Source organism: Streptomyces tsukubensis, assembly GCF_003932715.1.
GTDB classification, from domain to species: Bacteria; Actinomycetota; Actinomycetes; order Streptomycetales; family Streptomycetaceae; genus Streptomyces; species Streptomyces tsukubensis.
In genome coordinates, this window is record NZ_CP020700.1 from 5,401,780 (window position 1) to 5,459,450 (window position 57,671).

The following is a 57,671-nucleotide window of genomic DNA, read 5'->3' on the forward strand; positions in this document are numbered from 1 at the left end:
GCCTGCCTCGCGCTCCTCGGGGACCCCGCGCGGGCCGCCCGGCTCGGCGCCGCCGCGCGCTCCCGCGCGCTCGAACTCTTCACCGCCGACCGGAACACGGCCGCCTTCCGTGCGCTGTACCTGGAGGTGATCTCGCGCTCGCCGGTCCATCGCGACGCGGTCGGCGCGTACGGCGAACCGCTGCCGTTCGCCCGCCCGGCGGAGGCTCTCGTTCCGGTGGGGTGGGGCAGCAGCGCGCCCCAGGCCGGCGGGGGCTTGCCGGCGGGCCCGTCGATGGCCGGGGCGGCCGGGGGGCGCCCGTGGGCCGGGACGGTGGTCGGCGCCGGTCCGCTTTCCGGGTCCGGGTCCGGGTTCGGGTTCGGGTTCGGGTCAGGGGCGGGGGCGGAGGGTTTCGAGGGCGCGCTGTCCGGTGCGGCGGTCGGCGGAGGTGTGTGGTCCACCAGCGCGCCGACGTGGAGTTCGGTGCCCGGCCCGGCGCCGGACAGGAGCGCGTGGCCGGGTCCGGCGGTGGGTGCGAGCGCGTGGCACGGACCGGCGCCGGACGGGAGCGCGTGGCACGGACCGCTGGGCGTCGTGGTGAAGGAGGCCCGCACATGACCGCCCCCGGGACCGCGGGACGCGGCGGGACCCCGCAGACCGCCGGGAGCACCGGGCTCCGGGGAGCCTCCGGGCGCCCCGGCGAGGGAGGCCGTACCGCCGCCGTACCGCCGTCTTCCACCGGTCCCCGTTCCGCCGCGGACGCGCCGCGACCGCCGGTCAGCCACGGCGGCTGGGACGCCCGTTCCCACGCCCTGCTCGGCCCCCGCGGCGGATCCGGGCCCGCCCCCGCCGCCGTACCCGCATCGGGGAAGCCGACCGCGGCCGGGCCCCGCAGGTCCGCCGACCCCGTCAAGGCGCTGCTCCACCGCCACAAGGACCTGTGCGAACGGGCCGTCGACCCGCTGGAGATCGCCGCCGGGCTGGAAGCCCACGGCATCACCGACCGGATCGCCGCCCGCTTCCGGCACCGGGACGTCTTCTCCCTCGCCGAGGAGCTGTACGCCCGGGTCCCCGGGAACACCGCCGAACCCGCGCCCCGGCCCGGCCCGGAGAACCGTCCCGCCCGCGGCGCCGCCCTCGCACTGCTGCCCGGTACGGCCGCCGCGCTCGCCGCCACCGGCTGGACCCTCCTCGAAGGCCCCGCCCGTACGGCGGCCGCCCTCCTCGGCACGGCCGCCGTCACCACTGCCGTTCTGCTCTGTCTGCGGCAGGGCCCGCTGCGCGCCCGAGGGCGGCGGCCGGTCCGCGCCGTCCGCACCGGGGCCGTGCATACCGCGGTGCTCATCGCCTTCGCCGTCTGCGGTCCGGGGCTGACGGCCCGGCTCACCACGGGCGGCCCCGGGGACGCGGTGCTGTTCGCCCCCGGCCCGCCGGCCGCCCTGGCGGTCTCCGTCGCGCCCGCGGCCTGGTGCGCCGGACTGCTGGCAGCCGGGGCCCGGCGCACGCTGGGCGACAGCCGCAGACTCGACGACTTCGCCGCCGGAATGCGGCCGCTGCTGCTGGGCGTCGCCGGGCTCTACACCACGGCCCTGGCCGCGGTGGCCGTGGCGACCGGGCTGCTGCTGACCGACGGCAGTACCCCCACCACCGCCGTCACCCTGGGCCTGCTGCTCTTCACCGCCCGGCTGCTCGCCGTCCACGGCTTCCCGGAGGCCGCGGCCACCGGGCTCGGTGCGGCCTGTGCCGGGCAGGCACTCGCGATCCTCCTGCTGCTCGCCGGACGGCTTCCCGGACTCGGCCTCCTGGCCCGGCCGGTCGACGCGGTGACGGCGGCCTGGGGCCCGGGCGCGGTCTCCGCCCTGGCCTGCGGAGCGGCGGCGGGCGGACTGCTCGTCCACACCACCGCCGTACTGTCCCGGGCTTCGGCCCACACCTAGACGCCGACGGTTCCGGCGGACGGACGAGAACCCCCGGCAGGGGATCCGGAGCCCCCGCCCTCACCACGAGGCCCGGCCCCTCCGTACCCCTGCACCTGCCGCCCGCTGTCCCCTCCGTCCCGACCGCCTGTCCACCCCGCCGTCCGCATCCCGGACCGGGGCCACCCGCACCGCCGGGGCACCGAACCGTGCCCCGCGCGGCAGCACCCCGCACCACCCCGAACGACCGCTGTGTGCCGTACCACCGGCTCCGCCGGATCAGCCGTCGCCGCCACGGGCGCGACACCGAAGGAGAAACGCGAACATGATCCGCCAATCCCCAGCCAGGACCCGTCGTCAGGAAGGGGGCGTGCGATGAGGGTGCTGCTGCTCGGAGCCAACGGCTTCCTCGGCCGCTTCGTCGCCGACCGGCTGCTCGCCGATCCGGCCGTCCATCTGACCACCCTCGGCCGCGGCGACGACGCCGACGTGCGCTTCGACCTCGCGGGCGGCAGCCCCGGCGCCCTCACCCGCTTTCTGACCGCCGTCCACCCCGGCGTCGTCATCAACTGCGCCGGTGCCACCCGCGGCGGGGCCCGCGAACTCACCCGGCACAACACCGTCGCCGTCGCCACCGTCTGCGAGGCGCTGCGCCGCAGCGGCTGCGGGGCACGGCTGGTGCAGGTGGGCTGCTCGTCCGAGTACGGACCCTCGCAGCAGGGTTCGTCGACCGCCGAGGACGCGATCCCGCGGCCCGGCGGTCCGTACGGAGTCAGCAAACTGGCCGCGACGGAGCTGGTGCTCGGATCCGGTCTGGACGCGGTCGTCCTGCGAGTGTTCTCCCCGGTCGGGCCCGGTACCCCGGCCGGATCCCCGCTCGGGCGGCTCGCCGAGGCGATGCGGCGCGCGATGCAGTCCGGCGACGGCGAGCTGAAGCTCAGCGGGCTCGGGGTGCAGCGGGACTTCGTCGATGTCCGGGACGTGGCCCGGGCGGTCCACGCCGCCTCCCTCTCCGCCGCCCAGGGCGTGGTGAACATCGGCACCGGGCGGGCGGTACGGCTCCGGGACGCGGCGGCGGTCCTCGCCAGGGTCGCGGGGTACGCGGGTGCCCTCCATGAACTGGACACCCCGCCCGGACGGCCCGGACCCGGCGCACTCGGCGGCCCCGGCCCGCTGGGCCACGGCGGCCACTCGGGCCCGGTGAGCCACAGCAGTCACAGCAGTCATGGCGGTCATGGCGGTCATGGCGGGCCGGTGGGGCACCCCGGTCACGGAGGACACGGCCCCCTCGCCGGCCACGGCATCGGAGCGCCGCGCTCCGAATCCGTTCTCGAACAGCTCGCCGCCACCCCCGTCCCCTACCCGGACGGCTGCGGCAACTGGCAGCAGGCGGATATCCGCACCGCCCGCGATCGGCTCGGCTGGCGGCCCCGGATCAACCTGGAGGAGTCACTCGCCGATATCTGGATGGAGGCGGCATGCCGCATCTGAGCACCGGCGGCGGAGCGGCCCGGTGCACCGGACGGCGCGGGCCGGGAGCGGCCCCGGGCTTCGCGGGCGCTCCGGGAACCACGGAACTGCCGGGCTCCCGGAGCTCCTCGGGCGCCCCGGGTGCTCCGGTTGTTCCCCGTACTCCCGATGTTCCGGGTGCTCCTGATGTTCCGGGGGCTCCTGGCGCTCCGGATTCGGCGGGCTTTCCCGGTCGCCCAGGCTTCTCGGCTGTTCCGGTTGTTCCGGGTTTCTCGGGTGCCCCGAGTGTCTCGGGTGTCTCGGGTGTCCCGGGTGGCCCTGGATTCCACGGTCTCCCGGGGGCCGGGCGTGGCCGGGAGCGGTACTCCGATCCGTATCCGGGCGGCGGCACAGCGGCCGGGCCCTGGGGCCGGCTGCGGATCGGGGTGCCCGGGTACGCCCATCCACTGCTCGCCGCGGCCGAGTGGGCGGAGCTCACCCGGCCCGGCATCCCGCTGGACTGGGTCGTCCTCACGGTGGCCAACGGGCCCGGCGACCGCCCGGACCCGCACTGTCTGGCCGCTGCCGGACGGCTGGTCAACGCGGGGGTACGGGTCCTGGGCCGGGTCGATCTCGCCGGGGGCGCCCGGCCCCTCGGCGAAGTCGTCGCCGACGCCGACCGCTATGCCCAGTGGTACCGGGTCGGTGGCTTCCTGCTGGACCGCTGCCCGGCCGACCCCGCCGCTCTGGAGGCGGTACGACTGGCGGTGACGGCCGTGCGGACGGTCGCCGAAGGCGCCGGAACGCGGGCCGTGGGCGGCTGCGGACGGCGCCGGACCGGAAGCGGGGCCTGGGCCGGTCCCGGGAGTACGGGCCGGGCGGCCGGGACCGGGAACCCGGACGCGTACGTCGTCCTCGGCCACGGCAGGCATCCGCACCCCGCCTACGCGGATCTCGCCGACCAACTGGTCACCTTCTCCGGGCCCTGGGCGGACTACCGCTGGTCACAGGCGGCCCAGTGGACGGCCGACCATCCGCCGGAGCGGTTCGCCCACTTCGTCCACGGGGTGCCGCGCACCCATCTCGAAGAGGCCGCCCGGATCGCCCGCTGGCAAGGCGCGGCGACCGTCTTCTTCACCGACCGGCCGGGCGGCGACCCGGCCGGCTTCGGCACCACGCCCCCGGCAGCGGCCGGGGTCTCCGAAGCCTCCGGCGGACATTCCGGGGCATTCGAGAGCCTGCCCGGCTACTGGGACGAATTCGTCTCGCAGATCGGACCAGGTGTCTCGGAATGAGGAGGTGCGTGGCAGTGTTGACGGGAGAACAACCGTATTGACTTACCCACGCAACGGAGTCCCCGTGTCGCTGCCACCCCTGGTCGAGCCCGCCGCAGAGCTCACCGTCGACGAGGTCCGCCGGTACTCCCGCCACCTGATCATCCCCGACGTCGGGATGGACGGGCAGAAGCGGCTGAAGAACGCCAAGGTGCTCTGTGTGGGCGCGGGCGGCCTCGGTTCCCCCGCGCTGATGTACCTGGCCGCGGCCGGGGTCGGGACTCTGGGCATCGTCGAGTTCGACGAGGTCGACGAGTCGAACCTCCAGCGTCAGATCATCCACAGCCAGGCCGACATCGGCCGGTCCAAGGCCGAGTCCGCGAAGGACTCGGTCCTCGGGATCAACCCGTACGTCAACGTGGTCCTTCACCAGGAGCGGCTCGAAGCCGACAACGTGATGGACATCTTCAGCCAGTACGACCTCATCGTCGACGGCACGGACAACTTCGCCACGCGCTACCTCGTCAACGACGCCTGTGTGCTGCTCGGCAAGCCGTACGTCTGGGGCTCCATCTACCGCTTCGACGGCCAGGCCTCCGTCTTCTGGTCCGAGTACGGCCCCTGCTACCGCTGCCTCTACCCCGAGCCCCCGCCGCCGGGCATGGTCCCGAGCTGCGCCGAGGGCGGGGTGCTCGGAGTGCTCTGCGCCTCCATCGGCTCCATCCAGGTCACCGAGGCCATCAAGGTCCTCGCCGGTGTCGGGGAGCCGCTCGTCGGCCGGCTGATGATCTACGACGCCCTGGAGATGCAGTACCGCCAGGTCAAGATCCGCAAGGACCCGAACTGCGCGGTCTGCAGCGACAACCCCACCGTCACCGAGCTGATCGACTACGAGGCCTTCTGCGGCGTCGTATCCGAGGAGGCCCAGGAGGCGGCCGCCGGTTCGACCATCACTCCCAAGCAGCTCAAGGAGTGGATCGACGAGGGCGAGAACATCGAGATCATCGACGTCCGCGAGGTCAACGAGTACGAGATCGTCTCGATTCCGGGCGCCAAGCTGATCCCCAAGAACGAGTTCCTGATGGGCACCGCGCTCGAAGGACTGCCCCAGGACAAGAAGATCGTCTTGCACTGCAAGACGGGTGTCCGCAGTGCGGAAGTGCTGGCGGTCCTCAAGTCGGCGGGATTCGCGGACGCCGTCCATGTCGGTGGCGGTGTCATCGGCTGGGTGCACCAGATCGAACCCCACAAGCCGGTCTACTGACCGGTCCGCGGATGCTCCGCCGGACCGGCGGAGCAGCGCGAACGAGTGTGACCGGGCCCCCGGGGCGCGTCGGCCGACGCGACCCGGGGGCCCGCTCCGTATCGGGGCCGGGCCGGGGCGGCCGGGCCGTCAGGAGGAGCAGACCGTTCCGCTCCGGGGGACCGCGCCCTTCAGCAGATAGTCGTCCACGACCCGGGTCGCGCACTTCGAGAAGCCGTACGAGCCGTGGTTCTCGCCCTTGCTGGTGACCAGCACGCCGACCCCGGTGCCCAGGCCGTCCGCCATCTTCTTCGCGCCCTCCACCGGCGTCGCCGGGTCGCCCGTGGTGCCCACGACCAGGATCGGCGCCGCGCCCTTCGCCGACACCGGCGGCTTCTCCCATGCCCCGTCGACCGGCCAGCCGGCGCACCAGCCCGCGACGTCCCAGGCGAGATACGGGCCGAAGGCCGGGGAGACCGCGGTGAAGTCGGCCAGATGGCGCGAGGTCACGTCCGCGGCCGTCGGCCGGGAAGCGGAATCGGCGCACGATATCGCGCGCTGGGCATGGTCCTGGGTCGAGTAACGGCCCTTCTCGTCCCGGCCGGTGTACATATCGGCGAGGGCGAGGAGTTCGGTGCCGTCACCCTTCTCGGCCGCCTTCAGGGCATCCGTGAGATAGGGCCAGTACTGCTCCGAGTAGAGCGACTGGATGATGCCGGTCCGGGCCATGTGCTCGGTCAGCGCCCGGCCGTCTCCGGCGGGTATCGGCCGGGCGTCGAGCCGCTTCAGCAGCTTCACCGTGCGCGCCGTACCCTCCGCGGCACCGATGCCGCGGCTCTTGTAGTAGTTCTCCAGGGCCCGCTGGAAGCCGACGGCCTGGTTGCGCGTACCGCGGGCGAGATCGGCCGTCGGGTCGACCACGCCGTCCATGGCCAGCCGTCCGACCTTCTCCGGGAAGAGATGGGCGTACACCCCGCCCAGCTCCGTCCCGTACGAGAAGCCGAAGTAGTGCAGCTTCGCATCGCCGAGGACCTGGCGCATCAGGTCCATGTCGCGGGCGGTGTTCGCCGTACCGACATGGGGGAGGACCTTTCCGGACCGCCGGGCGCAGTCCGCCCCGAAACCGGTCGACGCGGCCATGAACGCGCGCTGTTCGGCCGGATTGTCCGGGGTGCTGTCGACCCGGTGGGAGGCGGCGATGGCCTTGTCGTCGCGGCAGACGACGGCGGAGCTCTCGGCGACCCCGCGCGGATCGAAGCTGACCAGATCGTAGGCCCCGCCGAACTTCTTGACGATGTCGTCGCCGCCGGGCAGCGCCGCGACACCCGAGCCACCGGGTCCGCCGAAGTTGAACAGCAGCGAGCCGACGCGCTTTCCGGAGTCCTTCGCCACGCTCCGGATCAGGGCGATGCCCAGCGTCTCGCCGTCCGGCTCCGTGTAGTCCAGGGGGACCTTCAGGGTCGCGCACTGCCAGCGGGGGCCCGGCTTCTCCGCGTACATCCCATCGGCCTTGACCGGCGCCTTGCACGCCGACCAGCGCGGCTTCTGCCCGGTCAGGGCGGCGGGCAGCGCGGCGGTGGTCACGGGCGCCCGGTCCGGATCCGCGGACGGCGACGGTGCCGTGCTCGGAGCCGTACTACCGCTTCCGCCGCTCGCGGCGGCCCCGGCGCGCTCGCCGGAACTGCCGCCTCCGCCGCTGTCCTTCGTGCAGCCGAAGACCGTCCCGGCCAGCAGCAGGGCCGCTGCTGTCAGGGCTCTCGCCCTGTGTTTGCCGTGCCCGATGTGCCCGATGCGCATGGTGCGTCCCCCCGTCGGGCCCGGCCCTTCACGGCCGCCGCCCGGATTTCGTACCCGTGCCGCCATCCTAGGCCGTGTCCGGAAAGTCCCGCCTGGCCCGCGGCGCCCGGCACGCGCACTCGCGATGTTGTCGGGACTCCCAAGTACGTCCAGTACGAGGGAGTCCCTCCGCCTTGCGATTGCACGCACCGGACACCGCGGGCCCCGCCCTGCGGGCGGACGGCGCTACTTTCCGGACACGGCCTAGGCACCGCTACTGACAGACGGTTCCCGCCGCCGGGACCCGGCCCTCCAGGAGGTAGGCGTCGACCGCGCCCTTCACACAGGTGCTCGTCGCGTTGTAGGCGCCGTGGCCCTGGCCGCGGTAGGTGATCTCCACCCCGACACCCGGGCCGAGGGCCTCCACCATCGCCCGGGCGCCCTCGTACGGCGTCGCGGGGTCACCGGTGTTGCCGATCACCACGACGGGGGCGGCACCCGGCGCCGAGACGTCGGGGTGCTCCCAGGTGCCGGGCACCGGCCAGTTGGTGCAGCCGAGCATGCCCCAGCCCAGATAGTCCCCGAAGACCGGCGAGGCCGCACGGAACTCCGGCAGCTTCGCCCGGGTCTGCGCCACCGAGTAGCGGTCCTTGGTGTCGACGCAGCTGATCGCGTTGAACGCCGCCCCCATGTTGTCGTACCGGCCGTCCTGGTTCCGGCCGTTCATCGCGTCGGAGAGGGCGAGCAGCAGGGAACCGTCACCGCCGTCGGCCTCGTCGACGCCCTGTTCCAGCAGCGGCCAGAACTGCTGCGAGTACAGCGACTGGGCGATCCCGTTCAGCGCCTGCGTCTGGGTCAGCTCCCGGCCCCCGCCGGCCGGGACCGGCCGGGCGTCGAGACGCTTCAGCAGATCGGTGATCTGGCCCTCGACCTCCGCCCGCGTCGTACCGGCGATCAGACACTGGTCGCCGCGGTCCACACAGTCCTGGGCGAAGTTGTCGAGGGCCAGCTGGAAGCCCTTCGCCTGGCCGAGCGAACCCTCTTCGGAGTTCTTCGTCGGGTCGACGACCGCGTCGAAGACCGCGCGTCCGACGTTCTTCGGGAAGAGGTGGGCGTACACCCCGCCCAGCTCGGTCCCGTAGGAGATGCCGAAGTAGTACAGCTTGTCGTCGCCGAGGACCTGGCGCATCAGGTCCAGGTCCCGGGCAGCGTTCAGGGTGCCGACATGGGGGAGCGCGCCGCCCGAGCGCTGCTTGCAGGCCGAGGCGTACGACTTCAGCCCGTCCGAGTACGCGGTGATCTCGGCATCGGTGTCGGGGGTCGCGTCGAGGGAGTAGAAGGCGTCGAGCTGCTTGTCGTCCTCGCACCGGACGGGGACGCTGCGGCCCACTCCGCGCGGATCGAAGCTGACCAGGTCATAGCGGGTGTTGAGGGCGGTGTAGTCGGTCGCGGCGGCGGGCAGCGTGGTGATTCCGGAGCCGCCGGGTCCGCCGAAGTTGAAGATCAGCGAGCCGATACGTTTCTGCGGATCGGTGGCCCGGGCCCGGATCAGGGCGAGGTCGAAGGTCTTTCCGCCCGGGTCCGCATAGTCGAGCGGTGCCTTGACGGTCGCGCACTCCCAGGCCGAGCCGCCGGGCGGCGGCTGGGGTGCCGCGCCGCCGCCTTCGGCTTCGGAGGGCGCCGGACACGTCTTCCACACCGGTTTCTGGCCGGTCAGCTCCTTGCCGAGGGGCGGGACCGGGTTCGAGGTGCCCGGTGAACTCGTCGTACCGGGGGTACTGGACGAGCCGGTCGGCGCGGATGCGCGGGACGTTCCGGACGCGGCCGCGGAGGCCGTGCTGGTCGTCCCGGCGGCCGGGTCCTGCGCCCGGTCCCGGCCGCCGCCGCCGGAGCAGCCCGCGGCCAGCAGGACGGACAGGGAGGCGGCGATGGCCGCGGCGTGTGCGGTCGCGGAGCGCACGGCGGTGGCTGAGGGAGGCATGCCGCCATCGTGCGCGCCGGGCGCCCGGCCCGCCCCCGCGGTGGTCCGGTCGGGTGGTATTCCGCAGTGATGACGGCGTGGCTCCCGCAGCCCACGGTCGGGGACGCCCCGGGGCCCGGGGCGTCCCCGGCCTACAGGGCGCCCTTGCGCGACAGACTGCTGAACGCCAGCCAGCCCGGCAGCACCGGCAGCCACAGTGTGAGGATGCGGTAGAGCAGCACCGCCGCCGTCGCGACGTCCTTCGGCACGCCCGCCGCGATCAGACCGAGGATCAGCGCGCCCTCGACGGCGCCCACACCGCCGGGCGTCGGCGCGGCCGACCCCAGCGCGTTGCCGGCCAGGAAGACCACGGCGAGGCTGGCGTAGCTCAGCGGCTGGCTGCCGTCGTTGAACGCCCGGATCGACGCGTCGAGACACATCACGAAGGCGAACGTGAGCAGCAACTGGCCGCCGATGCCCGTTAGCAGTTTCACCGGCCGCTGGAGCACGTCCAGCATGCGCGGTACGACTCCGGCGAACAGCGACCGCAGCCGGGTCGAGACGAACTTCCGCAGGAACGGGATCGCCGTCACCACCAGCACCAGCACGGCGACCGTCAACAGGCCCGCGATCACCGTTCTGGACGGGCTCAGGGACGGGGTCTTCTCCGTGCCCGTGAGATAGCCGAAGGTCAGCAGCAGCAGGATGTGCGCCCCGAGCCCGAAGAGCTGGGCCGCGCCCACGCTCGCCACCGCCAGTCCGGGACGGACGCCCGAACGCTGGAGGAAGCGGGTGTTCAGCGCGACACCGCCGACCGCCGCCGGGGCGACGATCTTCACAAAGGATCCGGCGACCTGGGCGAGGACGGTCCGCGGGAACGGCACCCGTTCGGGCACGAAGCCCAGCAGGCTCATCGCCGCGGCGACGTAGCTCAGTGCGGAGAATGCGGCCGCGACCGCCACCCAGATCCAGTGGGCGCTGCTGAAGTCGGCGCCCAGGTTGTTGCCGGCGATCTGGGACAGCAGGAAGTACGCGGCGACGGCGCCGGCGATCAGGCTGACGAGGGTCCGGGGCCGGATCCGCTCCAGCCGGACGGGCTCCACCGGGGCCTGGGGCCGGATCAGCAGCACCTGGTGGCGGATCTGGGTGAGGAGGTCCTCCTCGCGCGCCGCGTCGAGCGCCTCGTCGACGGCGCGTTTGTCCGCCCGCCGCTCGGCGTGCGGGGCGGGCTTCGCCGGGTGGCCCGCGGTGGGCCCGGTGGGGGCCGTGACCGCGGGCGGGCGTGCTGCCGCTGCGGCGCTGGTACGGCTGTCCTCCGGGCGGCCGTCCGCCGCGGCGGCCTCCGGGGCTCCTCCTGCGGTTCCGGCCGCTCCCGCCGTGTCCGGAGCGGTGCCCGCGGCTTCGGCGGTCCGGCCCGTGTCCGGACCGGCCTCTGCTTCCGCCCTGCCTGTGTCCGGACCGGTGTCCGTGGTGGTGCGGGCCGTGTCCGTAGCGGTCGCGGACTCCCCGGTGGCCGTCCCGTGTGCCTGGGCCGAGGCCTCCGCGCGGGCCCTGCGGGCCGCCGCCGAGGCCTTCAGAACGGCCTCGCGCTCCCGCTCGGCCCGCTCCCGCGCCAGTCTTCGCAGGGTCGCACGGGTGGAGCGGCTGAGGGCGATGGGCTGGAGCAGCGGCAGACAGTCGGCGACCGCGTCCGGTCCGAGGATCTCCAGCGCCCCCGACACCGAGCGCTCGGCACCCACCCGAAGGCCCATGGTGACCAGGAGCTGGGCGACGTCCATCCGCAGCACCAGATCGCCCGCGGCGATCTCGCCGCCGCGCAGATCGGTCAGGATGACCTTGCCGGAACGATCCACCAGGATCGCGTCCCCCGTCAGCCTGCGGTGCGCGATCCGGCGCGACTGGAGCGATTTGACCTGCCGCCAGGCCCCGCGGACCACGTCGTCGGTGATCTCCGTGTCCTCCAGGCTGTCCAGGGATCTGCCGCCCAGGTGCTCGTAGACGAGCATCACGGCGTCCGGTCCCAGCTCGGAGGTGGCGATCAGCTTGGGGGCGTTCGCCCCGGCGGCGATCGCCGCGTAGGCGAGGAGCGCCTCCTGCTCCAGCGCCTGCCGCAGTGACTGGAGGGAGGAGCGGCGGGTGGTGATGGAGCGCAGCGTGAGCCGCCGCCAGAGCCGGTAGAAGAAGCCGTGTGCCTGCTGTTCGCGGTCGACGACGGTGACGTCGAGGGGTGGGCCGTCCTCCAGGGTGACCAGATAGCGGCGCCCACGGTCGCCCTGCTCAACCGGGCCGCCGTCCGTTCCGTCCGGTACGTCCTCGGTGCGCATCGCGGTGACCGGGCGGAAGCCGACATGGCGCAGGCCCGCCAGCAGGGTCTGGCCGGTGGGCCGGACATTGGGCGAGCCGACGGCGTACAGCGTGCCGTACGCCACGGTCCAGCCGAGGAGGACGGTCAGGATGATGGAGAACGGGGTGGTGTATCCGCCGACCAGCATCGCGAAGGCGTCCAGCAGCAGCACCACCCAGAGCACGACCCGCCAGCGGGGTCTGCGGGCCATGCCGACCGCCGTCATATAGGCGATGACGGGGGCGAGATAGCCGTGCACGGGGTCCGTGAGCCCGCTGCCCTGGGAGCGGGTGAGGGCTTCCTGGATGCTGTCCGGCGCCGCCTGGGCGACCCAGAGGTCGGTGGCGAGGGTGATGCCGTGGGCGAGGACCGCGGCGAGCACACCGTCGGCGATCCGCAGTCCGTCCCGTTTGATCAGCCGTTCGATCGCGAAGGCGATGGGGACGAGGAGCACCGCGATGGAGGAGACCAGCCCGGCGAGCTTCACCAGCAGTACGGGCGCCTGCTCGGTGCCCTTGCTGATGTCGTGTTCGAGGCCGGTGGTGGTGCCCTGGGCGAAGGCGGCGATGGCGAGGAGGACGGCGATCGCGAGGATGCCGCCGAGGAAGCGCATGAGGTCCGAGGGGCGGTGCACCCGGGCGGCGAGCAGGGGCTCGTCACCGGAGACCCGGTCGGCATCGGTGCCGGGGTCGTCGACGGGATGGTCCCCGTGCCCGGCTGCGGGCGGCTCTTCGGAGCCTGCTCCCGACAGTCCGGCGGGCTTGGCTTCGGATGCTGCTTCGGGTGCTGACCCGGGCCGGTGCGCGGGAGCGTCCCCCGCGGCCGTTCCCCCGTCCCCGCCCTTCAGGCCTCCGGCGCCGTCATTGCCACTGCCACCGGCGCTGTCACCGGCACCATCACCGGAATCGGTGACGGTGTCGTCGGCACCGGGAGAGGTGCCGGGGGAGGAGTCGGTGTCCCGGCCCCGGGCGTCCCCTTCACCGGCCGCGCCTTCCGCCGGGCCGTTCCCCCGGGCGTCCCGCGAACCGTTCCGCGGGCTGCTGCCCGGACGGTCCTTCGGGCCGGCGGCAGCGCCGCCCGCGGGGGAACCCGATCGGGCGCGGGCACGCCGACGACCGTCGCCGGTGCTGCCGTCGCGCCGGTCGCCGTCGTCGTCTGCGTGCTTCTTGTCCTCGATCGGTTCTACGTCCTTGTCGATGGGCATCCGGTCGTCCGTGGACGGTGCGGATGCGCCGCCACCGTCCGGGCACGGCCCCGTACCGAAGGCGTCAGCCGCCGTGCCAGGCCGCACACCCCGCTCCCTTCCCCGCCTGCTCGGTCTCTCCGCGGTCACGCCTCACCCGTCACCGTCCGCGCACGATGGTGACACGAGCGGGCGTCCGAGAAGGTCATCAGGGTCGTCGGCGCGTGCGTGACCTGCGCAATAGTTCGCGATGAGTCGGTCATGGTCACCCTATTCGCCCCGTGTGGTCTGGTCTGCCGTGGTCTGCTGTGGTCTTGTCTGCCGTGGCCTGTCCGATCCGCCCGATCCAGCGACGGTCGTGGCCGGTCCGCCCGCCGCGGTCCCGCCGTGCGGTCCGTCCATCCTGGCCGCCCGCCGCGTCCCGTGCACGGAGTTGTCCACAGGCCGGGCCGCTTGTCGGTGCGGTGCGGCAGGATGGCGGGATGGAAGAGCTCGCGGAGATCCCCGACTACGCGGAGCGGGTGCTCGACGTCGCCGAGCGGATCCCGCCCGGGCGCGTGATGACGTACGGCGATATCGCCGAATGGCTCGGTGAGGGCGGCCCGCGCCAGGTCGGCCGGGTGATGGCGCTGTTCGGCGGTGCCGTGCCCTGGTGGCGGGTGGTCCGCGCCGACGGCACCGTACTGCCGGGTCACGAGCTGGAGGCCCTGGCGCAGTACCGCACGGAGGGCACACCGCTGCGCCCCGCGCCCCCGAGCGCCGACGGCCATGTGCCGCGCATCGACATGCGGCGGGCGCGCTGGGACGGTGCGGACGCGGATATGAACGCGGATATGAACGCGGACACCGACCGCGGTGACGGCCCCGGCCCTGGTGCCGGTTCCGGTGGTGCGGACGGCCGGGGTGCGGCGGACGGCAGCGGCATATGACGATCGCCGCCGGACCCTGCCGCGCCGGGAGCCCCGGGCGGGCGGGGTAGCGTCGTCGGCGTGCGGTTCCGGCCGCAACCGCTCCATCAGCACCACCACACCCACCAGGACCGGCGATCCACGTGAGTTCCTCCTCCACCACCGGGCGTACGCCGTACCGGCCACAGGCACGGCAGGGGGATTCCGCGCGCCCTCCCAAGGGACGCCGGGGACGGAATCCGGGTGCCTACCGGTTGGTGCGTACCCCGCCCGAAACCCCGGATCCCCCCCTTCTGGACGCCGCCCAGCGTGCCGTGGTTGACCACGAGCACGGCCCCCTGCTCGTCCTGGCGGGCCCCGGCACCGGGAAGACGACCACCCTCGTCGAGGCGGTGGCCGCCCGGATAGCCGGCGGCACCGACCCCGAGCGCATCCTCGTGCTCACCTTCAGCCGCAAGGCCGCGGTGGAGCTGCGCGACCGGATGGCCCTGCGCCTCGGCGGCGCGCGCGGCCCCCGGGCGACCACCTTCCACTCCTTCTGTTACGCCCTGGTCCGCTCCCACCAGGACGCCGAGCTGTTCGCGGAGCCGCTGCGGCTGCTGTCCGGTCCCGAGCAGGACGTCGCGGTCCGGGAACTCCTCGCCGGGCAGATCGGCCTGGAGGCCGACGGCCTCGCCCGCAACGAGTGGCCCGACGAGCTGAGGGCCTGTCTGACCACGCGCGGTTTCGCGGACGAGGTACGGGCGGTCCTCGCCCGCAGCCGTGAGCTGGGTCTCGACCCGTCCGCGCTGAAGAGGTTCGCCGACCGCACCGGGCGGCGCGACTGGCGGGCGGCCGCGTCCTTCCTCGCCGAGTATCTGGACGTCCTCGACATGCAGGGCGTTCTCGACTACGCGGAACTGGTCCACCGGGCCGTCCTCCTTGCCGAGAGCACGGCGCCCTCGCGGAGTTTCCCGCACGACTTCCCGTACGACGCGGTGTTCGTCGACGAGTACCAGGACACCGACCCCTCGCAGGTCAGGCTGCTGCGGGCACTGGCGGGCGGCGGCCGGACCCTGGTCGCCTTCGGTGACCCCGACCAGTCCATCTACGCCTTCCGGGGCGCCGATGTGAACGGCATCCTCGACTTCCCTTCGGCCTTTCCGCACACCGACGGGAGACCGGCGGACGTCGCCGTGCTCACCACCTCCCGCCGGAGCCGGGAGGGCCTGCTGGCGGCCACCCGGCTGCTGACCCGCCGTATGCCGCTGACCCGGCTGCCCGCGGAGAAGGTCCGGGCGCACCGCGAGCTGGCCGCGACCCGGGAGGGCGGCACGGTCGAGGCGTACACCTATCCCACCTCGTCGGCCGAGCTGGACAACATCGCGGACGTCCTGCGCCGGGCCCATCTGGAGGACGGGGTCCCCTGGCACGACATGGCGGTCCTGGTCCGGGCCGGCAGCCGTACGATCCCCGCCGTCCGCCGGGCGCTGACCTCGGCCGGGGTCCCGCTGGAGATCGACGGCGCGGACGTCCCGCTGCGGCACGAGCCTGCGGTCGCCCCGCTGCTGACGGCGCTCCGGGCGGTGGCGGCTCCGATCGCGGAGCGGCCGGAAGAGGAGACACCGGCAGAAGCAGAAGCAGAAGCAGAAGCAGAAGCCGATGCAGAAGCAGAAGCGGAAGCCGGAGCCGAGCGCGAAGCTGTGGCCGAAGGCGAAGCTGCGGCCGGAGCCGGAGCCGGAGCCGGAGCCGGAGCCGGAGCCGGAGCCGGAGCGGACGTCGGTGTCGAGGCCGGAGCTGTGGCCGGAGCCGGGCAGCCCGACGGGGCCGCCGCCGGTTGGCTCGACACGGAGACCGCCCTCACCCTCCTCGCCTCCCCCCTCGGCGGGATGGACGCCGCCGACCTGCGCAAACTCGGCCGGGCCCTGCGCGACGAGGAACGTGCCGCGGGCAACCGGCTGCCGCCGCCGTCCGATCTGCTCATCGCCCGGGCCGTCGCCGAACCGGAACGCCTCGTCGTCCACGACCCGGCCTATGCCCGCCGCGCGCAGGAACTCGGCGCGCTCCTCGCCCGCGCCCGCGCCGTCCTCGACGGCGGCGGCACCGCCGAGGACGCGCTCTGGGAGCTGTGGAACGGCACGTACTGGCCGCAGCGCCTGGAGAACGCCGTGCTGCGCGGCGGCGCGGCCGGGCGGAACGCCGACCGGGACCTCGACGCCGTCTGCGCCCTGTTCGACACGGCCGCGCGCGCCGAGGAGCGCACGGGCGGCCGCGGCGCCCTCAACTTCATCGAGGAGATCGAAGCGCAGGACATCGCCGCCGACACCCTCTCCTCGCGCGAGACCCGCCCCGACGCGGTCCGGCTGATGACCGCCCACCGCTCCAAGGGCCTCGAATGGGGCCTCGTCGTGGTCGCCGGAGTACAGGAGGGCCTCTGGCCCGACCTGCGCCGCCGAGGCTCCCTCCTGGAGGCCGACCGCATCGGCCGCGACGGGCTCGCCGAACCGCTCACCCCCGGCGCCCTCCTTGCCGAGGAGCGCCGGCTCTTCTACGTCGCGGCCACCCGCGCCCGCGACCGGCTCGTCGTCACCGCCGTCAAGGCCCCCGCCGACGACGGCGACCAGCCCTCCCGCTTCCTCACCGAACTGGGCGTCGAACCGGTCTCCGTCGCGGGCCGTCCCCGGCGGCCCCTCGCCGTCTCCGCGCTCGTCGCCGAGCTGCGGGCCACCACCGTCGACCCCGCCGCCCCGCCCGCGCTCCGCGACGCCGCCGCCCGTCGGCTGGCCCGGCTCGCCGCGCTCCGTGACGACGAAGGCCTGCCGCTGGTCCCATCGGCCCACCCCGACCGCTGGTGGGGCCTGTACGAACCCACCCACAGCAGCATCCCCCTCCGCGACCGCACCCGGCCCGTCGCCCTCTCCGGCAGCGCCCTGGACCAACTGGCGAACGTCTGCGCCCTCCAGTGGTTCCTGGGGCGCGAGGTACGGGCCGAGGCCCCCGCCACCTCGGCCCAGGGCTTCGGCAACGTGATCCACGTCCTCGCCGACGAGGTCGCGTCCGGCCGTACGCCCGCCGATCTCGCCGTACTGATGGAACGCCTCGAATCGGTCTGGGGCGGCCTCGCCTTCGACGCCCCGTGGAAGTCCGAACAGGAGAAGCGGAACGCCAGGGCCGCCCTGGAACGCTTCCTCCGCTGGCACGTCATGGACCGCGGCGGCCGGGTGCCCGCCGCCACCGAGCGCGATTTCGACGTGGTGCTGGCGGCGGGGGAGTACGAGGTACGGATCCGGGGGTCCATGGACCGCGTCGAGAAGGACGCGGAGGGCCGGGCGTACGTCGTCGACTTCAAGACCGGGAAGCAGGCCCCGACCGGGGACGAGGTCGCCCGCCACGCACAGCTCGCGGTCTATCAGCTCGCGGTGCGGGAGGGGGCGGTCGACGAGTCCTTCGACGGCAGCAGGCCCCTGCCCGGCGGCGCCGAACTCGTCCAGCTGCGGCAGCCGGCACCCGCCAAACAGGGCGGCGAAGCGCTGCCCAAGGTCCAGGCGCAGCAGCCCCTGGAAGGCGAATGGGCCGGAGAGCTGCTGGCCACGGCGGCGGGCCGGGTCCTCGACGAACGCTTCACCCCCACTTCGGGCGGCCACTGCGCGAACTGCACCTTCCGTGCCTCGTGCAGTGCGCGGCCGGAGGGCCGCCAGGTGGTGGAGTAGCGCCCGCCGTGCTTCGGCGCGCGGACCCGGCCCGGAAGCCGCCGCCGTACGACCGGCGGTCGGGTCGCGGCCTGCCCACGGCCCGGGTCCGGGCGCATTCCGCCTACCGCCGGAGCACTCTGTCCCGGTTCCCCGTCTCGCGCGGCTCCGCCGGGCCGGTGAACCCACCCGGGCACGGAGTGGTGGCCCCCTGTCCGCACACGTGCCGGAAGCGTCCCGGCACCCGCCGGAACCGGAACCGGAACCAGGACCGGAACCAGAACCGGGACCGGGACCGGAACCAAGACCGGGCCCGGGCCGATGTGGCGGTACTCGGGCAGTGTCCGCCCGTGGGCCGGATCGGTGCCCGCCCTCGGCCGGGACCGCGCCCGCAGGTGCCGTGCCGGACGCGTTGCCCTGTCGCCGTGCAGCCGGGCCGCCGGATCGCAGGCCCCCAGGTCCCGGGTTGCCGGCCCCCGCCCCGTAGTCCGCCGTGCTCGGTCGTGCCCCGCCCCCGCACCGTAGGCCACCGGACCCGGCCCCGGGCTCCGACCCGGCCCCGCGTGCCCCGGCCCGCGCAGCGCTGTCGGTGGGGGACCGTAGCCTTTTCGTGTGACCGCGCGCATCAGTGACCCCGAGGAGCTCAAGGAGCTGCTCGGGATCCCCTTCACCCCGGAGCAGACGGCCTGCATCACCGCGCCGCCCGCCCCGCAGGTCGTCGTCGCGGGCGCCGGGTCGGGGAAGACGACGGTCATGGCGGCCCGCGTCGTCTGGCTGGTCGGCACCGGCCAGGTCGCCCCCGAGGAAGTCCTCGGTCTCACCTTCACCAACAAGGCCGCCGGAGAGCTCGCCGAACGGGTCCGCACCGCCCTCGTCCGGGCCGGGGTCACCGACCCGGACACCATCGACCCGGACAACCCCCCGGGCGAGCCCCGTATCTCCACCTACCACGCCTTCGCCGGCCGGCTTCTCGACGACCACGGCCTCCGGATCGGCCTGGAGCCCACCGCCCGCCTCCTCGCCGACGCCACCCGCTACCAGCTCGCCGCCCGCGTGCTGCGGGAGGCCCCCGGCCCGTACCCCGCGCTCACCCGCTCCTTCCCCACCCTCGTCAGCGATCTCCTCGCCCTCGACGCGGAGCTCTCCGAGCATCTCGTCGAACCGGCACGGCTCGCCGCGTACGACGCCGAGCTGCTCCGGGCCCTCGACGGCACCCGCCTCGGCAACGCCGAACTGCGCAAGGTTCCCGAAGCCGTCGCGGCCCGCCGCGAACTCCTCGACCTCACCGTCCGCTACCGCGCCGCCAAACGCTCCCGCGAACTGCTCGACTTCGGCGACCAGATCGCCCTCTCTGCCGAGCTGGCGCTCACCCGCCCCGAAACCGGCCGGATCCTGCGCGACGAATTCAAGGTCGTCCTCCTCGACGAGTACCAGGACACCTCCGTCGCCCAGCGGCTGCTGCTCTCCGGACTCTTCGGCCGCGCCGCCCGCCCCGGCGCCGCCGAACCGGCCCCCACCGGCCACGCGGTGACCGCCGTCGGAGACCCCTGCCAGGCGATCTACGGCTGGCGCGGCGCCTCCGTCGCCAACCTCGACGACTTCCCCGACCATTTCCCGCACCGCGACGGCACCCCCGCCACCCGGTACGCGCTCAGCGAGAACCGCCGCAGCGGCGGCCGGCTGCTCCGGCTCGCCAACGGCCTCGCCGCCCCCCTGCGCGCCCGCCACGAAGGCGTCGAGGCACTGCGCCCCGCCCCCGGCGCCGAACACGACGGCACCGTCCGTATCGCCCTGCTCCCCACCCACCAGGAGGAGATCGCCTGGATCGCGGACTCCATCGCCCATCTGGTGCGTACGGGCACCGCGCCAGGCGAGATCGCCGTCCTGTGCCGGACCGCCGCCGACTTCCCCGAAATCCAGGGCGCACTGGTCGCCCGCGATATCCCCGTCGAAGTCGTCGGCCTGTCCGGCCTGCTCCATCTGCCCGAGGTCGCGGACCTCGTCGCCGTCTGCGAAGTCCTCCAGGACCCCGGCGCCAACGCCTCCCTCGTACGGCTCCTCACCGGCCCGCGCTGGCGGATCGGCGCCCGCGACCTCGCGCTCCTCGGCCGCCGCGCCCGGCTCCTCGTCCACCGGCAGGGCGACGACGCCGATCCGGCCGATGCCGACGAACGGCTCGCCGCGGCCGTCGAAGGCACCGACCCGGCCGAAGTGATCTCCCTCGCCGACGCCCTCGACACCTTCCTCGACTCTTCCGGAGGAGTCGGCCCGGGCGGCCCCGGCGGCACCGGCGGAACCGATGAAGGGCTGCCGTTCTCCGCCGAGGCCCGGGTCCGCTTCGCCCACCTCGCCGCCGAGCTCCGCGAACTGCGCCGCGCCCTGGGCGACCCCCTGATGGACGTCCTCCACCGGGTCCTCGGCGCCACCGGCCTCGATGTGGAGCTGTCCGCCTCCCCGCACGCCCTGGCCGCCCGCCGCCGCGAGACCCTCGCGAACTTCCTCGACACCGCCGCCGCCTTCGCCGGTCTCGACGGCGAGGCCACCCTCCTCGCCTTCCTCGGCTTCCTGCGGACCGCCGCCCGGTACGAGAAAGGCCTGGACAACGCGCTGCCCGGCGGCGAGAACACCGTCAAGGTCCTCACCGCCCACAAGTCCAAGGGGCTGGAGTGGGACGTCGTCGCCGTGCCCGGACTGGTCGCCGGACAGTTCCCCAACGACCGCGGGCGCGAGGCCTGGACCTCCCACCCCCAGGTGCTGCCCCACGCCCTGCGCGGCGACGCGGACACCCTGCCGTCCGTCCCCGCCTGGGACTCCAAGGGGCTCAAGGCCTTCAAGGACGGGATGAAGGACCACCAGCACACGGAGGAGCTGCGGCTGGGCTATGTCACCTTCACCCGTCCCCGCTCCCTGCTGCTCGGCTCCGGCCACTGGTGGGGGCCCGTCCAGAAGCGCCGCCGCGGTCCGTCCGCGTTCCTGACCGCGCTGTACGACCACTGCGCGGCCGGCCACGGCGAGATCGAAGCCTGGGCCGACGAGCCCGCCGAAGGCGAGGAGAACCCGACCCTGGCGGAGACCGGACCCGACCACGCCTGGCCGCTGCCGCTCGACCCGGTGTCCCTGGCCCGCCGCCGCCGCGCCGCCGAGACGGTACGGGCGTACCTCGACCGGGAAGCGGACGCGGAGCCCGCCCCGGACCGGGCCGGCGGACCGGGGCCGGAGCCCGGGAGCGAGCTCTTCCCCGAGGGGCTGGACGACGCGGAAGCACCCGACGAATTTGATGAACCCGGCGCACCCGACGCACCCGACGGGGAGTGGGCCGGCCCCCCGCCGTACCCGGACGTCGATCCGTACGAAGACGATGATCCGTACGGTGTGTCCGTGTCCGTGTCTGCGGCCGTGGCCGCCCCGCCGTCCGCCGCGCCCGCCCCGCCCGGAGCCGTACTGCCGCATCAGCCGACGGGCCCCCCGCCCCCCGCCGACCCCGAGGACGGTCTCGCCCCCGAGGAGCGGCGCACGATCGCGTCGTGGGACCGCGATCTCGACGCCCTCGCCGGGGAACTGCGCCGTACCCGCGCCGCCGTCCGGGACGTGAACCTGCCCGCTTCCCTCACCGCGTCCCAGCTCATCCGGCTCGCCGCCGACCCCGACGGCTTCGCCCGGGAACTGGCCCGCCCCATGCCGCGCCGTCCGCAGCCCGCGGCCCGCCGCGGCATCCGCTTCCACGCCTGGGTCGAATCCCGGTTCGAGGAGTTGCCGCTGCCCCTGCTCGGCCCCGACGAACTGCCCGGTGGCGATCCGGCCGACGCCGCGGATGCCCCGGACATTGCGGACGAGCAGGACCTGGCCGAACTGAAGGAGGCCTTCGCCCGCACGCCGTACGCCGGCCGCACGCCGTACCGGGTCGAATCCCCGTTCCAGATAACCCTCGCGGGCCGGGTGATCCGGGGCCGTATCGACGCCGTGTACCGGACCCCGGCCGCCGGAGGAGCCCCCGCTCGGTACGAGATCGTCGACTGGAAGACCGGCCGGACGGGCACCGCCGACCCCCTCCAGCTGGCGATCTACCGCCTCGCCTGGGCGGAACAGCACGGACTGGCACCGGAGGACGTCGGCGCGGCCTTCGTCTTCGTCCGCAGCGGCGAGGTCGCCCGGCCGTCCGCCCTGCCCGGCCGGGCCGAACTGGAACGCCTCCTACGTGACGAACACGACGAACACGACGGGGGCGACGAGGGCGGACGGGGCGGCGGACGGGAGGACGGACACCTCACCGGACCCGCTGCCGGTGGGAACGCCTGACCGGACACCTGACCGGACGCCGGGCCCGGTGCCCGTACGGGGACGGCGGAGGAGGGCACCCCCGGCGCCGGTTAGGCTCATACACATGAGCGACACCTCGGACAGCGCCGTCCGTACGTACATCCGGCAGCACCGCGACGCCTTCCTCGGCGACCTCGTGGAGTGGCTGCGGATCCCCTCCGTTTCGGCCCAGCCGGAGCATGCGGAGGACGTACGGCGCAGCGCGGACTGGCTGGCGGCCCGGCTGCGGGAGACCGGCTTCCCGGTCGCCGAGGTCTGGCCGACGGCGGGCGCGCCCGCGGTGTTCGCCGAGTGGCCCTCCGACGACCCCGGGGCCCCGACCGTGCTGGTCTACGGCCACCACGACGTCCAGCCCGCCGCCCTCGCCGACGGCTGGTACTCCGATCCGTTCGAACCGCGTCTCGAAGGCGGCAGGCTCTACGCCCGGGGCGCCGCTGACGACAAGGGCCAGGTCTTCTTCCACACCCTCGGTGTCCGCGCGCACCTCGCCGCGACCGGCCGTACCGCCCCCGCCGTCCATCTCAAGCTGCTGATCGAAGGCGAGGAGGAGTCCGGTTCGCCGCACTTCCGTACTCTCGTCGAAGAGCAGGCGCACCGGCTGGCCGCCGATGCCGTGATCGTCTCGGACACCGGTATGTGGTCCGAGACCACGCCCACCGTCTGCACCGGGATGCGCGGACTCGTCGACTGCGAGATCGCGCTGTACGGGCCCGGGCAGGACATCCACTCGGGCTCCTTCGGCGGTGCCGTGCCCAATCCGGCCACCGTCGCCGCCCGGCTCGCGGGCGCCCTCCACGACGCCGACGAACGCGTCGCCGTCCCCGGTTTCTACGACGGAGTCGTCCCCATCGGCGCGGCCGAGCGGGAACTCTTCGCCGAGCTGCCGTTCGACGAAGCGGAGTGGCTGGGGACCGCGAAGTCGTCCGGCACCCTGGGCGAGGCCGGCTACACCACCCTGGAGCGGATCTGGGCCCGGCCGACCGCCGAGGTCAATGGCATCGGCGGCGGCTACCAGGGCGCCGGAGGCAAGACGATCATCCCCTCCTCCGCCCTGCTGAAGCTCACCTTCCGGCTGGTGGCGGGGCAGGACCCCGACGCCGTGGAGGTCGCCGTCAGCCGCTGGGTCGCGGGCTGGGTCCCCGACGGAATCCGGTACGACCTCACCTTCGCCGCCTCCACGCGCCCCTGTCTCACGCCCCTGGACCACCCGGCCCTCCAGTCGGTTGTCAGGGCCATGGGCAAGGCGTTCGACGGGCAGAAGATCCGCTTCACCCGGGAAGGCGGATCCGGACCGGCGGCCGACCTCCAGGACGTCCTGAAAGCACCCGTCCTCTTCCTCGGTATCTCGGTACCCTCCGACGGCTGGCACGCCCCGAACGAGAAGGTCGAGATCGACCTCCTCCTCAAGGGTGTGGAGACGGCCGCCCACCTCTGGGAGGACCTCGGGGGAGCCCTGCGCTGACCACTCAGGACCGGACCGACCCGGGACCGCCCGGGGACGTAACCGGGCCGCCGAACCGTCCGACCGCCGAACTGGAACCCGTCCGGGGGAGTTGCACGTACGTGAGCACCGAGAGCCATGCCACCGCCGATCAGCCCATCAGCCTGACCGCGCCCAGCGGGATCGACCGCGCGGCCCACCACCGGCTCGACGAGGCGTGGCTCGCGGCGGCGTGGAGCCACCCGACGACCCGGGTGTTCGTGGTCTCCGGCGGCCGGGCACTGGTGGACGACACCGCCGACGGCCGTACCGAACTCGTCATGACCCCCGCCTTCGACGCGCCGCTCACCGAGACCCACCGCTACTTCCTCGGGACCGACGAGAACGGCGTCCGCTACTTCGCCCTGCAGAAGGACACCCTGCCCGGGCGCATGGACCAGTCCGCCCGTCCGGCGGGGCTGCGGGAAGCCGGGATGCTGCTGTCGCCGCGCGACGCCGGACTGCTGGCCCACGCCGTCGCCCTGGAGAACTGGCAGCGGCTCCACCGCTTCTGTTCGCGCTGCGGCGAGCGTACGGTCATCGCCGCCGCGGGCCACGTCCGCCGCTGCCAGGCCTGCGGCGCGGAGCACTATCCCCGGACCGACCCCGCGGTGATCATGCTGATCACGGACGACGAGGACCGGGCCCTGCTCGGCCGCCAGCTCCACTGGCCGGAAGGGCGTTTCTCCACCCTGGCCGGCTTCGTGGAACCCGGCGAGTCCGTTGAACAGGCCGTGCGGCGGGAGGTCCAGGAGGAGGCGGGGGTCACGGTCGGCGACGTCGAGTACGTGGCCAGCCAGCCCTGGCCGTTCCCGTCGAGCCTGATGCTCGGCTTCATGGCCCGGGCCACCTCCGCCGGGATCACGGTCGACGGGGAGGAACTGCACGAGGCCCGGTGGTTCTCCCGCGACGAGCTGACGGAGGCCTTCGAGTCCGGCGAGGTCCTGCCGCCGTTCGGCATCTCCATCGCGGCCCGACTCATCGAGATGTGGTACGGCAAACCGCTTCCGAAGCCCGGAACGGCGCCTGCAGCCTGAGGCCGGGGCGCTCCCCGGGGGCCGCGACCCAGTCGGGCCCGCCGATCCGCAGGGGAACGCAAAGGCCGCCCGGGTCCGCCGTGGCGGCGGGTCCGGGCGGCCGGAGCGTGCGGGGGCGCCGTCGGCGCCTGCTCCGTCAGGCGCCGAGCGCCTGCTTGACCTGCGCCAGGCTCGGGTTGGTCATGACGACCTCGGCCCCACCGCCCACGGGCACGATCTGCACCGTCGGCACGGTCTGGTTGCCGCCGTTCGCCTTCTCGACGAACGCGGCCGACTCCGGGTCCTGCTCGATGTTGATCTCGGTGTACGCGATGCCCTCGCGGTCCATCTGACTCTTCAGCCGACGGCAGTATCCGCACCATGTGGTGCTGTACATCGTCACAGTGCCCGACATCGTCCTCAGACTCCTCTGCTGTCTCACCGGGGTGTCGAAGCACCCGCTCGGCGCGGTCCGGTCCGGTGCGATCCGCACCGACAGAAGAACGTACGTGACGAAGCCGCCATTCCCGTACCCGGTACCCCGGTAGACGGCCCGACGGCCCGCCCGCCCCTCCTGACACCTGCGTGACCTCGGCCACAACGGTCCCGGGTGGTCCCGGTCCTGCCGCATCCGGCCAGGGCCCTGCACCGCCACCCGCACCTTCCCGCACTGCCCCGCACCGCACCGATACGACAAACCTTCGCCTCCTGTGGACAACCCGCCGCACCCGCCCCGCGAGACCTGGCAGCATGGCGGGGTGACAGCAGCAACGCACTCCTCACTCTTCCCGCAGGTCCCCGAGTCGGCCGACGCGGTGCTCGACGGGCTCGACCCCGAGCAGCGCGAAGTCGCGACCGCCCTGCACGGCCCGGTGTGCGTGCTGGCAGGCGCCGGCACGGGCAAGACGCGCGCGATCACCCACCGCATCGCCTACGGTGTCCGCGCCGGAATCCTCCCGCCCGCCAGTGTGCTGGCCGTCACCTTCACCAACCGTGCCGCGGGCGAGATGCGGGGACGGCTCCGGCAGCTCGGCGCCGGCGGGGTGCAGGCACGGACCTTCCACTCCGCCGCCCTCAGGCAGCTCCAGTACTTCTGGCCGAAAGTCATCGGTGGGGAGATGCCCCGGCTGCTGGAGCGCAAGATCCAGCTCGTCGCCGAGGCCGCCGCCCGCTGCCGCATCCGGCTCGACCGCAACGAGCTCCGCGATGTGACCAGCGAAATCGAATGGGCCAAGGTCACCCAGACCGTCCCGGCCGACTACCCCGCAGCCGTCGCCAAATCCCTCCGCGACGCCCCCCGCGACCCATCGGAAATCAGCCAGATCTACGGGCTGTACGAGCAGCTCAAGCGCGATCGCGCGGTGATTGACTTCGAGGACGTCCTGCTGCTGACCGTCGGCATCCTCCAGGACCGCCATGATGTCGCCGACCTGATCCGCCGCCAGTACCAGCACTTCGTCGTCGACGAGTACCAGGACGTCAGTCCTCTCCAGCAGCGCCTCCTCGACCTCTGGCTGGGCGACCGCGAGAACCTCTGCGTCGTCGGCGACGCCAGCCAGACGATCTACTCCTTCACCGGAGCCACCCCCGACCATCTGCTGAACTTCCGCACCCGCCACCCCTCCGCGACCGTCGTCAAACTGATCCGCGACTACCGCTCCACCCCCCAGGTGGTCCACCTCGCCAACGGTCTCCTCGGCCAGGCCCGCGGCCGCGCCGCCGAGCACCGCCTGGAACTCGTCTCCCAGCGCGACCCCGGCCCCGACCCCGCCTACACGGAGTATCCGGACGAACCCGCCGAGGCCGAGGGCACCGCCCGCCGTATCCGCGATCTGATCGCCGCGGGCGTCCCCGCCGGGGAGATCGCCGTCCTCTACCGGATCAACGCCCAGTCCGAGGTCTACGAGCAGGCACTGGCCGATGCCGGAGTCCCCTACCAGCTGCGCGGCGCCGAGCGGTTCTTCGAGCGCCAGGAGGTCCGGGAGGCCGGAATCGCCCTGCGCGGCGCCGCCCGCGCCGGATCCAACGACGCCCTCCTCGACGACGCCGAAGACCTTCCCTCCCAGGTCCGCGCCGTGCTCTCCACCAAGGGCTGGACCACCGAACCGCCGACCGGCTCCGGCGCCGTCCGCGACCGCTGGGAATCCCTGGCCGCCCTCGTCCGACTCGCCGAGGACTTCGCCCGGGCCAGGTCCGGGGCCACCCTCGCCGACCTCGTCACCGAACTGGACGAGCGGGCCGCCGCCCAGCACGCCCCCACCGTCCAAGGCGTCACCCTGGCGTCCCTCCACGCCGCCAAGGGCCTCGAATGGGACGCCGTGTTCCTGGTCGGGCTCACCGAGGGCATGATGCCGATCACCTACGCCAAGACCGACGAGCAGGTCGAGGAGGAGCGCCGCCTGCTGTACGTCGGCGTCACCCGCGCCCGGCTCCACCTCACCCTCTCCTGGGCCCTCTCCCGGGCTCCCGGCGGCCGGGCGGGCCGCCGCCCCACCCGCTTCCTCAGCGGGCTCCGCCCCGGCTCCACCGCCCCGGGAAACCGCGCCTCCGGAGGCGCGGCCGGCGGCGCCGAGAGCGGCCAGGGCGGCCGCCGCAAGCGCCGCGGCCCGGTCCTCTGCCGGGTCTGCGGAAAAACCCTCACCGACGCCGGCGAGATGAAGCTGATGCGCTGCGAGGACTGCCCCTCCGACATGGACGAGGCCCTCTACGAGCGGCTGCGCGACTGGCGCTCCGGACAGGCCCGGCTGCTCGGCCAGCCCGCCTACTGCGTCTTCACCGACAAGACCCTGATGGCGATCGCCGAAGCCGTCCCCGGAGACGAACGGGAGCTGAGCGCGATCTCCGGAGTCGGCGGCCGCAAGCTGGACCGCTTCGGAGCCGATGTCCTCGCCATCTGCGCAGGCCAGGACCCGGAGGAGGGTCAGGAGGAGGACTGAGGAAAACTCGTCGGAAAAATAGTTTGCGCATGCCCCGACCGTCCCCATAGGTTCTTAACCACGCGAACGGGAGCTTCTCCGAAGCCCTGTCCTCGTGATGTACTTAATCCGAATACAGCGACCGGCTCCGGCCGGTCCCCCGAGACGCCGAGAGGAGGCGAGTGCAGTGATCAGCATCAAGAACGTGAAAACCATCAGCAACCCGATGACCGATCGCCCGGTCGCCGCCTCCGCCTGCTCGCTCGGCTTCTCCGCGTCGCTCCTGATCGTCGGCCGTGGTGTCGGCAAGGGCACCGGTGTGTCCGGTGGTCTCGTTGCCGCCGCTGCCACCTCCATGCCTGCCACCGGACTGCCCGTCCTGGGCCTGGAGCGGATCGAGCGACCGACCTCGGCACCGACTGCCGTCGCAGCGAAGACGCAGGCCAAGGCCTATGCCTTTGCGGCAGCCAGTGCCCGGACCACGACGCAGAACGAGCAGCACCTCACCAAGTGGGCCTTCCGTGGGCTCGAACCCTGGAGTGATCCAGCCTGATCCGATCAGGCCGGCGCCTTCAGGGCCGCGGAATCCCACCCGGGATCCGCGGCCCTTCTGTTTTCCCCACACCGGGGACGACGGAGCGAAGGGGCCTCGGGACAGCACCACCCGGTACCAAAGCACCCCGGCCCGGCCGGGGAACCGCCACCGGCCACAAGCCGGACCGACAAGACGAGGAAGAAACACCGTGCAACTCGAAGCGCACGCCCCGTCCGTACCGCCTTCCCAGACGCTCCCCCCGCCCGCGCACACGGAGGACTCCCTCTTGACCACCCCCACCGCGCTCACCGCGCTCGACGACGCCATCGAGAACCTCGGCGTACCCGTCCCCTGCCGCTCCTACGACCCGGAGGTCTTCTTCGCCGAGTCGCCGGCCGACGTCGAGTACGCGAAGTCCCTCTGCCGCACCTGCCCGCTGATGGAGGCCTGCCTCGCGGGCGCCAAGGACCGGCGCGAGCCGTGGGGTGTCTGGGGCGGCGAGCTGTTCGTCCAGGGAGTCGTCGTTGCCCGCAAGCGGCCGCGTGGCCGCCCGCGCAAGAACCCGGTTTCGGTATGAAAACCCTCGGAACCATCGACCGCCCCCACGCGCACGACCCCCAGAAGCAGGACCCCATGCCCACTTCCGTGAACGAGCTCCCGGGCTCGGCAACCCCAGATGTGAACACCACCGGCGCGGCCGTCTCCCGCCAGAACAGGACCCACGCAATGCAACTCATCCCAGAAGCCATGGCACGTGCACAGATGCACGACCGGCTTCGTCAAGCCGACGTGGAACGCCGGGCGACGCGCCTGATCACCGCACGGCGCATGCAGCGCCGCGCCGAGCGCGCGTCCCTGCGCGCCCGGCGTGCGCTCGCCATGGCCGTCATGAACTGACGTCGCCTCCGAAGAACAGCGACAGCAACACCGCGGGTGCCGGTCCGGACGGACCGGCACCCGCGGTGCGTTGAACCCTCCCCGGCCCCGGACGGGTTATCGTCACCGGGTGGACCAGCAGAACACTCCCCGCCCGGACGGAACGGGCGCCGAGCGCACCGTGTGCTCCCGCTGCGGCAGCACGGCCGCAGGCACAGCCCCTCTCACCTGGACCTGCTCCATGGAGAACGGCACCCGCCGCTACTTCTGCGACGCCTGCGCCCGCGCCAATCTCCGCTCCATCGAAGGCCGCCTCGACTCCACCTGGTGGTAGGCCCCCGCCCCCGCCCCCCCGCCCCCCCGCCCTCGTCTCGTCCCCGGGATCAGACCATGGTCAGAAGATGGTCCGTGGGGGCGTAGTCGATCTTCCAGTCGGCATAGAACCCGCAGAATCCGTCCACGGCGCACCGCAGACCCACGGTCACCCAGCGGACCGTGCCGTCGTCGCCCAGCGAGAACGCCACCGCGACCTCGAACTCCCCGCTCCCGCAAGGGCAGCAGGCCGCACCGGGTTCGTCGTCCTCCCTGTACTCCTCGGTCCAGTACTCCCCGGAGTCCGCGATGAACGCGCGGCCGCCGCAGCCGGAGCACTCCCGTTCCGCACCGGACGCATTGACCAGCACCGAGAACACCCGGCCACCGCAACCCCGGCAGACGGACGGAACGATCTTCACGGGCCGGTGGTCATCGGCATCCCGCAGAAGCGCCACGAGCTCCGCGGGCACCCCCCTGTCCACCTGATCATCAGCATGCACAGGCCCATCGTTCCAGACACCGCGATGCCCCTCGGTGCCGCGAGGCCGGGCGGCGCCGGCTCTCAGGCCGGGGTGCCCACCGGCGTCTGGTCGTCGTCCGCCTCGTCTACCTCGTCTACCTCGTCGGCCGCGTCTGTCTCGTCTGCCTCGGCTGCCTCGTTGGAGTAGTCCGCGAGGAACCCCGGGAGCCAGTCCTCCAGTTCGTCCCGGAGCCTGACAGTCGCGTTCAACTGGCACAGCACCCCGATCGTGCTCAGCGTCACCCGGTGGATCAGCAGATAGGACGGCGGCAGATTGAGCTGCTTGCCGAGCTGGTGGGCGGGGGAGCGGATATCGGCGATCCGGGCGGCCTGAGCCCGTATCCAGCCACGCGTGAACGTGAACTCGTCCGCCTCCGCGGGCTCGATGATCGGCACCAGATACTCCAGCACCGCATCCGGGTCGAGGTCGATCTGCTCCTTGACGAACCCCTCTTCCCGCAGCACCTCGTAGACCGCTTCCGCCTCACCCTCCAGAGTCATCCGCAGACAGTCGCCGATCTGCGGCGGCAACCCGCCGGGCAGCCGGTCGACCGTGCCGAAGTCGAGGACCCCCAGCCGCCACTCCTCCCCGTCACCCCCCGGCACCAGCCGGAAGTTCCCCGGATGAGGATCCGCGTGCAGCAGCCCGGTACGCGCCGGGCCGGAGAACAGGAACCGCGCCAGCAACTGTCCCGCGCGGTCCCGCTGCTCGGGGGAGCCCCGGTCGATCACCTCGGCCAGCGGCACCCCGTCCATCCACTCCGTGACCAGCACCTGCTCCGACTGGTGCACCACTCCGGGGACCAGCACATCCGGATCGTCCGCGAACTCCTCCGCATGCGCCCGCTGCGCCTCCGCCTCCAGCCCGTAGTCCAGCTCCTCCGCGATCCGGTCGCGCAGCTCACTGATCAACGGCTTGATGTCCATGCCCGGTATCAGCGGGCCCAGCAGCCGGGCGAACCTGCTCAACTGGGTGAGATCGGAGAGCAGAGCCTCCCCGGCCCCCGGATACTGCACCTTCACCGCGACCTGCCGGCCGTCGTGCCAGACCGCCCGGTGGACCTGGCCGATCGACGCAGCGGCCGACGGCTTCTCCTCGAACTCCAGGAACAGATCCCGCCACTGATCGCCGAGCCGCTCCGTCAGCACCCCGTGCACCGTGCTCGTCGGCATCGGGGGAGCCGCGTCCTGGAGCTTGGTCAGCGCCGCGCGGTACGGGCCGGCGATCTCCTCCGGGAGGGCGGACTCGAAGACGGACAGCGCCTGCCCGAACTTCATCGCCCCGCCCTTCAGCTCCCCCAGCACCTTGAACAACTGCTCCGCCGTGCGCTGCTGCAGCTCCCGGGCGACGAGCTCCGCCGGTCTGCCCCCGATGCGCTTGCCCAGACCCCACGTGGCCCGGCCCGCGAACCCCAGGGGAAGTGCGGCCAATTTGGCGGTCCGGGTGACCGCCTTCCGGGGAAGATCAGACATACGCCCCTCCTCACAGCCGTGCCGCGTGAGCCCGCCGGTGTGGCCCTGTGACGCGTTACCCCGCCATTGTCTCGTGAGACCCCGCTGCTCCCGAGGTGTCCTCCCCCTCAGTTTTCCCTGAAGATCCGGATCCCCGGGCGGCTCCGCAGACACAGCGCGGATGCGGTGCCAGTGCTTCCCGCCGCCAGTCCAGCAGGGGGAGGGAGGTCTCCCAGCGGATGCCCGTGGTCAGCGGCAGCTCACCGTCGAGGAAGGAGAGCGCATGCGCGGCGGTCAGCCCGGCCACGGTGGACGCGAGCGCCAGATCGCAGGCGGGCACCGGAATCCGGCGGCCGCCCGAACGCCACTGCGCCAGCAGCCTCGGCCAACCCGGGTCGCGGTCCGTGCGCCCCAGCTCCAGACAGCCCGCGCAGGCCGTCCCGCCGGGCAGCACCAGCGGACCCACCACCCCCGTCGCCTCGACCACCCCCGCATACAGATGGGGAACCCCGCCCTCGACCCAGTCGGCCGCCGCCCCCGGATCGGGCGCATAGGCACCCAGCCCGTCCCGGGGACAGACCAGCACCAGAGAGAGCCCCGGATCCCCGGCCGCCCCCGCACCTGCCCCCACGCCCGCACCCGCGGCCGAACGGGGCGGCCGCTGCGGGGCGCTGCGGCGCACCAGACCCCGGGCGGCCGGCTCACGGCGCTCACCGATCGCCCCGGCGGGCAGACCACCGGGCGTCACATCCCCCGGCTCGACGCAGCCCCCGTCCAGAACGTCGACCCGGCCCACCCCCGCCGCGGACAGCAGCGCCGCGACGGACGCGCCCACCCGTCCCGCGCCGCGCACCTGGACCCGTATGCCCCGCCGGGCCGCGAGCCGCCGCATTCCGCCGCCCGGCTCGCGGTCGACGACCGACAGGGCGGCCGCGTCCGGCCGCAGCCGGTCGAGGACATCGGCCCGGCTGCGCAGTGCCTCGGCCGCGGGGCCGCCGCAGGTCGCGTCGTCGATCAGGCCCGCTGCCGCGAGCCGGCGCACCAGAGTCCCGGCCAGACCGTCCGGCAGCCCCATCGCCCGCGCCTGCGCGTCCAGCAGCTCCAGCCCCCGGGTCCCGTCGAGAAGCTCCAGCAAGGAGCCGGTCGCCGTGTCCACCGGGCCGATCGACACCGCATGCGCGGGCGTCACCCCGAACTGAATCGTCTGCCGCTCCCGCCAGGCCCGCCGTAAGGCAGGTTTCACCATCGGATGCATGCGGATTCCCCCGTTTCGGTCTCCGGCGGCTCCGGCGCGGCGCCCGCGCCGTCCGCGGTGAGATCAGAATGCCCGGCGGTACCGGGCGGCGGAAAAAGTTGTCCACAGGGCCGGGGTATTAGTCGTTCAAATGGTGCAGCCGTGGGGTGGTTCATGGAGCGGTTCAGCGGAGAACCGACGCGGAGCCGGTGCTTCGGGGGCATTCAGCGGGTAACGTCGTGGCGTGTCCGCCGAATCTTCTTCCCGTATCGCCGGGCGGACTCCGCCGCGTGGCGGGGATAGCCCGCGGCGTACCGCGGTCGGCCGTGTTCCCCGAGGCGCGGGGACGAGCGCGGTCGAGGTCCGCAGGAGCGCCCGCCGCAGCCGGACCGTCTCCGCCTACCGCGAGGGCGACCGTACGATCGTGCTGATCCCCGCCCGGATGTCGGAGGCCGAGGAGCGGCGCTGGGTCGGAGTGATGCTCGACAAGCTCGCCGCGCAGGAGAGCAGGCGCATCCTCGGCGACGGTGAACTCGCCGCCCGCGCCGAACGCCTCTCCGACCAGTACTTCGACGGCCGGGCCCGGCCCGCTTCCGTGCGCTGGGTGACGAACCAGAACACCCGCTGGGGCTCCTGCACCCCCGCCGAGGGCAGCATCCGGCTCTCCCACCGCCTCCAGGGCATGCCCGAGTACGTCGTCGACTACGTCCTCGTCCACGAGCTGGCGCATCTGCTCGTCCCCGGACACGGCCCCCGCTTCTGGCGGCTGCTGGAGGCGTATCCGCGCACCGAGCGGGCCCGCGGCTATCTCGAAGGCGTCGTCGCCGCTCAACGTCTGCCCCAGCTGCACCCGGAGCCCCAGGACTGACACCCGGCGAGCGGCCCGCCGGGGTCCGCCGGGGTCCGCCGGGGGCCGCAGGGGTCCACCCTGAGCCTGCCGTGTGCCCGCCGCCCGCCCGCCGACGCTCCGCCGGGGGTCCCGCCGCCGATCCCGTCCGTCCGTTACCCGGGGAACGCGCCGGTATCACCGAACGTTGATCAGCATGTATCGAATGTGTCCCGGGGTGGCTTCAACCCTTGGCCGGATCCAGTAGGCAGCCGTTAGCCTGGCGCGACGCATTCGTAGTTTTTTCGGGATGGGGGACGGTCGTTACGCATGGCCAGGGAATTCCAACGCGGCCACAAGGCCAAGATCAGTGATCTCACTGCGGGTACGGATCTGTACGTCGGCGTATCCATCGCCGCCCCCGGTCTGACCTTCGACATCAGTTGCTTCGGACTGGACGCCGCCGAGAAACTCTCCGACGACCGGTACTTCGTCTTCTTCAACCAGCCGAAGTCGCCCGAAGAGTCCATCCAGCTGCTCGGCGCCCAGTCCGGGGACACGGAATCCTTCCGGGTGACCCTGGACCGTATTCCGGCGCACATCACCAGGCTCAGCTTCACCGCCACCATCGACGGCGGCGGGCAGATGTCGCAGATCGGACCGGGCTACCTCCGGATCGTGGCCGGTGGCGAGGAGGTCGCCCGCTATCCCTTCACGGGAGCGGAGTTCAGCACCGAGCGCGCGGTCATGCTGGCCGATTTCTATCTCAAGGACGTCTGGCGGTTCGCCGCCGTCGGCCAGGGCTTCGACGGCGGTCTGGACGCGCTGCTGCGGAACTTCGGCGGCGAGGTCGCCGAGGACCAGCCGGCCGCCGCAGCGCCGCCCCAGGCTCCTGCCGCGCCCCCGGCCCCCGCGCCCGCGTTCGCCGCGCCGCCCCCGCTCCAGCCGGTGGCGCAGCCGCCCCAGGCGTACGCCCCTCAGGTCACCCCGGCTCCCCAGGTGCCGCAGCCCCCGCAGCCCGCGCCCGCGTTCGGCGGGCCCGTCGCGGCGCCCGTTCCTCCGCCGGTCGCGGCCCCGGTCGCCCCGCCCGCGGCGCCGATGCCCCCCGGCGCCGTACCACCGCCCGTCCAGCCGCCGTTCGGCCAGGTACCGGGGCAGATTCCCGGCCAGGCTCCCGGGCAGGCCCCGGGGCAGCCGCCGTTCGGACAGGTCCCCGGCGGGCTGCCCGGTATGGCCCCGCCGCCGGGCGCCGGTGCCGTCCCCTTCACCCAGCAGGCTCCCTTCGCGTACGGACAGACCGGCGTCCAGGGACAGCCCGCCGGTATCCCGCAGGGCGTGCCCGCCGCGGGCCCCGGGCTGAACGCCGCCCTCCAGGCCTACCGGGAGACCCCCACGGGGCAGCGCTGGACCCCGCAGAACCAGCACCTCATGCGCGTCGACGTCGCCATGGGCGGCACCGGCATCCTCGCCCGCAGCGGCAGCATGGTGATGTACCAAGGAAAGATCGACTTCAGCCATAAGAGCGGCGGCTTCACCGGCCGGATCGTCGGCAACGCCACCGGCCAGGAGATGCAGCTCATGCGCTGCACCGGACGCGGCCAGGTCTTCCTCGCCGAGGACAACGCCCATCTGCACCCCATCGAACTCCAGGGCGACGCCATCTGCGTCTCCGCCGAGAACGTCCTCGCGTTCGACGAGTCCCTGCAGTACGAGGTCCGCCGTATCGAAGGCCACGGCATCCCCGGCGGGGTGCTGTTCACCCTCCAGTTCCAGGGCACCGGCACCGTCGTCGTCAAAACGCACGGCACGCCCGTCGTCCTCCCGGTGAACAACGCCACCTTCGCCGACACCAACGCGATCGTGGCCTGGTCCGCGGCCTCCCAGGTGAAACTCGCGTCCCAGGTGCGGCTGCGCCGCAACTCCTACCCCGGGCACAGCGGCGAGACCGTCAACCTCCAGTTCCGGGGCGCCCCCGGCAACTTCATCGTCGTCCAGCCCTACGAGGTCTGAGGGAGCCCGGATCCATGAACCAGCAACTCGCGGGCTACGCCCCGACCCCCCTCGCGGCCCGGATGGAGAACCACGGCCGCACCATGCTCAAGGTGGCCATGGCCACCGGCCACGATCTGTACGCCCGCACCGGCTCCATGATCGCCTACGAGGGCTTCGTCCAGTACGAGGCCAACCCGCCCTCCGCACAGCAGGCCCTGACACAGTGGGCGACCGGCGAAGGCGCCCCGATCATGCGCTGTCACGGCGACGGCGTTCTCTACCTCGCCGACTACGGCGCCGATGTCGTCGTCATCTATCTGAACAACGACTCCCTCTCGGTCAACGGCTCCAACGTGCTCGCCTTCGACGCCCACCTCCAGTGGAGCGTCCAGAAGGTCAAGGGCATGGCCAAGCTCGCCGGAACCGGCCTGTGGAACGTGGAGATCGCGGGCACCGGCTGGGTCGCCCTGACCTCCCGCGGCACCCCGATCGTCGTCGACTGCGGCCGCGGCCAGGACGAGACCTATGTCGACCCGGACGCCCTCGTCGCCTGGTCACCGCATCTGAAGGTGAAGGCGAAGCGGAGCATGAAGGCCGGAGCCCTCATCGGGCGCGGCACCGGCGAGGCGTACCAGATGGCCTTCTCCGGGGAGGGCATCGTCGTCGTCCAGCCCAGCGAGGACAACACCGACCGGCTGCGGATCCGGGGCTGAGGGGGAGCGGGAAACATCATGCAGAGCCCACTTTTCACCTATGGCGAGCAGCAGACCCAGGAACGCTTCGCCGTCCAGAACCCGCAGTTGCTGCGGATCACCCTCAAGGGCAACGACGACATCCTCGCCCGCAAGGGCGCCATGGTCGCGTACCAGGGGCTGATCGACTTCGACGGCGAGTACCAGAGCACCAGCGAACGCCGTAAGCGCGAGCGGACCGGGGAGGGCCTCGACCTGATGCGCTGCTCCGGCCAGGGCACGGTCTACTTCGCCAATCTCGCCCAGTTCATCCATGTCGTGGACATCGACAGCGGCGGGCTGACCGTCGACAGCGCCTATGTCCTCGCGCTCGACCCCGCGCTGCATACGGAGACCCTCGCGGTGGACAGCGAGTACGGGATCTCCGGCTCCGGCAAGTACCAGCTGAACATCACCGGCCAGGGCAAGGTCGCCCTGATGACCTCGGGGCAGCCGCTGATGCTCCCGGTGACCCCGCAGACCTCGGTGAACGTCGACTCCGATGCCATCGTGGCCTGGTCGACCCAGCTGCGCGTGCAGATGGAGGCGCCCACGACCTCCACCAGCGTCCGCACCCGCCGCGGCAGCACCGGAGAGGGCTGGGAGCTGAGCTTCCTCGGCCAGGGCTTCGTCCTGGTGCAGCCCAGCGAGGTGATGCCGCCGCAGAACGCGCAGATCGGCGAGGGGGTACGGGGCCAGTTCGGCGCCGACGGACGCAACCGCAACAACGCCTGGAGCTGACCGGGCACCGCCGGATCCGGTCCGCCGGATCCGGTCCCGCCACCGGCACGAGTGCCCGTGGCACCGGCACAAACAAGGGCGCCTGTGGTTCCGGGGAATCCCCCGGAACCACAGGCGCCCCTGTATCCCATGACCGTCGTACGGCCGCCGGGGCGCGGCCGGGTCCGCTACAGCGCGGCCCGGGTCCGTTCCAGCAGCCGTACAACGGAGGTGTCCGCGACCCCCGCCACCTCGTCGTAACCGAACCAGCGCAGGTCGAGCGACTCCTCGCTGATCCGGGCCGCCGCGCCCGCCGGGGCCAGCGCCGCGTACTGCACATCCAGATGCCAGTGGCACGGCGCCGGAATCGGATGCCGGTCCAGCCGCACCGGCTCCGCGGCACCGGCCGGCAGCAGCGTCAGCCCGGCGATGCCCGACTCCTCCGTGGCCTCCCGCAGCGCCGCGGCGGCCAGCGTCGGATCGCCCGGCTCGCAGTGGCCGCCCATCTGGAGCCACATGCCCAGCTTGCGGTGGAGGGTCAGCAGCACCCGCTCCCGCTCCGGATCCACGACCAGGGCGCTCGCCGTCAGATGCCCCGCCCCGCAGGCCTTCCACATACCGTCCGGGTGGGCGGTCAGATGGTCCAGATAGCGCTGCCGCAGCTCCTCCTGCCCCGGGTCGCCCCCGTCCCGGTAGGCCTTCAGTACGAGAACGGCGTCGTCGTGCAGGCTCACCGGCCCGAATCCTCCGGACCCGTCCCCGGCGCGCCCTTCCCGCCGTCACCGTCGGAGCCGCCGTCGCCGCTCTCGGTAGCAGGCCCGTCGGTGTCCTTGGTGCCTGTGGAGCTGTCGGGGCGGTCTTCGCCGCGCTCGCCGGACGCGGCCTCGCCCAGTATCCGGTCCAGCTCCGAGAAGTCGAGCTGCTCCCGGTGGACGAAACCGTCCGGGTCGTCGAGGTCGGTGGCCGTCGGCAGCATGTCCGGGTGCTCCCAGAGCGCGTCGCGCCCGTCCACCCCGCGGGCGTCCGTCAGCGAGGCCCACAGCCGCGAGGCGTCCCGCAGCCGGCGCGGCCGCAGCTGGAGCCCGATCAGCGTGGCGAACGTCTGCTCCGCAGGACCGCCCGAAGCCCGCCGCCGCCGCAGGGTCTCCCGCAGCGCGGAAGCGAAGGTCAGCCGGCTCGACGCGGCCTCGTGCACCACCGCGTCCACCCAGCCCTCGACCAGCGCCAGGGCCGTCTCCAGCCGGGCCAGCGCCGCCTTCTGCTGGGGGCTGTCCTCCGGCTGGAACATGCCCTGCTGGAGAGCCTCCTGCAGCTGCTCGGGATGCGTCGGGTCGAACTGCCCGACGACGTCCTCCAGCTTCGACGTGTCGACCGTGATCCCGCGGGCGTACCCCTCGACGGCACCGAAGAGATGCGAGCGCAGCCACGGCACATGCGCGAAGAGCCGCTGGTGGGCCGCTTCGCGGAGGGCCAGATAGAGCCGCACCTCGTCCTTCGGGACACCGAGGTCCTTGCCGAGCGCCTCCACGTTCAGCGGGAGGAGCGCGGCCTTCCCGGCCGGGCCCAGCGGCAGGCCGATATCCGTGGAGCCGACGACCTCACCCGCCAGCACCCCCATCGCCTGCCCGATCTGCTGCCCGAACATCGCGCCGCCCATGGAGCGCATCATGCCGATCAGCGGGCCCGCCATGGCCTGCATCTCCTCGGGCAGCACCCCGCCCATGGCCGTGCCGACCCGCTCGGCGACCGGGTCGACCAGCTGCTTCCAGGCCGGAAGCGTCGCCTCCACCCACTCGGCCCGGCTCCAGGCCACGGCCGTGCTCGCGCCGGACGGCAGGGATGTCACCCCGTCCAGCCAGACGTCGGCCAGCCGCAGCGCCTCCTCCACCGCCGTACGGTCGGCGGGGCCGACGGAGGCGTCCTTCACTCCGTCCGCCGTCCCCTGGGAGACGGTCTGGCGGGCGATCTGCTTGGCCATGTCCCAGTTCACCGGGCCGCCCTCGTAGCTCAGCATCTGGCCGAGCTGCTGGAAGGCCGCACCCAGGTCCTGGGGGTCGAAGGACCCGAACATGGAGGCGAAGGGATTGTCCCCGGCGCCCCCCTGCCCCGGCCCGAAACCGAAGGGGTTCTGTGGATTCTGCGGGGACGAACCGCCGGCGCCGCTGCCACCGCCCGCGGGGTCCTTCTTCCTGCCCTCGTCGCCGTCCTCCGGCTCCTCCGGCGGAAGGCCGAATCCGAATGGGGTGTCACTCACGGGTTTCCTCGGCTCGTAGGGCCGCCGGCGCCCGGCCGGCGGCGAATGCCCTCACAACACCACCCAGCGTAGACATCCCGGCCCGCATCCGGGCTCGGTGCTCCGCCTGCTCGGGGCCTGGGGCAGGATGGATGCCACCTGGTCCGTACGCGTCATCACCGTACGTACTGAAGACAACCGCTGGAGACGCCTGGTGAGTTCCCCAGATCCGCAGGTTCGCGGAGCGCGAAACCGCTCAACCCCGACCCCCGGCGACGGAGCCGCGGGCCGCGGACCCGTCGTCGCGGTCACCGGCGCCGCCACCGGCATCGGTGAGCTGCTCGCCCGGCAGCTGGCCGAATCCGACGAGGTCGGACGGGTCGTCGCGATCGACGAACGCCGGGGCGAGGTGCCCGGGGCACAGTGGCACGTCCTCGACGTCCGCGATCCGGCCATCGCCGAGAAACTGCGAGGCGCCGACGTCGTGGTGCACCTCGCGCTCGACCTCGACCTGGAGTCCGACTCCGCGGCCCGTACCGCGTACAACGTACGCGGCACCCAGACGGTCCTCACGGCGGCCGCGGCCGCCGGAGTGCGCCGGGTGGTGCTCTGCACCTCGGCCATGGTCTACGGAGCGCATCCCGACAACGACGTTCCGCTGTCGGAGGACGCCGAACTGCGGGCCACCGCGGAGGCCACCGGCGTCGGCGACCTGCTGGAGATCGAACACCTGGCCCGCCGGGCGCCCCGCGCGCACCCCGGGCTGAATGTGACCGTGGTGCGCCCCGCGGTCCTGGTCGGCGGCACCGACACCGCCCTGACCCGCTACTTCGAGTCCCCGCGGCTGCTCGTCGTCGCCGGATCCCGCCCCACCTGGCAGTTCTGCCATGTGGAGGACCTGGTCAGCGCACTGGAGTACGCGGCCCTGGAGAAGGTCGACGGCGAGCTGGCCGTCGGCTGCGACGGGTGGCTCGAACAGGAGGAGGTCGAGGAGCTGACCGGCATCCGGCGGATGGAACTGCCGTCGGCGATCGCCCTCGGCGCCGCCGCACGGCTGCACCGGATCGGCGTCACGCCCTCCCCGGCCGGTGACCTCGCGTACACGATGCATCCCTGGGTGGTCAGCATCGGCAGGCTCCACGACGCCGGATGGCGGCCCCGGTGGACCAACGAGGAGGTGCTCGCCGCGCTCCTGGAGGAGGTCGCGGGCCGTCACACGGTCGCCGGGCGCAGGCTGGGCCGGAAGGACGCCGCGGCGGCCGGTGCGGCCGGTGCGACGGTCGCCCTGCTCGGTACGGCAGCACTGGTCCGCCGCGCCCGCAAGGCCCGCCGCCGGATCTGAACCCCTCGGGGCGCGGGCTCCCGCCCGGTACGGCGCGCGAAGGCGCTCGTACCGTGCGGGGCGCCCGCACCGCGCGCGAGCCGCGGGCCCGCTGTCCGGCCGCGGGGCGTGCGGCGGGGTATGCCGCAGGGGGTACGGCGGTGGTCCGGCCGGGACGGCGTACGGCACGATGTGGCCATGACGATCAGGCACGACCACCCCGGTGAGCGGGCGGCCCACGACCCGCTGCGGCTCCTCGCCGTCAAGGACGCCCCCCTCTCCGTCGACGAGGTCTTCGCCGCCGTCGGTGACCCCGCCGCGGGCGGTACGGCGCTCTTCGTCGGCACGGTCCGCAACCACGACGCCGGTTCCGACGTCGACGCCCTCGGCTACTCCTGCCACCCCACCGCCGAGGCCGAGCTGCGGCGGGTCGCCGAGAAGATCGCCGCGGACTTCCCGGTCCGCGCCCTGGCCGCGGTCCACCGGGTCGGGGACCTCGCGGTCGGCGATATCGCGGTGATCGTCGCCGTCTCCTGCCCCCACCGGGCCGAGGCCTTCGAGGCCTGCCGCAGGCTGATCGACGACCTCAAGCGCGAGGTGCCGATCTGGAAGCACCAGACGTTCTCCGACGGCACCGAGGAGTGGGTCGGCGCCTGACCCCGCCCGGGACCGTGTTCGGACGCGCGGTACGGCCGCCGGTACGCCTCCGACCGGCCGTCCGCCGATTTGCGTAACCGGGCCCCTGCCACGAGCGTTGAACCGGTGAACGATTAATCTGTTGATCACTCAGCCGGACCCGCCCGTGAGGCGTGCTCCCGGCCGGTTCATTCACGGGGTAGGGAGGCCACGATGGCGGCACTCGCGTGGTTGCTGATTCCGCTGTTCGCTGCCGTCGGCGCCGCGATATGGGGCGGCTGGGCGTCACGGAACCGGACCACCGGGGACGTCGCCGAACTCGCCGGGTACGCGCGGTTCCGCGACGCGATGGAGAAGACCGGCTCCGCGGGCCCCCCGAGCAGCTAGGCCCTCACGGCCCGGTCCGCCGGAGCGCACGCCGGGGCCGGAGGGAGCCTTCACGCCCCTCGCGGGGACTCCGCGCCGCTCCCGTACGGAAGCCTCCGACCGCCCCCGTACGGACCGGCCCGAACGGCGCGCCGACGGTCCTGTCCCGTACTGTCGTTCCATGCCACGCCGCACCGCGACGATGCTCGCATCCACGCTGATCGCCGTCGCGCTGCTCTGCGCGGGGATCCTGATTCCGGTGAAGTACGCGGAGATGTCACCGGGACCCACGGTCAACACCCTCGGCGAGGCCGGTGGCGAACCGGTTCTGCGGATCGACGGCCGCAAGACCTACCCGGCGTCCGGACACCTCAACATGACCACGGTCCGGGTCACCGGCGCCGACTACCGGATGAATCTGGTCGAGGCCGTCCACGGCTGGCTGGCCCACGACAACGTCGTCGTCCCGCACGACACGCTCTACCCCGACGGGCAGACCGAGGAGCAGTCCACCCAGGAGAACGCCGAGGAGTTCAGCCAGTCCCAGGAGAGCGCCAAGGTCGCCGCCCTGAAGCAGCTGAAGATCCCCGTCACCTCGCGGGTCGTGGTCGCCACGGTCGTCAAGGACACCCCCGCCGAGGACCGGCTGCACGCCGGCGATGTGATCAAGGCCGTCGACGGTACGGCGGTCAAGGAGCCCGGGGACGTGGCCAAGCTGGTCACCAAGCGCCGGCCCGGCCAGGACGTCGTCTTCACCATCGTCCCGGCGAAGGAGGCGGCCGCGGCGGAGAAGGCGGGCCGGGAGCCCACGGCGACCGAGGACATCACCCTCACCACGGCCAAGGCCGAGGGCGCCGACCGGGCGATCGTCGGCATCCAGGCCGGAACCGACCACACCTTCCCGTTCACCATCGACATCAACCTCGCCGATGTGGGCGGCCCCAGCGCCGGGCTGATGTTCGCCCTCGGCATCGTCGACAAGCTCACCCCCGGCGATATGACGGGCGGGAAGTTCGTCGCGGGCACCGGCACCATCGACGACGCCGGGCGGGTCGGGCCGATCGGCGGCATCGCCATGAAGCTCGTCGGCGCCCGGGCCGCCGGTGCCCAGTACTTCCTCACCCCCGCCGACAACTGCGCGACGGCGGCCGAGGACATCCCCAAGGGACTGACGCTGGTGAAGGTCGACACCATCGCCGACGCCGCCAAGTCCCTGGAGAAGATCAAATCCGGTGACCGTACGGGCCTGCCGTCCTGCACCAAGAGCTGACGCACCCCACCGTACGGACGACGGAGGTACGGGTAGGGGACGGGTACGGCTCCGGGGCACGGCGTACGGCCGCGTCCCCCGGTAGCCCCCGGTACGGCCTCAGTACGCCCCCGTACGTACGACCGTGCAGCGGCGGGGGAGCCCCCGCGCCCCACCCGCCGCCCGCGTCCGCCGTTACGCCTCGAAGGTCGCCGCCAGCGCCTCCGACAGCCCCGGCACCAGGTCCCGGCCGGTGAGCACATCGGTGGCCGAGTCCTTCTCGCGCAGCCGCAGCGCCGACTCCCGCGCCCCGTCCCGCAGCACGGCCACGGTCATCCGGACCTCCTGCCGGTCCGGGTGCTTCGCCACCCAGCGGGCGAGGGCCGCCTCGTCCAGATTCTTCGGAACGGCCGTCTCCGCCGACGGGGGCAGCATCTGGCGCTCCACCGTCAGGGCGCAGCCCGCCACCGCGCCGGGCCAGGCGATCGTGGCGAGGAACTCGTCGAGCGCGGTGCCCGCCGGGATCTCGTCCTGCTCGACCGGCGTCAGCGGCGACGCCGCGTCGTCGTCGCCTTCGATGCCGAGCTGCTCGGCCAGCGCGGGCTCCTGGGCGCGCAGGGCGGCGGTGTCGACCAGGGCGAAGAGCCGCGCGGGCTGGTCCCAGCCGAGCGTGGCCGCGTACTCGTCGATCTCCAGGACGGCCCGGGTCAGCGGGCTCGCGGCGATCGGTCCCGGCGAGGAGGGCGAGACGGGGGAAGCGGAGGAGGATTCATTGGACATGGTTCCTATCCTGCCCCGTCGGCGCCGCCCGGCGGGAACCGGCCGGTCCGGTCGGCCGCCGCTGCCGCGCCCGCGGCGGCCCGTCCGTCCGGGCCTCAGGGGCCCCTGGGGACCGGTCCCGGCAGCGGGATACGAAACGGCAACGAACCGGACACGGGTGGACGACCGGATCGGGCCGGATCGGGACCCCGTGACGGGAACTAGGTAAAGCCTCAGTAAGTTGCATCAAGGGGCTCTACGATCGCGGGGCCCGCTTGACACGGCCGCCCGGTACCCGTCCGGGCGGTCATACGATCGCAAACTTCGAGGTGCGCACGTTGGCTTTCCAGATGCCGGACCGCGGCGGAGGCCCCCCGACCGGGCCACGGATCAGGGTGGGACGGCCGTCCCGGCGTGTTCGCACCCTGCTGATGACACTGGGCGTGCTGGCGGTGCTGGCGATGGCGTTCGTCATGTTCGCCGGGTTCTGGACCGACTGGCTGTGGTACCGCTCCGTCGAGTACTCGTCGGTGTTCACCAAGACCCTCTGGACGAAGATCGGCCTCTTCGCCGTCTTCGGACTTCTGATGGCGACCGTCGTGGGCCTGAACATCTGGCTTGCGCACCGGCTCCGGCCGCCGCTCAGCGCGATGTCGCTGGAGCAGCAGAGCCTCGACCGGTACCGGATGGGCATCGCCCCGTACAAGAAGTGGGTGCTCCTCTCGGTCACCGCGCTGGTCGGGCTGATCGCCGGAGCGTCCGCCACCGGCCAGTGGAAGACCTGGCTCCAGTGGGTCAATGGGGTGTCGTTCGGCGAGAAGGACCCCCAGTTCGGGATGGACGTGTCGTTCTACGCGTTCGACCTCCCCTGGTACCGCTTCCTCCTCGGCTTCGGCTTCGCGGCCGTCGTGCTGTCGCTGATCGCCGCCGCGCTGACCCACTATCTGTACGGCGGGCTGCGCATCACCAGCCCCGGCGCCCGGGCCACCGCCGCCGCCACCGGCCACCTCTCGGTGCTGCTCGGCGTCTTCGTCTCGCTGAAGGCGGTGGCCTACTGGCTGGACCGCTACGGTCTGGCCGTGAAGTCCAGCGACTTCAAGGCGACCGGCAACTGGACGGGCCTGCGGTACGTCGACGCCAACGCCTACCTTCCGGCGAAGACGATCCTGTTCTGCATCGCGGTGATCTGTGCGGTGCTCTTCTTCGCCACGCTCTGGCGGCGGACCTGGCAGCTGCCCGTCATCGGCTTCGGCCTGATGGTGCTCTCGGCGATCCTGATCGGCGGGCTGTACCCGGCGATCGTGCAGAAGTTCCAGGTCCAGCCGAACGAGCAGGCCAAGGAGGCGCCGTACATCCAGAAGAACATCGACGCCACCCGTAAGGCATACGGCATCGACCAGGCCAAGCCCGAGGACTATCCGGGCCGGGTGACCGACCAGAGCCGCCGTGCCCAGCAGCGGGCCGACGCCGATACGGCGGCCAGCTACCGCGTGGTCGACTCCAACGTGGTGTCGCCCGCGTTCCAGCAGCTCCAGCAGGAGCGCAAGTACTACCAGTTCCCGACGACCCTGGACGTCGACCGCTATCCGGGCCCCGACGGCAAGCCGCAGGACACCGTGATCGGTCTGCGCGAGCTGAACATCGAGGGCATTCCGAAGCGGAACTGGATCAACGACCACTTCACCTACACCCATGGCTACGGCGCGATCGCGGCCAAGGGCACCAGTGTGGTCACCGACGCCGCCAAGGGCACGGTCGGCTCGCCCGACTTCACCGAGTCCGGCATGCCCACCAAGGGCACGCTCGTCGGCAAGGGCTCCTACGAGCAGCGGATCTACTACGGCGAGAAGACGCAGCAGTACTCCATCGTCGGCGGCCCGCAGAAGGAGCTGGACTACGAGGCGGCCAGCGGCGACACGAAGTACACCAGCTTCAAGGGCAAGGGCGGCGTCAGCCTCTCCAGCACCCTGAACCGCGCCGCGTACGCGGTGGCCTTCGGTGAACCGCAGATCCTCTACTCGGGCGCCGTGGGCGAGGGCTCGAAGATCCTCTACAACCGGACGCCGAAGGAGCGCGTCGAGGCCGTCGCGCCCTGGCTGACGATCGACGGCGACGCCTATCCGGCGGTCGTCGACGGCCGGATCCAGTGGATCATCGACGCCTATACGACGACGAACGGCTATCCGTACGCCTCCCGGACCACCCTGGGCGACACCACCACCGACTCGACGACCACCAGTCAGCGAGCGGTCGTCGCCCAGCAGAACCAGGTCAACTACATCCGGAACTCGGTCAAGGCCACCGTCGACGCCTATGACGGCACGGTCAAGCTGTACCAGTGGGACACCAAGGACCCGGTGCTGAAGACCTGGATGAAGGCCTTCCCGGGGACGGTGAAGAAGAAGAGTGAGATCAGCCCCGAGCTGAAGTCGCATCTGCGGTACCCGCAGGACATGTTCAAGGTCCAGCGCGAGCTGCTGACCCGGTACCACGTCACCGAGCCCGACCAGTTCTACAGCGGCTCGGACGCCTGGCAGGTGCCGGACGACCCGACGAACAAGAAGGAAGCCAGCGCGGTTCCGCCGTACTACCTGAGCCTGAAGATGCCGGGCGACAAGGAACAGAAGTTCTCGCTGACGACGACGTTCACTCCGAACGGGCGGCCCAATCTGGGCGCCTATATGGCCGTGGACGCCGATGCCAACAGCCCCGGATACGGGACGATAAGGCTGCTGAGAGTCACCGAGACGGTCCAGGGTCCCTCGCAGGTCCAGAGCGAGCTCAACGGTGTCGAGGAAGTGGCGACCTTCGTCCGCGACCTCAGAGGCACCGACTCGGACATCGAGTACGGCAATCTGCTGACGATCCCCCTGGACGGCGGGTTCCTGTACGTCGAGCCGGTGTACGCCCGCGGTGGCAGCGCGAACTATCCGCTGCTGAAGAAGGTGGCCGCGGCGTACGGCGGGGGTAAGCCGGTCTTCAAGGACAGCCTCTCGCAGGCGCTGGACGCGGCCTTCGAGCAGCCGGTCAAGGAGCCGACGACCCCGCCGGCCGAACAGCCGCCGGGCACCCAGCCACCGACCACGCCGACTCCGCCGACCACGCCGTCGACCCCGCCGGCGACGGGTGACGCCGCGGTGAAGGAGGCCATCCAGAACGTCCTCAAGGCCCATGCCGAGGTCGACGCGGCCCTGAAGAAGGACCCGACCGACCGTGAGGCGGTCGGCCGTGCCGAGGACCAGCTGGATGCGGCGCTGGACCGGCTGGCCCAGCTCCAGGGCAACGGTTCCGGTTCGTCGTCGAAGCCACCGGCGGAGACGAAGAGCCCACCGACGTCCACCTAGGGAATGGGGCCCGGTCCACCTCCGGGTGGACCGGGCCCTGACCCGTTCGGGCAGGTCATGCCCTGCGTCTGATAGTGTTCGGACATACCGACGCGGGGTGGAGCAGCTCGGTAGCTCGCTGGGCTCATAACCCAGAGGTCGCAGGTTCAAATCCTGTCCCCGCTACTGAATCACCGAGGGCCCGGATCCATTGAGGATCCGGGCCCTCGGTGTGCGTATTGATGTTCGCAAGGCTGAGACACGACCCACAGCGGAAGGGGGAACCGCGCGCCGTGCCCGGGGAGTTCAGCAGATAAGTGTTTGACTTATCTCTCTGTGGGCATGTCGACAAAACGCTGAAGTGACCTCACCCACTGCGGTATACCGGGTGTGAGCGGGTTGCGGGTGGTGCGACGATGGAATTTATGGGGGACAGGGCGACTCTGTTGGAGACCGGGCGGTTTGTACGGCGAGATGCCGGTACGGCGGCGCAAGCGCTGAATGCGGCGCCCTCGGCCGCCGTCGCGGATCTCGCACGTCTCACCGCCGGTATCAACCCGGGCGCGGGTGCGGGCACCATCGCCGGATCCGGGCCCCGGACAGTCGGCGGCCCGGTCGGCGGCCCGGCCGGAGGGCTCTCGCCGAGGCCAAGATCCGGAGCAATTGATTCCCGTACGACATCTGGTGCGGTTGAGGCTGCCGGTGCCAGTGTGGACGCCGTGGAGACGGCCGGAGCGGAGGCGCGGCACCGCCGCGCGGCCGACGCCGGCGATCCTGCCGCCATGAGCATGCTCGGTTCGATGCTGCTGCGCCGGGGCGATCTCGAAGGTGCCGAGCCCTATCTGCGCGGTGCCACCGCCGCCGGTGACCGGGCCGCGGCCAACAACCTCGGTGTTCTGCTCCATCAGCGCGGCCATCCGGAGGAGGCGGCCGGCTGGTGGCGGATCGCCGCCGTCGCCGGGTCCGCCGCCGCGGCGCACGCCCTCGGGCGCCACTTCCGGGAGCGCGGCGACGAGCCGGCCGCCGAGTACTGGCTGCGCCAGTCCGCGGAGCAGGGCCACGCCCTGGGTGCGTACGCCCTCGCGGAACTGCTGGAGCACCGCAGCGATGTGGGTGCCGAGCGCTGGCTGCGGGCCGCGGCCGAGCAGGGCCACCGGGAGGCCTCGTACCGTCTCGCGCGGATGCTCGACCTCCGGGCCGCGGACGAGGCCGCCCACCCCGGGAGCGCGCCCCGCGGCGGCGGGAAGGGCCCCGACACCGGTACCGGTGCCCGGGCCCTGTCCGCGCTGGACGAGGCCGCCCAGTGGTACCGGCAGGCCGCCGCCAGGGGCCATCGGCGGGCCGCGCTGCATCTGGGCGGGATCCTGGAGAAGCGCGGCGAGCTGAAGGAGGCCGGCCGCTGGTATCTGACCTCCGCCAAGGACGGCGAGACCAAGGCCGCCTGCGCCCTCGGCTTTCTGCTGCGGGACGCGGGCGACGAGGAGAGCGCCGCGATCTGGTGGCTGCGGGCCGCGCAGGAGGGCGACGGCAACGCGGCCAACGCCCTGGGCGCGCTGCACGCGGCCCGCGGCGAGCCCCAGACGGCGGAGCGCTGGTACCGGGCCGCGATGAGCGCGGGCGACGTCAACGGCGCCTACAACCTGGGGCTGCTCTGTACCGCCCAGGACCGTACGGCCCAGGCCGAGCAGTGGTATCGCAACGCCGCCTACGCGGGGCACCGGGAGGCCGCCAACGCGCTGGCCGTCCTGCTGCTCCAGGCCGGGGACCCCGTCGGCGCCGAGCCGTGGTTCTCCAAGGCCGCCGAGGCCGGCAGCGTGGACGCGGCCTTCAACCTGGGCATCCTCTACGTCGGCCGGGACGACGACCACACCGCTCTGAAGTGGTACGAGCGCGCGGCCGCCGCCGGGCATACGGAGGCCGCGCTGCAGGTCGGCATAGCCCGGCTGCGCGACGGCGACGAGCAGACCGCCGAGCGCCATCTGCGCTGTGCTGCGGGCGGCGGCAGTGCGGAGGCGGCCTTCCGCCTTGCGACCCTGCTGGACGCCCGGCAGCCGCCGCCCGGTCCGCCCGCGCTGGGTGAGACGACGGCGGAGAAGACCGAGTGCGAGGAGTGGTACGAGCGGGCCGCCGAGCAGGGGCACCGCCGTGCCCAGGTGCGGGTCGGCATGCTGGCGGCGGCGCGCGGGGACGTGACCGGCGCGGCCCGCTGGTACCGGGAGGCGGCGGATGCGGGCAGCCGCAACGGCGCGTTCAATCTGGGGCTGCTGCTGGCCCGGGACGGCAATGAGCGCGAGGCTGCGCTCTGGTGGAGCCGTGCCGCGCACGCGGGCCACGGCCGTGCCGCGCTCCGCCTGGCGCTCCTGGCGGCCCGCCGGGGCGAGCTGGCCGAGGGCAAGCGCTGGTGTGCCCGGGCGGAGGAGCTGGGCCCGTCCGAGGTCACCGAGCGCGCCGCGAAGCTGCGGGACGCGCTGCACCAGGAGCTGACGGCGTAGTCGCCCGCAGCCGTGGCGCGGGGTGCGGCGGCGGGCGTACGGGGGCCGGGCTGCCGCCGTACACCGGCCGGGACCCAGGGAGGCCCCGGCCGGGCCCCGCCGGATGGGCCGGGAAGGGCCTGTCCGCCCGGGTCCTGCGGGGCTCGTGGGGAGGGATTTGCACTGACCGGTCGGAACCCCGTAGAGTGAGGTTTACCGACGCGGGGTGGAGCAGCTCGGTAGCTCGCTGGGCTCATAACCCAGAGGTCGCAGGTTCAAATCCTGTCCCCGCTACTCAAGATCGAAGGCCCGGATCCCTTGGGATCCGGGCCTTCGGCGTTCCCCGGGCGCAACACGCATGCCACGCATGCCGGAGCCGTGACGGCACGGGTGCGATGCGGATGCGGTGTGGGTGCGGTTACGGGCCGACACCGCACCGGACGGCAGCCGCCTGCCGCCAGTCGACAGGTGTCAGGCGGCGGGTGTCAGGCGGCGCAGTTCGGGCAGATGCCCCGGTACGTGACCTCGACGTTCGACACCGTGAAGCCGAAGCGCTCGGAGTCCGGCAGATCCGCCAGCGGGTTGCCCGCCGGATGGACATCGCGGATGGCGCCGCAGCCGGCACACACCAGATGGTGGTGCGGGCGGTGCGCATTGGGGTCGTACCGCTTGGCGCGGCGGTCCGTGGCGACCTCCAGCACCTCTCCCAGGGCGACCAGCTCACCGAGGGTGTTGTACACCGTCGCCCGGGAGATCTCCGGGAGTCTCTCCACCGCCCGCGCATGCACCTCGTCGGCGGTCAGATGGACGTGGTCGCCGTCGAGGACCTCGGCCACGACACGCCGCTGCGCCGTCATGCGCCAGCCGCGTCCACGGAGTCGTTCCAACAGGTCACTCATAAGGGCCAGCCTAACAGTGGGGGGACCAGATCCCGAACGGGTGTGACTTTGGAAGTGCACTTGACTTAGACAAAGTCCATCGTAGGATCGGGTACCGGCGAACGCCAAGGGACAGGACAAGCAGGGATGACGCAGGAGGCGCACGTGACGCAGGGACCGCTCACCACGGAGGCCGGAGCTCCGGTCGCCGACAACCAGAACAGCGAGACCGCGGGCGTCGGCGGTCCTGTTCTCGTTCAGGACCAGCTGCTGATGGAGAAGCTCGCGCACTTCAACCGCGAGCGGATTCCGGAGCGCGTCGTCCATGCGCGCGGCGCCGGCGCGTACGGCACGTTCACCCTGACCAGGGACGTGTCGCAGTGGACCCGGGCGGCCTTCCTGTCCGAGGTCGGCAAGGAGACCGAGACCTTCCTGCGCTTCTCGACCGTCGCGGGCAACCTCGGCGCCGCCGACGCGGTGCGCGACCCCCGCGGCTTCGCGCTGAAGTTCTACACCGAGGAGGGCAACTACGACCTCGTCGGCAACAACACCCCGGTGTTCTTCATCAAGGACGCCATCAAGTTCCCGGACTTCATCCACACCCAGAAGCGCGACCCGTACACGGGCTCGCAGGAGCCGGACAACGTCTGGGACTTCTGGGGCCTGTCGCCGGAGTCGACCCACCAGGTGACGTGGCTGCACGGCGACCGCGGTATCCCCGCCTCGTACCGTCATATGAACGGCTACGGCTCCCACACCTACCAGTGGACCAACGAGGCCGGCGAGGTCTTCTGGGTCAAGTACCACTTCAAGACCGACCAGGGCATCAAGACCCTGACGGCGGCCGAGGCCGACAAGCTGGCCGGCCAGGACCCGGACAGCCACCAGCGGGACCTGCGCGAGGCCATCGAGCGCGGTGACTTCCCGAGCTGGACCGTGCAGGTGCAGATCATGCCCGCGGCGGAGGCGGCCGGATACCGCTTCAACCCCTTCGACCTGACCAAGGTCTGGCCGCACGAGGACTACCCGCCGGTCGAGATCGGCAAGCTGGAGCTGAACCGCAACCCGGAGAACATCTTCGCCGAGGTCGAGCAGTCCATCTTCAGCCCCGCCCACTTCGTGCCGGGCATCGGCCCGTCCCCGGACAAGATGCTCCAGGGCCGGCTCTTCGCCTACGGCGACGCCCACCGCTACCGCGTCGGCATCAACGCCGACCATCTGCCGGTGAACCGTCCGCACGCCACCGAGGCCCGTACCAACAGCCGGGACGGCTTCCTCTACGACGGCCGGCACAAGGGCGCCAAGAACTACGAGCCCAACAGCTTCGGCGGCCCGCACCAGACCGACCGCCCGCTCTGGTCGGCCACCGCGGTCAGCGGCACCACCGGTACCCACCCGGCGGCGACCCATGCCGAGGACAACGACTTCGTGCAGGCGGGCAATCTCTACCGGCTGATGTCGGAGGACGAGAAGGCCCGGCTGATCGAGAACCTCGCCGGCGGTATCGCCGGGGTCTCGCGCGACGATATCGCCGAGCGCGCGATCAACAACTTCCGTCAGGCCGACGGAGACTTCGGCAAGCGGCTGGAAGCCGCGGTCCAGGCCCTGCGCGGCTGACGGACGCCTGCCGCAAGGTGCGGGGCCGGTCCGGCCGTCGTGATCACGACGGCCGGACCGGCCCTGCTGTGTTTCCGGCGGTCTCGCTGTCCCCTGGCCCCGCTCAGCCGACCAGGGTCTCGCGGTGGCGGCGCGCCGGGGCCCAGCAGCGGACGATGTCCCGGACCGAGACGATGCCCACCGGGCCCGCGTCGTCCAGCACGATCAGATGCCGGAATCCGCCGCGGGACATGGCTTCGGCCGCCTCCTCCAGCGTCCAGGAGGGCGCAGCGAAGACGACTTCGGTGGTGGTGTGGGCGCCGGCGATCTCCCGGTCGGGGTCCTGGCCGGTGCCGACCGAGGTGAGGATGTCGCGCTCGGTGAGGATGCCGGGGCCCTCGGCGTCGCCGTCGAGGACGACTGCCGCGCCGACCCGGCGGGCGGCCATCAGTCCGGCGGCCTGCCGGAGGGTGTGGGCGGGGCCGATGGTGAGGACCACCGTGCTCATGGCGTCACGGACGAGCATGGGCGGAGCCACCTCCTTGGGGAACCGGCCCTTTCGAGAACCGATTCACAAGTTCACAAACGGGGGCACCTTCAGAGTCGCAGCCCGGGGCGGTCGCATCAAGGGGCGCGGCGGGGCGTTGTGCGTTGTTGTGCCCGGGATCTTCGTCCGGTTCGCGGTCGGTGGTCAGCCGTTCGCGGAGGGTGCGGGGGCCGGTCCGGGGGGTGGTGTGAGGGCGGTACGGACCAGTCCGCCGACGCCCTCGCGGTCGGGGGCGACGACGAAGGAGAGCGCGAGCCGGACCGTCAGTTCGCAGCGGTGGGCCAGGGCGGCCGCCTCGTCCGGCGGGGCCGGGCCGTTGCTCCGGGCGCGTTCCAGGGCGGCCAGGGAGCGTTCCCGTACCGCCGCGGCGACATCCGCCGGGGCGGGCGGTCCGGCGTCCGCCCGGCGCTGGGCGGGTGCGGCGGCGAAGGGCGCGCCCCGTCCGGCGGGCCGGGGTGCGGGCAGCCGCTCGCCCCAGCAGCCGGTCAGCAGCGCCCGCAGCAGGGGCCGGGCCCGGGCCCGGGCGACGGTCCACTCGGCGAGGGCGACCAGCTGCTCCGCCGGGCCGGGTCCGGCGCGTTCGGCCAGCAGCTGGTCCACACCGTGGAAGTAGGCGTCCGCTTCTCGGCGTACCAGCGCGCGGGCCAGCCCGTCCTTGCTGCCGAACTCGTTGTAGAGGGTCTGCCGGGAGACGCCCGCCGAGGCCGCGACGTCCACCATTCGCACCGCGGGCCAGGGCCGTTGGTCGAGCGCCCGCAGGGCGGCGCTCAGCAGGGACTCTCGGGCTGTGGGCACGGTCACCTCCAGGCCGCAGGGCTCGCTGCCAGAGTTGACGTGCCCCCTTCGGGTGTCAAGGGGCCGGGGCGGAGGCCCGGCGGCATGGCCGGATCCGGTGCAGGGGTGCACCGATAAGGTGAGGATCATGCCCGAGTACGACGATGATCTGCGCCTCGCCCATGTCCTCGCGGACGCCGCCGACGCGACCACCACGGCCCGGTTCAAGGCGCTCGACCTCCAGGTCGAGACCAAGCCCGATATGACCCCGGTGTCGGAGGCCGACCGGGCGGCCGAGGAGCTGATCCGCGGGCAGCTCGCGCGGGCCCGGCCGCGCGACGCGATCCTGGGCGAGGAGTACGGCGTCGAGGGCACGGGCCCGCGCCGCTGGGTGATCGACCCGATCGACGGGACCAAGAACTACGTCCGCGGGGTGCCCGTCTGGGCGACCCTGATTTCTCTGATGGAGCAGGGCGAGGGCGGCTGGCGGCCGGTCGTCGGCGTCGTGTCGGCCCCGGCTCTGGGGCGGCGCTGGTGGGCGGCCGAGGGCTCGGGTGCCTTCACGGGCCGGTCGCTGACGTCCGCGACCCCTCTGCGGGTCTCCTCGGTCTCCCGTATCGAGGACGCGTCGTTCGCGTACTCGTCGCTGACCGGCTGGCGGGAGCGGGGGGGCCGGGACGGCCGCGGCGGCCTGGACGGGTTGCTCCGGCTGAGCGACGACTGCTGGCGCACTCGCGGGTACGGCGATTTCTGGTCGTACATGATGGTGGCCGAGGGTTCGGTCGACATCTGTGCGGAGCCGGAGCTGTCGCTGTGGGACATGGCGGCGGTGGCGGTCGTCGTCCAGGAGGCGGGCGGCACGTTCACGGGCCTGGACGGCCGCCCGGGCCCGCACAGCGGAAACGCGGCGGCGTCGAACGGTCTGCTGCACGACGCGCTGCTGGATTATCTGGGGGATTGATGACCGAGCCCTGCTCTGATGGGCCGTACGGCGAGTGAGCCGAAGGGGCGGCCAGACGGGCCGCTGACCCTCGCGCCGAAGACCCCGGGCCCGCCCCCATGGCCCGAAAGAGGGTCACTGCTCACGACCCGCTCAACCTCAGGTTCCGGCGAGTGAGCCGAAGGGGTGCGCGGATTTCTGGAGGGAGAACGCGCGCAGGCCGCGAGGAACGAGCGGCCGAGCACGATCGACTGAAGAAATCTGCTTAAGCGCCCCGGAGGCGAACCGAGCCCCAAAAAATCAGTGCGCGGAGCCGGAGAGTTGGAGGCCGATGACGCCCACGATCACCAGGGAGATGGAGACGATCTTCAGGGTGGACACGAGGTCGCCCAGGAAGATCATGCCGTAGATCGCGGTGCCCGCGGCGCCGATGCCGGTCCAGACGGCGTATGCGGGGCCGACGTCCAGTTTTTTCAGGGCGAGCGTGAGCAGGCCGAAGCTGCCGAGGGCGAAGGCGGCGAAGGCGACGGTGGGCCAGAGACGGGTGAAGCCGTGGGACAGCTTCAGACAGACGGCGAATCCTGTTTCCAGGATTCCGGCGACCACCACGAGCAGCCACGCCATGTGAGTGCCTCCCCAACAGTCGGTGACTGCTTCGTCGGACTTGTTGCGATTATGCATTTGCCGACGGAGGCGCGCCGCAAACGTCATCGTGGTGTCCGGCTGTGCGTCGTCCGGCCGCGGGGGTGGGTCGGGGGTGGGGCCGGGGGCCGGGATCAGTCGCCTTCGCGCCGTTCCCGGGTGGCGAGGAGCCGGCGGAGGGAGTAGAGCCGGGCGGGGTCGGCGTGGCCTTCGGCGACCCAGTTGTCGAGGGCGCAGTCGGGTTCGTCGTGGCTGCAGCCGCGGGGGCAGTTCGCGGTGCCGGGTTCCAGGTCGGGGAAGGCGAGGATGACGCGCGCCGGGTCGACGTGGTGGAGGCCGAAGGACCGTACGCCGGGGGTGTCGATGACCCAGCCGCCGCTCTCTCCGGCGAGCGGCAGGGCCAGTGCGGAGGTGGTGGTGTGGCGGCCGCGGCCGGTGACGGCGTTGACGTGGCCGGTGCTGCGCCGCCGGTCGTCGGGGACGAGGGCGTTGACGAGGGTGGTTTTGCCGACGCCGGAGTGTCCGACGAAGGCGGTGGTCCGGCCGGTGAGGTGTTCCAGTACGAGGTCGGCGGCCCGGCCGTCGATGAATTCGTCGCGGGTGGTGACGATGTAGGGGACGCCGAGGGCGCCGTACATCTCCAGGAGGTCGTCGGCGGGTGCCAGGTCGGATTTGGTGAGGACGAGGAGGGGTTCGAGTCCGCCGTCGTAGGCGGCGACCAGGCAGCGGTCGATGAGCCGGGGCCGGGGTTCGGGGTCGGCGAGTGCGGTGACGATGGCGAGCTGGTCGGCGTTGGCGACGACGACGCGTTCGAACGGGTCGTCGTCGTCGGCGGTGCGGCGCAGGACGGAGGTCCGGGGTTCGATGCGGACGATCCGGGCGAGGGTGTCCTTGGCTCCGGACAGGTCTCCGACGATGGCGACCCGGTCTCCGACGACGGCTGCTTTGCGGCCGAGTTCGCGGGCCTTCATCGCGACGACGATCCGGTCTTCGACGAGGCAGGTGAGCCGGCCCCGGTCGACGGTGAGGACCATTCCTTCGGTGGCGTCCTCGTGTTTGGGCCGGATGTTGGTCCGGGGCCGGTTGCCTTTCCGGTTGGGCCGGACGCGGATGTCGTCCTCGTCGGGGTTCTTGCCGTAGCGCCGCATTGCCTCAGATCCCGTTCAGCTGTCCGCGCCCGTGGTGTCGGGCAGGCCGAGCATGGCGGCCCACATCGCCGGGAAGTCGGGGAGGGTTTTGGCGGTGGTGGCCACGTTCTCGATGTCGACGCCCTTGACGGCGAGGCCGATGATGCTGCCCGCGGTGGCCATGCGGTGGTCGTCGTAGGTGTGGAAGGTGCCGCCGTGCAGGGTGCGGGGCCGGATGTGGAGGCCGTCTTCGGTTTCGGTGACGTCGCCGCCGAGTCCGTTGATTTCGCGGGTGAGCGCGGCCAGCCGGTCCGTTTCGTGGAGCCGCAGATGGGCGACGCCCCGCAGGGTGGAGGGGGAGTCGGCGAGGGCGGCGACGGCGGCGATGCCGGGGGTCAGTTCGCCGACTTCGGAGAGGTCGACGTCGATGCCGTGGATCCGGCCGCTGCCGGTGAAGGTGAGGCCGAGGTCGGTCAGCTCGCAGGCGCCGCCCATCTCGGTGAAGATGCGGCGCAGTGCGTCACCGGGCTGGGTGGTGCGCTCGGGCCAGTCGCGGACGGTGACCCGGCCGCCGGTGATCAGTGCGGCTGCGAGGAACGGCTGGGCGTTGGAGAGGTCGGGTTCGACGACCAGGTCGCGGCCGAGGAGTGCGGAGGAGGTGACCCGCCAGACGTTGGGTTCGCCGCCGGTTTCGGGCTCGTCGACCTGGGCGCCGACCGCGCGCAGCATGTCGACGGTCATCCGGATGTGGGGCATCGACGGCAGTCGGGAGCCCACGTGCCGTACCTCGACGCCCTGGTTGAAGCGGGGGGCGGAGAGCAGCAGCGCGGAGACGAACTGGGAGGAGGCGGAGGCGTCGATCTCCACGGAGCCGCCGTCGAGGGCGCCGCCGCCGTGGACGGTCAGGGGGAGGGCGCCGCGGCCGTCGTCGTCGATGCGGGCGCCGAGGGTGCGCAGGGCGTCGATCACGCCGTGAAGGGGGCGTTCGTACGAGCGGGGGTCGCCGTCGAAGCGGACGGGGCCGTCGGCGAGGGCGGCGACGGGGGGGAGGAAGCGCATGACGGTGCCCGCGTTGCCGACGTCGACGGTGGCGGGGCCGTGGAGTCCGGCGGGGATGACGCGCCAGGCTTCGCCTTCGCCGTCGGGGCCGACGCCTTCTTCGATGCCGACGCCGAGGGAGCGCAGGGCTTCGGCCATCAGGAGGCTGTCGCGGGAGCGGAGGGGGCGGCGCAGCCAGCCCGGCTCGGCCGCGAGGGCGGCGAGGACGAGGGCGCGGTTGGTGACCGACTTGGATCCGGGCACGGTCACCGTCGCTTCGACGGCTCCGGTCGCGTAGGGGGCGGGCCAGAGGGCGGGGGCGGGGTGCGCCGGTGCTTCGGTCATGGCCATTACTTTAGTGGCTCGGCCGACACCCCGATCTTGATCAAATGTGCCGGAACCTGGGCGTAATCGTTCTGTGGTACGCGCCCGAGCGCGGACCGGGCGGGGAATTCGGGCCGTTCGGGCCCGGGGTCCGGTGCCGGGTCAGCGGAGGTCGAGCAGCCACCGTCCGCCGCCGATCAGCGAGCAGAGCGACACCGCGTGGAAGAGGAGGAGCCACAGGGCGGCCGGTACGTGGGTGAGCCGGGAGAGCTGGTCGGCGTCGGATCCGGGGGTGGCGCCGTGGCGGCGCTTGGTCTGGAGTTCGAAGACCGGCCGGACCCCGCCGAGCAGCAGGAACCAGACCGCGGCGGCGGCGAAGCCCGCCTGGACGTCCGGTTCGGCCAGCCAGGAGATCAGCAGGAAGGCGGCGCCTGTCAGGACGACCGTGAGTACCCCCCACGCGTTCCTGATCGTCACCAGCATGGCCAGCAGGAGGCCGGTGGCCAGCCAGAGCAGCAGGGTGGTGCGTCCGGCCGAGAGCAGTGCGGCGCCGCCGAGGCCGAGCAGGGACGGGGCGGTATAGCCGGCGGCGAAGGTGAGGATCATGCCGATGCCGGTGGGCCGGCCCCGGCTCACGGTCAGTCCGCTGGTGTCGGAGTGGAGCCGGATGCCGTCCAGTTTGCGGCCGGTGAGCAGGGCGATCAGCCCGTGGCCGCCTTCGTGGGCGATGGTGACGGCATTGCGGGAGAGCCGCCATATCGGGTTGGGGACGACCGCGATCAGGGCGAGGGCGCCGGTGAGCACGATGATCCACTGTT

Annotated in this window: 43 protein-coding genes, 2 tRNA genes and 2 pseudogenes (2 of these 47 only partly in view); 30 read left to right on the plus strand and 17 right to left on the minus strand. The window is 72.6% G+C overall.

The window, feature by feature from the left end; genetic code table 11:
- The 6 genes and pseudogenes from B7R87_RS22445 to moeZ form a co-directional block, all read left to right on the plus strand.
- Positions 1 to 597 carry the end of a glycosyltransferase gene (locus tag B7R87_RS22445; RefSeq protein ID WP_130584846.1) on the plus strand. It extends 1,578 nt beyond the left edge of the window, so only the last 597 of its 2,175 coding nucleotides appear in the window; its start codon lies off the left edge, out of view; it ends in the stop codon at positions 595 to 597.
- Positions 594 to 1,916, plus strand: a complete 1,323-nt coding sequence (locus tag B7R87_RS22450; protein WP_157997799.1) for a hypothetical protein — start codon at positions 594 to 596, stop codon at positions 1,914 to 1,916. The genes B7R87_RS22445 and B7R87_RS22450 overlap by 4 nt, the downstream gene beginning before the upstream one ends.
- 354 nt (positions 1,917 to 2,270) lie before the next feature.
- Positions 2,271 to 3,035, plus strand: a pseudogene (locus B7R87_RS22455) (NAD-dependent epimerase/dehydratase family protein); the annotation flags it as partial.
- 156 nt (positions 3,036 to 3,191) lie between these two features.
- Positions 3,192 to 3,386, plus strand: a pseudogene (locus B7R87_RS34425) (reductase); the annotation flags it as partial.
- Between the two features lie 404 nt (positions 3,387 to 3,790).
- The gene (locus B7R87_RS22460; RefSeq protein WP_006346770.1) at positions 3,791 to 4,639 is read left to right on the plus strand and encodes a spherulation-specific family 4 protein; all 849 of its coding nucleotides are present in this window, start codon (positions 3,791 to 3,793) and stop codon (positions 4,637 to 4,639) included.
- A 64-nt stretch (positions 4,640 to 4,703) separates the two neighbouring features.
- A complete protein-coding gene (moeZ, locus tag B7R87_RS22465; protein WP_006346769.1) occupies positions 4,704 to 5,882 on the plus strand; it encodes an adenylyltransferase/sulfurtransferase MoeZ in 1,179 nt (392 codons plus the stop codon).
- 129 nt (positions 5,883 to 6,011) lie between these two features.
- On the opposite strand, the gene B7R87_RS22470 is transcribed toward moeZ, so the two are convergent.
- From B7R87_RS22470 to B7R87_RS22480, 3 genes are all read right to left on the minus strand, one after another.
- A complete protein-coding gene (locus B7R87_RS22470; protein WP_006346768.1) occupies positions 6,012 to 7,658 on the minus strand; it encodes an alpha/beta hydrolase in 1,647 nt (548 codons plus the stop codon).
- Positions 7,659 to 7,911: 253 nt separating this feature from the next.
- Complete coding sequence (locus B7R87_RS22475) at positions 7,912 to 9,618, minus strand: alpha/beta hydrolase (protein WP_130584845.1); 1,707 nt, start codon at positions 9,616 to 9,618, stop codon at positions 7,912 to 7,914.
- A gap of 131 nt (positions 9,619 to 9,749) precedes the next feature.
- A complete protein-coding gene (locus B7R87_RS22480; protein WP_391115866.1) occupies positions 9,750 to 13,145 on the minus strand; it encodes a lysylphosphatidylglycerol synthase domain-containing protein in 3,396 nt (1,131 codons plus the stop codon).
- 461 nt (positions 13,146 to 13,606) lie between these two features.
- On the opposite strand from B7R87_RS22480, the gene B7R87_RS22485 reads away from it, so the two are divergent.
- The 5 genes from B7R87_RS22485 (at position 13,607) to nudC (ending at position 24,534) form a co-directional block, all read left to right on the plus strand.
- Positions 13,607 to 14,053 carry an MGMT family protein gene (locus B7R87_RS22485; RefSeq protein ID WP_006346765.1) on the plus strand — a complete coding sequence of 149 codons (447 nt, stop codon included), beginning with the start codon at positions 13,607 to 13,609 and terminating at the stop codon, positions 14,051 to 14,053.
- 122 nt (positions 14,054 to 14,175) lie between these two features.
- A complete protein-coding gene (locus B7R87_RS22490; RefSeq protein WP_130584844.1) occupies positions 14,176 to 17,721 on the plus strand; it encodes an ATP-dependent helicase in 3,546 nt (1,181 codons plus the stop codon).
- Positions 17,722 to 18,312: 591 nt separating this feature from the next.
- Positions 18,313 to 21,996, plus strand: a complete 3,684-nt coding sequence (locus B7R87_RS22495) for an ATP-dependent DNA helicase (protein WP_006346762.1) — start codon at positions 18,313 to 18,315, stop codon at positions 21,994 to 21,996.
- 85 nt (positions 21,997 to 22,081) lie between these two features.
- On the plus strand, positions 22,082 to 23,479 hold the full coding sequence (locus B7R87_RS22500) for a dipeptidase (RefSeq protein ID WP_006346761.1): 1,398 nt from the start codon (positions 22,082 to 22,084) through the stop codon (positions 23,477 to 23,479).
- Positions 23,480 to 23,580: 101 nt separating this feature from the next.
- Positions 23,581 to 24,534, plus strand: a complete 954-nt coding sequence (gene nudC / locus B7R87_RS22505) for an NAD(+) diphosphatase (RefSeq protein ID WP_006346760.1) — start codon at positions 23,581 to 23,583, stop codon at positions 24,532 to 24,534.
- Positions 24,535 to 24,670: 136 nt separating this feature from the next.
- Here the strand turns inward: nudC and B7R87_RS22510 are convergent, their stop codons facing one another.
- Positions 24,671 to 24,928: a mycoredoxin gene (locus tag B7R87_RS22510; RefSeq protein ID WP_040914371.1), complete on the minus strand. Its 258-nt coding sequence runs from the start codon at positions 24,926 to 24,928 to the stop codon at positions 24,671 to 24,673.
- 343 nt (positions 24,929 to 25,271) lie between these two features.
- Between B7R87_RS22510 and B7R87_RS22515 the strand changes: the two genes are divergently transcribed.
- The 5 genes from B7R87_RS22515 to B7R87_RS22535 all read left to right on the plus strand — a co-directional run bounded on the left by B7R87_RS22515 (position 25,272) and on the right by B7R87_RS22535 (position 29,173).
- Positions 25,272 to 27,449 (plus strand): ATP-dependent DNA helicase UvrD2, encoded by a 2,178-nt coding sequence (locus B7R87_RS22515; protein WP_187144537.1) that lies wholly within the window; start codon positions 25,272 to 25,274, stop codon positions 27,447 to 27,449.
- Positions 27,450 to 27,615: 166 nt separating this feature from the next.
- The gene (locus B7R87_RS22520) at positions 27,616 to 27,981 is read left to right on the plus strand and encodes a hypothetical protein (RefSeq protein ID WP_006346756.1); all 366 of its coding nucleotides are present in this window, start codon (positions 27,616 to 27,618) and stop codon (positions 27,979 to 27,981) included.
- A gap of 190 nt (positions 27,982 to 28,171) precedes the next feature.
- Positions 28,172 to 28,540 carry a WhiB family transcriptional regulator gene (locus B7R87_RS22525; RefSeq protein ID WP_006346755.1) on the plus strand — a complete coding sequence of 123 codons (369 nt, stop codon included), beginning with the start codon at positions 28,172 to 28,174 and terminating at the stop codon, positions 28,538 to 28,540.
- Complete coding sequence (locus tag B7R87_RS22530; RefSeq protein ID WP_006346754.1) at positions 28,537 to 28,860, plus strand: hypothetical protein; 324 nt, start codon at positions 28,537 to 28,539, stop codon at positions 28,858 to 28,860. Before B7R87_RS22525 ends, B7R87_RS22530 begins: the two co-directional genes overlap by 4 nt.
- Positions 28,861 to 28,969: 109 nt before the next feature.
- The gene (locus B7R87_RS22535) at positions 28,970 to 29,173 is read left to right on the plus strand and encodes a hypothetical protein (protein WP_006346753.1); all 204 of its coding nucleotides are present in this window, start codon (positions 28,970 to 28,972) and stop codon (positions 29,171 to 29,173) included.
- A gap of 49 nt (positions 29,174 to 29,222) precedes the next feature.
- Here the strand turns inward: B7R87_RS22535 and B7R87_RS22540 are convergent, their stop codons facing one another.
- From B7R87_RS22540 to B7R87_RS22550, 3 genes are all read right to left on the minus strand, one after another.
- Positions 29,223 to 29,624, minus strand: coding sequence for a hypothetical protein (locus B7R87_RS22540; protein WP_006346752.1), 402 nt, complete (start codon positions 29,622 to 29,624; stop codon positions 29,223 to 29,225).
- 92 nt (positions 29,625 to 29,716) lie between these two features.
- Positions 29,717 to 31,147, minus strand: coding sequence for an ABC1 kinase family protein (locus tag B7R87_RS22545; protein WP_006346751.1), 1,431 nt, complete (start codon positions 31,145 to 31,147; stop codon positions 29,717 to 29,719).
- 55 nt (positions 31,148 to 31,202) lie between these two features.
- Positions 31,203 to 32,381, minus strand: a complete 1,179-nt coding sequence (locus B7R87_RS22550; RefSeq protein WP_130584842.1) for a ThiF family adenylyltransferase — start codon at positions 32,379 to 32,381, stop codon at positions 31,203 to 31,205.
- Positions 32,382 to 32,604: 223 nt separating this feature from the next.
- Here B7R87_RS22550 and B7R87_RS22555 point away from each other — a divergent pair, with 223 nt between their 5' ends.
- The 4 genes from B7R87_RS22555 to B7R87_RS22570 all read left to right on the plus strand — a co-directional run bounded on the left by B7R87_RS22555 (position 32,605) and on the right by B7R87_RS22570 (position 36,650).
- Positions 32,605 to 33,228, plus strand: coding sequence for a M48 metallopeptidase family protein (locus tag B7R87_RS22555; protein WP_063838385.1), 624 nt, complete (start codon positions 32,605 to 32,607; stop codon positions 33,226 to 33,228).
- A 288-nt stretch (positions 33,229 to 33,516) separates the two neighbouring features.
- A complete protein-coding gene (locus tag B7R87_RS22560; protein WP_130584841.1) occupies positions 33,517 to 35,196 on the plus strand; it encodes a TerD family protein in 1,680 nt (559 codons plus the stop codon).
- A 14-nt stretch (positions 35,197 to 35,210) separates the two neighbouring features.
- Complete coding sequence (locus tag B7R87_RS22565; protein ID WP_006346746.1) at positions 35,211 to 35,891, plus strand: AIM24 family protein; 681 nt, start codon at positions 35,211 to 35,213, stop codon at positions 35,889 to 35,891.
- A gap of 18 nt (positions 35,892 to 35,909) precedes the next feature.
- Positions 35,910 to 36,650: an AIM24 family protein gene (locus B7R87_RS22570; RefSeq protein WP_006346745.1), complete on the plus strand. Its 741-nt coding sequence runs from the start codon at positions 35,910 to 35,912 to the stop codon at positions 36,648 to 36,650.
- Positions 36,651 to 36,817: 167 nt separating this feature from the next.
- Here the strand turns inward: B7R87_RS22570 and B7R87_RS22575 are convergent, their stop codons facing one another.
- A complete protein-coding gene (locus B7R87_RS22575; protein WP_006346744.1) occupies positions 36,818 to 37,363 on the minus strand; it encodes an NUDIX hydrolase in 546 nt (181 codons plus the stop codon).
- Entirely contained in the window at positions 37,360 to 38,883 is a 1,524-nt protein-coding gene (locus B7R87_RS22580) for a zinc-dependent metalloprotease (protein WP_006346743.1), read from the minus strand. The genes B7R87_RS22575 and B7R87_RS22580 overlap by 4 nt, the downstream gene beginning before the upstream one ends.
- Positions 38,884 to 39,076: 193 nt before the next feature.
- Here B7R87_RS22580 and B7R87_RS22585 point away from each other — a divergent pair, with 193 nt between their 5' ends.
- The 4 genes from B7R87_RS22585 (at position 39,077) to B7R87_RS22595 (ending at position 42,455) form a co-directional block, all read left to right on the plus strand.
- Positions 39,077 to 40,204, plus strand: a complete 1,128-nt coding sequence (locus tag B7R87_RS22585; protein WP_040914359.1) for an SDR family oxidoreductase — start codon at positions 39,077 to 39,079, stop codon at positions 40,202 to 40,204.
- 177 nt (positions 40,205 to 40,381) lie between these two features.
- The gene (locus B7R87_RS22590) at positions 40,382 to 40,840 is read left to right on the plus strand and encodes a molybdenum cofactor biosynthesis protein MoaE (protein WP_040914358.1); all 459 of its coding nucleotides are present in this window, start codon (positions 40,382 to 40,384) and stop codon (positions 40,838 to 40,840) included.
- Between the two features lie 192 nt (positions 40,841 to 41,032).
- Positions 41,033 to 41,206: a hypothetical protein gene (locus B7R87_RS33175; RefSeq protein ID WP_006346740.1), complete on the plus strand. Its 174-nt coding sequence runs from the start codon at positions 41,033 to 41,035 to the stop codon at positions 41,204 to 41,206.
- 160 nt (positions 41,207 to 41,366) lie between these two features.
- Positions 41,367 to 42,455: a YlbL family protein gene (locus B7R87_RS22595; protein WP_006346739.1), complete on the plus strand. Its 1,089-nt coding sequence runs from the start codon at positions 41,367 to 41,369 to the stop codon at positions 42,453 to 42,455.
- Positions 42,456 to 42,629: 174 nt separating this feature from the next.
- Here the strand turns inward: B7R87_RS22595 and B7R87_RS22600 are convergent, their stop codons facing one another.
- A complete protein-coding gene (locus tag B7R87_RS22600) occupies positions 42,630 to 43,214 on the minus strand; it encodes a PPA1309 family protein (RefSeq protein WP_006346738.1) in 585 nt (194 codons plus the stop codon).
- A 329-nt stretch (positions 43,215 to 43,543) separates the two neighbouring features.
- On the opposite strand from B7R87_RS22600, the gene B7R87_RS22605 reads away from it, so the two are divergent.
- From B7R87_RS22605 to B7R87_RS22620, 4 genes are all read left to right on the plus strand, one after another.
- Positions 43,544 to 46,537 carry a UPF0182 family membrane protein gene (locus tag B7R87_RS22605; protein ID WP_187144614.1) on the plus strand — a complete coding sequence of 998 codons (2,994 nt, stop codon included), beginning with the start codon at positions 43,544 to 43,546 and terminating at the stop codon, positions 46,535 to 46,537.
- Positions 46,538 to 46,628: 91 nt separating this feature from the next.
- Positions 46,629 to 46,702 (plus strand) — tRNA-Met (locus B7R87_RS22610).
- A 230-nt stretch (positions 46,703 to 46,932) separates the two neighbouring features.
- Positions 46,933 to 49,008, plus strand: a complete 2,076-nt coding sequence (locus B7R87_RS22615; protein WP_332903358.1) for a tetratricopeptide repeat protein — start codon at positions 46,933 to 46,935, stop codon at positions 49,006 to 49,008.
- Positions 49,009 to 49,207: 199 nt separating this feature from the next.
- Positions 49,208 to 49,281, plus strand: a tRNA-Met gene (locus tag B7R87_RS22620).
- A gap of 191 nt (positions 49,282 to 49,472) precedes the next feature.
- Here B7R87_RS22620 and B7R87_RS22625 read toward each other — a convergent pair.
- On the minus strand, positions 49,473 to 49,886 hold the full coding sequence (locus tag B7R87_RS22625; protein WP_006346735.1) for a Fur family transcriptional regulator: 414 nt from the start codon (positions 49,884 to 49,886) through the stop codon (positions 49,473 to 49,475).
- A gap of 144 nt (positions 49,887 to 50,030) precedes the next feature.
- Between B7R87_RS22625 and B7R87_RS22630 the strand changes: the two genes are divergently transcribed.
- Positions 50,031 to 51,482: a catalase gene (locus tag B7R87_RS22630; protein ID WP_233168905.1), complete on the plus strand. Its 1,452-nt coding sequence runs from the start codon at positions 50,031 to 50,033 to the stop codon at positions 51,480 to 51,482.
- A 103-nt stretch (positions 51,483 to 51,585) separates the two neighbouring features.
- Here the strand turns inward: B7R87_RS22630 and B7R87_RS22635 are convergent, their stop codons facing one another.
- Complete coding sequence (locus tag B7R87_RS22635) at positions 51,586 to 51,987, minus strand: CBS domain-containing protein (protein WP_006346733.1); 402 nt, start codon at positions 51,985 to 51,987, stop codon at positions 51,586 to 51,588.
- A 165-nt stretch (positions 51,988 to 52,152) separates the two neighbouring features.
- Positions 52,153 to 52,803, minus strand: a complete 651-nt coding sequence (locus B7R87_RS22640) for a TetR/AcrR family transcriptional regulator (RefSeq protein WP_130584840.1) — start codon at positions 52,801 to 52,803, stop codon at positions 52,153 to 52,155.
- 127 nt (positions 52,804 to 52,930) lie between these two features.
- Here B7R87_RS22640 and hisN point away from each other — a divergent pair, with 127 nt between their 5' ends.
- Entirely contained in the window at positions 52,931 to 53,743 is an 813-nt protein-coding gene (hisN, locus tag B7R87_RS22645; protein WP_006346731.1) for a histidinol-phosphatase, read from the plus strand.
- Between the two features lie 279 nt (positions 53,744 to 54,022).
- Here the strand turns inward: hisN and B7R87_RS22650 are convergent, their stop codons facing one another.
- The 4 genes from B7R87_RS22650 to B7R87_RS22665 form a co-directional block, all read right to left on the minus strand.
- Positions 54,023 to 54,346, minus strand: a complete 324-nt coding sequence (locus B7R87_RS22650) for a DMT family transporter (RefSeq protein ID WP_006346730.1) — start codon at positions 54,344 to 54,346, stop codon at positions 54,023 to 54,025.
- Between the two features lie 152 nt (positions 54,347 to 54,498).
- A complete protein-coding gene (gene rsgA, locus B7R87_RS22655; protein ID WP_006346729.1) occupies positions 54,499 to 55,512 on the minus strand; it encodes a ribosome small subunit-dependent GTPase A in 1,014 nt (337 codons plus the stop codon).
- A gap of 15 nt (positions 55,513 to 55,527) precedes the next feature.
- Complete coding sequence (gene aroA, locus B7R87_RS22660; RefSeq protein WP_040914347.1) at positions 55,528 to 56,874, minus strand: 3-phosphoshikimate 1-carboxyvinyltransferase; 1,347 nt, start codon at positions 56,872 to 56,874, stop codon at positions 55,528 to 55,530.
- 141 nt (positions 56,875 to 57,015) lie between these two features.
- On the minus strand, positions 57,016 to 57,671 hold the 3' portion of the coding sequence (locus B7R87_RS22665) for a M50 family metallopeptidase (protein ID WP_006346727.1). Its footprint extends 112 nt past the window's final position; only the last 656 of its 768 coding nucleotides appear in the window; the start codon falls outside the window, past its right edge; it ends in the stop codon at positions 57,016 to 57,018.

What these genes read in the sequence shown, in the direction of transcription:
- B7R87_RS22450 (WP_157997799.1), top strand. Translation starts at nt 594, where the DNA reads ATGACCGCCCCCGGGACCGCGGGACGCGGCGGGACCCCGCAGACCGCC.
- B7R87_RS22470 (WP_006346768.1), bottom strand. Translation starts at nt 7,658, where the DNA reads ATGCGCATCGGGCACATCGGGCACGGCAAACACAGGGCGAGAGCCCTG.
- B7R87_RS22475 (WP_130584845.1), bottom strand. Translation starts at nt 9,618, where the DNA reads ATGCCTCCCTCAGCCACCGCCGTGCGCTCCGCGACCGCACACGCCGCG.
- B7R87_RS22480 (WP_391115866.1), bottom strand. Translation starts at nt 13,145, where the DNA reads ATGCCCATCGACAAGGACGTAGAACCGATCGAGGACAAGAAGCACGCA.
- B7R87_RS22485 (WP_006346765.1), top strand. Translation starts at nt 13,607, where the DNA reads ATGGAAGAGCTCGCGGAGATCCCCGACTACGCGGAGCGGGTGCTCGAC.
- B7R87_RS22500 (WP_006346761.1), top strand. Translation starts at nt 22,082, where the DNA reads ATGAGCGACACCTCGGACAGCGCCGTCCGTACGTACATCCGGCAGCAC.
- B7R87_RS22510 (WP_040914371.1), bottom strand. Translation starts at nt 24,928, where the DNA reads ATGTCGGGCACTGTGACGATGTACAGCACCACATGGTGCGGATACTGC.
- B7R87_RS22530 (WP_006346754.1), top strand. Translation starts at nt 28,537, where the DNA reads ATGAAAACCCTCGGAACCATCGACCGCCCCCACGCGCACGACCCCCAG.
- B7R87_RS22545 (WP_006346751.1), bottom strand. Translation starts at nt 31,147, where the DNA reads ATGTCTGATCTTCCCCGGAAGGCGGTCACCCGGACCGCCAAATTGGCC.
- B7R87_RS22550 (WP_130584842.1), bottom strand. Translation starts at nt 32,381, where the DNA reads ATGCATCCGATGGTGAAACCTGCCTTACGGCGGGCCTGGCGGGAGCGG.
- B7R87_RS22560 (WP_130584841.1), top strand. Translation starts at nt 33,517, where the DNA reads ATGGCCAGGGAATTCCAACGCGGCCACAAGGCCAAGATCAGTGATCTC.
- B7R87_RS22565 (WP_006346746.1), top strand. Translation starts at nt 35,211, where the DNA reads ATGAACCAGCAACTCGCGGGCTACGCCCCGACCCCCCTCGCGGCCCGG.
- B7R87_RS22570 (WP_006346745.1), top strand. Translation starts at nt 35,910, where the DNA reads ATGCAGAGCCCACTTTTCACCTATGGCGAGCAGCAGACCCAGGAACGC.
- B7R87_RS22590 (WP_040914358.1), top strand. Translation starts at nt 40,382, where the DNA reads ATGACGATCAGGCACGACCACCCCGGTGAGCGGGCGGCCCACGACCCG.
- B7R87_RS33175 (WP_006346740.1), top strand. Translation starts at nt 41,033, where the DNA reads ATGGCGGCACTCGCGTGGTTGCTGATTCCGCTGTTCGCTGCCGTCGGC.
- B7R87_RS22595 (WP_006346739.1), top strand. Translation starts at nt 41,367, where the DNA reads ATGCCACGCCGCACCGCGACGATGCTCGCATCCACGCTGATCGCCGTC.
- B7R87_RS22600 (WP_006346738.1), bottom strand. Translation starts at nt 43,214, where the DNA reads ATGTCCAATGAATCCTCCTCCGCTTCCCCCGTCTCGCCCTCCTCGCCG.
- B7R87_RS22605 (WP_187144614.1), top strand. Translation starts at nt 43,544, where the DNA reads ATGCCGGACCGCGGCGGAGGCCCCCCGACCGGGCCACGGATCAGGGTG.
- B7R87_RS22615 (WP_332903358.1), top strand. Translation starts at nt 46,933, where the DNA reads ATGGAATTTATGGGGGACAGGGCGACTCTGTTGGAGACCGGGCGGTTT.
- B7R87_RS22625 (WP_006346735.1), bottom strand. Translation starts at nt 49,886, where the DNA reads ATGAGTGACCTGTTGGAACGACTCCGTGGACGCGGCTGGCGCATGACG.
- B7R87_RS22635 (WP_006346733.1), bottom strand. Translation starts at nt 51,987, where the DNA reads ATGCTCGTCCGTGACGCCATGAGCACGGTGGTCCTCACCATCGGCCCC.
- hisN (WP_006346731.1), top strand. Translation starts at nt 52,931, where the DNA reads ATGCCCGAGTACGACGATGATCTGCGCCTCGCCCATGTCCTCGCGGAC.
- B7R87_RS22650 (WP_006346730.1), bottom strand. Translation starts at nt 54,346, where the DNA reads ATGGCGTGGCTGCTCGTGGTGGTCGCCGGAATCCTGGAAACAGGATTC.
- rsgA (WP_006346729.1), bottom strand. Translation starts at nt 55,512, where the DNA reads ATGCGGCGCTACGGCAAGAACCCCGACGAGGACGACATCCGCGTCCGG.
- aroA (WP_040914347.1), bottom strand. Translation starts at nt 56,874, where the DNA reads ATGACCGAAGCACCGGCGCACCCCGCCCCCGCCCTCTGGCCCGCCCCC.